53 protein-coding genes and 1 other annotated feature (2 of these 54 cut by a window edge) are annotated in these 57,266 nt (G+C 57.4%); of the genes, 25 read left to right on the plus strand and 28 right to left on the minus strand.

The features are described 5' to 3' along the window. Together acrB and acrA are read right to left on the minus strand one after the other, a co-directional pair. Positions 1-2,253: the 5' portion of a multidrug efflux RND transporter permease subunit AcrB gene (gene acrB, locus IM313_RS07175; RefSeq protein WP_041911061.1), read on the minus strand. 894 nt of this gene lie to the left of the window's left edge; the window shows 2,253 of its 3,147 coding nt (coding positions 1-2,253); the start codon lies at positions 2,251-2,253; its stop codon lies beyond the left edge, outside the window. Between the two features lie 22 nt (positions 2,254-2,275). Further along, a complete protein-coding gene (gene acrA, locus IM313_RS07180; RefSeq protein WP_028012190.1) occupies positions 2,276-3,469 on the minus strand; it encodes a multidrug efflux RND transporter periplasmic adaptor subunit AcrA in 1,194 nt (397 codons plus the stop codon). 141 nt (positions 3,470-3,610) lie between these two features. On the opposite strand from acrA, the gene acrR reads away from it, so the two are divergent. Both acrR and mscK read left to right on the plus strand, forming a co-directional pair. After that, positions 3,611-4,264, plus strand: a complete 654-nt coding sequence (acrR, locus tag IM313_RS07185) for a multidrug efflux transporter transcriptional repressor AcrR (RefSeq protein ID WP_048999075.1) — start codon at positions 3,611-3,613, stop codon at positions 4,262-4,264. A gap of 112 nt (positions 4,265-4,376) precedes the next feature. Beyond that, the gene (gene mscK, locus IM313_RS07190) at positions 4,377-7,724 is read left to right on the plus strand and encodes a mechanosensitive channel MscK (protein WP_028012192.1); all 3,348 of its coding nucleotides are present in this window, start codon (positions 4,377-4,379) and stop codon (positions 7,722-7,724) included. Position 7,725: 1 nt separating this feature from the next. Here mscK and rsmS read toward each other — a convergent pair whose 3' ends face one another. Both rsmS and priC read right to left on the minus strand, forming a co-directional pair. Further along, positions 7,726-7,902 (minus strand): pleiotropic regulatory protein RsmS, encoded by a 177-nt coding sequence (gene rsmS, locus IM313_RS07195; protein WP_032644839.1) that lies wholly within the window; start codon positions 7,900-7,902, stop codon positions 7,726-7,728. 14 nt (positions 7,903-7,916) lie between these two features. Continuing rightward, positions 7,917-8,444 (minus strand): primosomal replication protein N'', encoded by a 528-nt coding sequence (gene priC, locus IM313_RS07200; RefSeq protein WP_028012193.1) that lies wholly within the window; start codon positions 8,442-8,444, stop codon positions 7,917-7,919. Positions 8,445-8,494: 50 nt separating this feature from the next. Here priC and IM313_RS07205 point away from each other — a divergent pair, with 50 nt between their 5' ends. The 9 genes from IM313_RS07205 to IM313_RS07245 all read left to right on the plus strand — a co-directional run bounded on the left by IM313_RS07205 (position 8,495) and on the right by IM313_RS07245 (position 17,862). Then, positions 8,495-8,872, plus strand: a complete 378-nt coding sequence (locus tag IM313_RS07205) for a DUF454 family protein (RefSeq protein ID WP_063942743.1) — start codon at positions 8,495-8,497, stop codon at positions 8,870-8,872. 151 nt (positions 8,873-9,023) lie between these two features. Next, a complete protein-coding gene (gene apt / locus IM313_RS07210; protein ID WP_000127359.1) occupies positions 9,024-9,575 on the plus strand; it encodes an adenine phosphoribosyltransferase in 552 nt (183 codons plus the stop codon). A gap of 88 nt (positions 9,576-9,663) precedes the next feature. Next, a complete protein-coding gene (gene dnaX, locus IM313_RS07215) occupies positions 9,664-11,592 on the plus strand; it encodes a DNA polymerase III subunit gamma/tau (protein ID WP_047367624.1) in 1,929 nt (642 codons plus the stop codon). Further along, positions 10,922-10,986: a sequence feature (DnaX frameshifting element), on the plus strand. It overlaps the preceding gene by 65 nt. A gap of 54 nt (positions 11,593-11,646) precedes the next feature. Then, a complete protein-coding gene (locus IM313_RS07220; RefSeq protein ID WP_003858972.1) occupies positions 11,647-11,979 on the plus strand; it encodes a YbaB/EbfC family nucleoid-associated protein in 333 nt (110 codons plus the stop codon). Continuing rightward, a complete protein-coding gene (gene recR / locus IM313_RS07225) occupies positions 11,979-12,584 on the plus strand; it encodes a recombination mediator RecR (protein ID WP_048999083.1) in 606 nt (201 codons plus the stop codon). Before IM313_RS07220 ends, recR begins: the two co-directional genes overlap by 1 nt. A gap of 110 nt (positions 12,585-12,694) precedes the next feature. Then, the gene (gene htpG / locus IM313_RS07230) at positions 12,695-14,569 is read left to right on the plus strand and encodes a molecular chaperone HtpG (RefSeq protein WP_045259919.1); all 1,875 of its coding nucleotides are present in this window, start codon (positions 12,695-12,697) and stop codon (positions 14,567-14,569) included. 194 nt (positions 14,570-14,763) lie between these two features. Next, on the plus strand, positions 14,764-15,408 hold the full coding sequence (adk, locus tag IM313_RS07235; RefSeq protein ID WP_006809841.1) for an adenylate kinase: 645 nt from the start codon (positions 14,764-14,766) through the stop codon (positions 15,406-15,408). Positions 15,409-15,532: 124 nt separating this feature from the next. Next, the gene (gene hemH / locus IM313_RS07240; protein ID WP_045260695.1) at positions 15,533-16,495 is read left to right on the plus strand and encodes a ferrochelatase; all 963 of its coding nucleotides are present in this window, start codon (positions 15,533-15,535) and stop codon (positions 16,493-16,495) included. A gap of 62 nt (positions 16,496-16,557) precedes the next feature. Next, a complete protein-coding gene (locus tag IM313_RS07245; RefSeq protein WP_045260696.1) occupies positions 16,558-17,862 on the plus strand; it encodes an inosine/guanosine kinase in 1,305 nt (434 codons plus the stop codon). A 92-nt stretch (positions 17,863-17,954) separates the two neighbouring features. On the opposite strand, the gene ybaL is transcribed toward IM313_RS07245, so the two are convergent. Continuing rightward, complete coding sequence (gene ybaL / locus IM313_RS07250) at positions 17,955-19,631, minus strand: YbaL family putative K(+) efflux transporter (RefSeq protein WP_045260697.1); 1,677 nt, start codon at positions 19,629-19,631, stop codon at positions 17,955-17,957. Between the two features lie 232 nt (positions 19,632-19,863). Further along, entirely contained in the window at positions 19,864-21,072 is a 1,209-nt protein-coding gene (locus tag IM313_RS07255; protein WP_028012201.1) for an MFS transporter, read from the minus strand. Between the two features lie 164 nt (positions 21,073-21,236). Here IM313_RS07255 and ushA point away from each other — a divergent pair, with 164 nt between their 5' ends. Further along, positions 21,237-22,889, plus strand: a complete 1,653-nt coding sequence (gene ushA, locus IM313_RS07260; protein WP_192971465.1) for a bifunctional UDP-sugar hydrolase/5'-nucleotidase UshA — start codon at positions 21,237-21,239, stop codon at positions 22,887-22,889. Positions 22,890-22,980: 91 nt separating this feature from the next. Here ushA and ybaK read toward each other — a convergent pair whose 3' ends face one another. From ybaK to copA, 3 genes are all read right to left on the minus strand, one after another. Continuing rightward, on the minus strand, positions 22,981-23,460 hold the full coding sequence (gene ybaK, locus IM313_RS07265) for a Cys-tRNA(Pro)/Cys-tRNA(Cys) deacylase YbaK (RefSeq protein ID WP_192971464.1): 480 nt from the start codon (positions 23,458-23,460) through the stop codon (positions 22,981-22,983). Positions 23,461-23,658: 198 nt separating this feature from the next. Continuing rightward, positions 23,659-24,453 (minus strand): TraB/GumN family protein, encoded by a 795-nt coding sequence (locus tag IM313_RS07270; protein ID WP_049000966.1) that lies wholly within the window; start codon positions 24,451-24,453, stop codon positions 23,659-23,661. A gap of 50 nt (positions 24,454-24,503) precedes the next feature. Continuing rightward, positions 24,504-27,002: a copper-exporting P-type ATPase CopA gene (gene copA / locus IM313_RS07275; RefSeq protein ID WP_192971463.1), complete on the minus strand. Its 2,499-nt coding sequence runs from the start codon at positions 27,000-27,002 to the stop codon at positions 24,504-24,506. 108 nt (positions 27,003-27,110) lie between these two features. On the opposite strand from copA, the gene cueR reads away from it, so the two are divergent. After that, complete coding sequence (gene cueR / locus IM313_RS07280) at positions 27,111-27,521, plus strand: Cu(I)-responsive transcriptional regulator (RefSeq protein ID WP_028012206.1); 411 nt, start codon at positions 27,111-27,113, stop codon at positions 27,519-27,521. On the opposite strand, the gene IM313_RS07285 is transcribed toward cueR, so the two are convergent. The 3 genes from IM313_RS07285 to IM313_RS07295 form a co-directional block, all read right to left on the minus strand. After that, positions 27,518-27,970: an NfeD family protein gene (locus IM313_RS07285; protein ID WP_028012207.1), complete on the minus strand. Its 453-nt coding sequence runs from the start codon at positions 27,968-27,970 to the stop codon at positions 27,518-27,520. The genes cueR and IM313_RS07285 overlap by 4 nt on opposite strands. Continuing rightward, positions 27,967-28,881 (minus strand): SPFH domain-containing protein, encoded by a 915-nt coding sequence (locus tag IM313_RS07290; RefSeq protein WP_008499312.1) that lies wholly within the window; start codon positions 28,879-28,881, stop codon positions 27,967-27,969. The genes IM313_RS07285 and IM313_RS07290 overlap by 4 nt, the downstream gene beginning before the upstream one ends. 110 nt (positions 28,882-28,991) lie before the next feature. Continuing rightward, a complete protein-coding gene (locus tag IM313_RS07295) occupies positions 28,992-29,849 on the minus strand; it encodes a hypothetical protein (RefSeq protein ID WP_041911048.1) in 858 nt (285 codons plus the stop codon). A gap of 246 nt (positions 29,850-30,095) precedes the next feature. On the opposite strand from IM313_RS07295, the gene fetA reads away from it, so the two are divergent. After that, a complete protein-coding gene (fetA, locus tag IM313_RS07300) occupies positions 30,096-30,767 on the plus strand; it encodes an iron ABC transporter ATP-binding protein FetA (RefSeq protein WP_028012209.1) in 672 nt (223 codons plus the stop codon). After that, a complete protein-coding gene (fetB, locus tag IM313_RS07305; protein ID WP_045260704.1) occupies positions 30,760-31,542 on the plus strand; it encodes an iron export ABC transporter permease subunit FetB in 783 nt (260 codons plus the stop codon). The genes fetA and fetB overlap by 8 nt, the downstream gene beginning before the upstream one ends. A 50-nt stretch (positions 31,543-31,592) precedes the next feature. Here fetB and IM313_RS07310 read toward each other — a convergent pair whose 3' ends face one another. Genes IM313_RS07310 through tesA form a run of 3 tightly spaced genes read right to left on the minus strand, consistent with a single transcriptional unit; the run spans position 31,593 to position 33,928 of the window. Continuing rightward, positions 31,593-32,447, minus strand: coding sequence for a co-chaperone YbbN (locus IM313_RS07310; protein WP_049137546.1), 855 nt, complete (start codon positions 32,445-32,447; stop codon positions 31,593-31,595). 58 nt (positions 32,448-32,505) lie between these two features. After that, the gene (locus IM313_RS07315; protein WP_102863616.1) at positions 32,506-33,315 is read right to left on the minus strand and encodes an SDR family oxidoreductase; all 810 of its coding nucleotides are present in this window, start codon (positions 33,313-33,315) and stop codon (positions 32,506-32,508) included. After that, entirely contained in the window at positions 33,305-33,928 is a 624-nt protein-coding gene (gene tesA, locus IM313_RS07320) for a multifunctional acyl-CoA thioesterase I/protease I/lysophospholipase L1 (protein WP_192971462.1), read from the minus strand. The genes IM313_RS07315 and tesA overlap by 11 nt, the downstream gene beginning before the upstream one ends. Here tesA and ybbA point away from each other — a divergent pair. The 3 genes from ybbA to IM313_RS07335 all read left to right on the plus strand — a co-directional run bounded on the left by ybbA (position 33,899) and on the right by IM313_RS07335 (position 38,324). Beyond that, a complete protein-coding gene (gene ybbA, locus IM313_RS07325; protein ID WP_041912055.1) occupies positions 33,899-34,585 on the plus strand; it encodes a putative ABC transporter ATP-binding protein YbbA in 687 nt (228 codons plus the stop codon). The two genes, tesA and ybbA, sit on opposite strands and share 30 nt — an antisense overlap. Then, positions 34,582-36,996 (plus strand): putative ABC transporter permease subunit YbbP, encoded by a 2,415-nt coding sequence (ybbP, locus tag IM313_RS07330; RefSeq protein WP_192971461.1) that lies wholly within the window; start codon positions 34,582-34,584, stop codon positions 36,994-36,996. The genes ybbA and ybbP overlap by 4 nt, the downstream gene beginning before the upstream one ends. A 182-nt stretch (positions 36,997-37,178) precedes the next feature. After that, on the plus strand, positions 37,179-38,324 hold the full coding sequence (locus IM313_RS07335) for a porin (protein ID WP_192971460.1): 1,146 nt from the start codon (positions 37,179-37,181) through the stop codon (positions 38,322-38,324). A gap of 122 nt (positions 38,325-38,446) precedes the next feature. Here the strand turns inward: IM313_RS07335 and mnmH are convergent, their stop codons facing one another. From mnmH to ppiB, 5 genes are all read right to left on the minus strand, one after another. Further along, on the minus strand, positions 38,447-39,517 hold the full coding sequence (mnmH, locus tag IM313_RS07340) for a tRNA 2-selenouridine(34) synthase MnmH (RefSeq protein ID WP_059357447.1): 1,071 nt from the start codon (positions 39,515-39,517) through the stop codon (positions 38,447-38,449). A gap of 84 nt (positions 39,518-39,601) precedes the next feature. Next, positions 39,602-40,669: a 5-(carboxyamino)imidazole ribonucleotide synthase gene (gene purK, locus IM313_RS07345; RefSeq protein ID WP_192971459.1), complete on the minus strand. Its 1,068-nt coding sequence runs from the start codon at positions 40,667-40,669 to the stop codon at positions 39,602-39,604. Beyond that, on the minus strand, positions 40,666-41,175 hold the full coding sequence (gene purE, locus IM313_RS07350; RefSeq protein ID WP_006809824.1) for a 5-(carboxyamino)imidazole ribonucleotide mutase: 510 nt from the start codon (positions 41,173-41,175) through the stop codon (positions 40,666-40,668). Before purE ends, purK begins: the two co-directional genes overlap by 4 nt. Before the next feature lie 119 nt (positions 41,176-41,294). Next, positions 41,295-42,017: a UDP-2,3-diacylglucosamine diphosphatase gene (gene lpxH / locus IM313_RS07355; protein WP_041911038.1), complete on the minus strand. Its 723-nt coding sequence runs from the start codon at positions 42,015-42,017 to the stop codon at positions 41,295-41,297. 3 nt (positions 42,018-42,020) lie between these two features. Next, a complete protein-coding gene (ppiB, locus tag IM313_RS07360; RefSeq protein ID WP_000256009.1) occupies positions 42,021-42,515 on the minus strand; it encodes a peptidylprolyl isomerase B in 495 nt (164 codons plus the stop codon). 175 nt (positions 42,516-42,690) lie between these two features. On the opposite strand from ppiB, the gene cysS reads away from it, so the two are divergent. Next, entirely contained in the window at positions 42,691-44,076 is a 1,386-nt protein-coding gene (cysS, locus tag IM313_RS07365) for a cysteine--tRNA ligase (protein ID WP_045260709.1), read from the plus strand. 42 nt (positions 44,077-44,118) lie between these two features. Here cysS and IM313_RS07370 read toward each other — a convergent pair whose 3' ends face one another. From IM313_RS07370 to folD, 5 genes are all read right to left on the minus strand, one after another. Continuing rightward, positions 44,119-44,640 carry a metal-dependent hydrolase gene (locus tag IM313_RS07370; RefSeq protein WP_028012221.1) on the minus strand — a complete coding sequence of 174 codons (522 nt, stop codon included), beginning with the start codon at positions 44,638-44,640 and terminating at the stop codon, positions 44,119-44,121. A gap of 73 nt (positions 44,641-44,713) precedes the next feature. After that, a complete protein-coding gene (gene malI / locus IM313_RS07375; RefSeq protein WP_192971458.1) occupies positions 44,714-45,730 on the minus strand; it encodes a Mal regulon transcriptional regulator MalI in 1,017 nt (338 codons plus the stop codon). A gap of 83 nt (positions 45,731-45,813) precedes the next feature. Continuing rightward, positions 45,814-47,313 (minus strand): PTS transporter subunit EIIC, encoded by a 1,500-nt coding sequence (locus IM313_RS07380; protein ID WP_192971457.1) that lies wholly within the window; start codon positions 47,311-47,313, stop codon positions 45,814-45,816. 223 nt (positions 47,314-47,536) lie between these two features. Further along, positions 47,537-47,749 carry a ribosome-associated protein YbcJ gene (gene ybcJ / locus IM313_RS07385; protein WP_045356450.1) on the minus strand — a complete coding sequence of 71 codons (213 nt, stop codon included), beginning with the start codon at positions 47,747-47,749 and terminating at the stop codon, positions 47,537-47,539. Position 47,750: 1 nt separating this feature from the next. Further along, complete coding sequence (folD, locus tag IM313_RS07390; RefSeq protein ID WP_192971456.1) at positions 47,751-48,617, minus strand: bifunctional methylenetetrahydrofolate dehydrogenase/methenyltetrahydrofolate cyclohydrolase FolD; 867 nt, start codon at positions 48,615-48,617, stop codon at positions 47,751-47,753. 311 nt (positions 48,618-48,928) lie between these two features. Here folD and fimA point away from each other — a divergent pair, with 311 nt between their 5' ends. The 6 genes from fimA (at position 48,929) to sfmF (ending at position 54,940) form a co-directional block, all read left to right on the plus strand. Further along, positions 48,929-49,492: a type 1 fimbrial major subunit FimA gene (gene fimA / locus IM313_RS07395; RefSeq protein WP_028012226.1), complete on the plus strand. Its 564-nt coding sequence runs from the start codon at positions 48,929-48,931 to the stop codon at positions 49,490-49,492. A gap of 68 nt (positions 49,493-49,560) precedes the next feature. After that, entirely contained in the window at positions 49,561-50,106 is a 546-nt protein-coding gene (gene fimI, locus IM313_RS07400) for a type 1 fimbrial protein subunit FimI (protein WP_192971455.1), read from the plus strand. A gap of 34 nt (positions 50,107-50,140) precedes the next feature. Beyond that, a complete protein-coding gene (gene fimC, locus IM313_RS07405) occupies positions 50,141-50,833 on the plus strand; it encodes a type 1 fimbria chaperone FimC (protein WP_028012228.1) in 693 nt (230 codons plus the stop codon). Between the two features lie 14 nt (positions 50,834-50,847). After that, entirely contained in the window at positions 50,848-53,409 is a 2,562-nt protein-coding gene (locus tag IM313_RS07410; protein WP_048960478.1) for a fimbrial biogenesis usher protein, read from the plus strand. Continuing rightward, positions 53,402-54,409, plus strand: a complete 1,008-nt coding sequence (gene fimH, locus IM313_RS07415) for a type 1 fimbria D-mannose specific adhesin FimH (protein WP_045631416.1) — start codon at positions 53,402-53,404, stop codon at positions 54,407-54,409. The genes IM313_RS07410 and fimH overlap by 8 nt, the downstream gene beginning before the upstream one ends. 9 nt (positions 54,410-54,418) lie before the next feature. After that, the gene (gene sfmF / locus IM313_RS07420) at positions 54,419-54,940 is read left to right on the plus strand and encodes a fimbria assembly protein (protein ID WP_193034325.1); all 522 of its coding nucleotides are present in this window, start codon (positions 54,419-54,421) and stop codon (positions 54,938-54,940) included. A 51-nt stretch (positions 54,941-54,991) separates the two neighbouring features. On the opposite strand, the gene fimZ is transcribed toward sfmF, so the two are convergent. The 3 genes from fimZ to IM313_RS07435 form a co-directional block, all read right to left on the minus strand. Beyond that, positions 54,992-55,624: a fimbria biosynthesis transcriptional regulator FimZ gene (gene fimZ / locus IM313_RS07425; protein ID WP_028012232.1), complete on the minus strand. Its 633-nt coding sequence runs from the start codon at positions 55,622-55,624 to the stop codon at positions 54,992-54,994. Positions 55,625-56,436: 812 nt separating this feature from the next. Continuing rightward, positions 56,437-57,153, minus strand: coding sequence for a response regulator transcription factor (locus IM313_RS07430; RefSeq protein ID WP_041911031.1), 717 nt, complete (start codon positions 57,151-57,153; stop codon positions 56,437-56,439). A gap of 24 nt (positions 57,154-57,177) precedes the next feature. After that, positions 57,178-57,266, minus strand: the final stretch of a protein-coding gene (locus IM313_RS07435; RefSeq protein ID WP_192971454.1) for an EAL domain-containing protein. It continues 610 nt past the right edge of the window; 89 of the gene's 699 nt are visible here — the last part of the coding sequence; the start codon falls outside the window, past its right edge; its stop codon occupies positions 57,178-57,180.

Here is a 57,266-nt window from a genome sequence, read left to right on the forward strand (position 1 = left end):
CGCGCCCAGCGTAGTATTGATGTCGCTGATGGACACGCCCAGCGCCTGCGCTTTTTCCTGATCGATGTTGATCTTATACTGCGGCGTATCTTCCAGTCCGTTTGGACGTACGCCGACCAGCAGGTCAGGGTGTTTAGCCACTTCGCCGAACAGCTGGTTACGCGCCTGCGTCAGTTTCTCGTGACCCAGACCGCCCTGGTCGATCAGCTGGAAGTCGAAGCCGGTCGCCGTACCCAGTTCAACAATCGCTGGCAGGTTAAAGGCGAAGACCATCGCATCTTTAATCTGCGAGAAGGTGCCCATGGCACGGCCCGTGATCGCTTCAACTTTATTCTCATCGCCAGGACGATCCGCCCAGTCTTTCAGAGAAACGAAGGCGATACCGGTGTTCTGACCACGACCCGCAAAGCCAAAGCCGTTAACCGCAAACACGGATTCAACGTTCGCTTTCTCTTTGGTGAGATAGTAGTCCGTCACTTCGTCCAGCACCTTCTGGGTACGCTCTTGCGACGCCCCTGCCGGAAGCTGTGCCATCGTCAGGAACACGCCCTGGTCTTCATCTGGCAGGAACGAGCTTGGCAGACGAACGAACAGGAACGCCATCCCCACTACGATGATGATATAGAGCAGCAGATAACGACCGGTGCTGCGCAGGATATTGCCCACGCTGTCGGTATAGTGGTGCGTGCTCTTATCAAACATGCGGTTAAACCAGCCGAAGAACCCTTTATGCTCGCCGTGACCGCCTTTCTGAACCGGCTTCAGCATGGTGGCACACAGCGCTGGCGTCAGGATTAACGCTACCAGTACCGACAGCGCCATCGCGGAGACGATGGTAATGGAGAACTGGCGGTAAATCGCACCCGTAGAGCCCCCGAAGAAGGCCATCGGGATAAATACCGCGGACAGCACCATCGCAATACCGACCAGCGCGCCCTGGATCTGGCCCATGGATTTACGGGTGGCTTCCTTCGGCGGCAAACCTTCTTCCGCCATCACGCGCTCGACGTTCTCTACCACCACGATGGCGTCATCCACCAGCAGGCCGATGGCGAGCACCATCCCGAACATCGTCAGGGTGTTTATCGAGAACCCAAAGGCTGCAAGGATGGCAAAGGTCCCCAGCAGAACGACCGGCACGGCGATGGTTGGGATCAGCGTCGCGCGGAAGTTTTGCAGGAACAGATACATCACCAGGAACACCAGGATGATCGCTTCTACCAGCGTTTTAACCACTTCGTGAATCGAAATTTTAACGAACGGCGTAGTGTCATACGGATAAACGATTTTCAGGCCTGACGGGAAGAACGGTTCCATCTTCTTCAGTTCCGCACGGATCGCCGTCGCGGTGTCCAGGGCGTTCGCGCCTGTCGCCAGTTTGATACCCAGACCGGACGCCGGTTTACCGTTAAACTTCGCGATGATGTCGTAGTTCTCACCACCCAGCTCAACCCTGGCCACGTCGCGCAGACGAACCTGCGAACCGTCCTGGTTCACCTTCAGCAGAATTTTGCTGAACTCATCGGCGGAGGTCAGACGGGTTTGCGCGATAATGGACGCGTTAAGCTGCTGGCCTTTCACCGGCGGCGTACCGCCTAACTGACCGGCTGCCACTTGGGCGTTCTGCGCTTTAATCGCGTTAATCACGTCAACCGGCGTCAGCTGGAAGTTGTTCAGTTTGTTCGGATCCATCCAGATACGCATCGCGTACTGGGAACCGAACAGCTGAACGTCACCCACACCGGACGTACGGCTGATGGCGTCCTTCATGTTGGCGCCCACGTAGTCGGAAATATCCTCCTGCGTCATGGTGCCGTTGGTGTTAATAACGCCGACAACCATCAGGAAGCTGCTGGACGATTTCTCGACGCTCACACCCTGCTGTTGCACTTCCTGCGGCAGAAGAGGCATTGCCAGCTGCAGTTTGTTCTGCACCTGAACCTGCGCAATGTCCGCATCCGTACCGGATTCAAAGGTCAGGGTGATCTGAACCGTACCGGTGGAGTCACTGTTTGAGGACATGTACATCAGGTTATCGATACCGTTCATGTTCTGTTCGATAACCTGAGTCACGGTATCCTGCACCGTTTTCGCATCAGCCCCCGGGTAGGTTGCGGAGATCGTTACCGCCGGTGGCGCAATCGTTGGATATTGCGCAACAGGCAGCTTCAGGATCGCAAGTCCCCCGGCCAGCATGATGATAATGGCGATCACCCACGCAAATATGGGGCGATCGATAAAGAAATTAGGCATGTCTTAACGGCTCCTGTTTAAGTTAAGACTTGGTTTGTTCTGACTGGCCAGCGGCCGAAGCTTGTTGTTTATCGTCAGATGTCACTTCCTGTGCTTTTACCTGCGCGCCAGGACGTACTTTTTGCAAACCAGTAACAATCACGCGATCGCCATCTTTCAGACCTTCCGTCACCAGCCATTTATCGCCAATCGCCTGCGTGGCGGTGATATTGCGCGTTTCGACTTTGTTATCTGCCCCAACAACCAGTGCGCTCGCATCGCCGCGTGGCGTACGGGTCACACCCTGCTGTGGAACAAGAAGTGCGGTTGGATTCGTTCCTTCTTCCAGACGCGCGCGAACGAACATACCTGGCAGCAGATTTTTGTCAGGGTTCGGGAAAATCGCACGTAAGGTGATGGAACCGGTGGTCTGGTCGACCGTCACATCAGAGAATTCCAGAGTACCTTCCTGCGGGAACTTGATACCGTCGTTGGTAACCAGCTCCACTTTGGCTTTGCCGTTTTCCTGTTTCAGGGTGCCGTTAGCCAGCTCCTGTTTCAGGCGCAGGAAATCGTTGCTGGACTGCGTCACGTCAACGTAGATCGGATCAAGCTGCTGCACGGTAGCCAGCGCAGTGGTCTGCCCGTTCTGCACCAGCGCCCCTTCCGTCACGGCAGATTTACCAATACGACCGCTGATAGGGGAGGTCACTTTGGTATAGGCCAGGTTAATGCGTGCAGTTTCGACAGCCGCTTTGGCTGCTACCACGGCCGCGTTAGCCTGCTGGGCATCTGCCAGCGCGGTATCGTAATCCTGTTGGCTGATGTACTTCGTGCCGAGCAGTTTCTGGTAGCGGTTCAGCGTCAGCTGGGCAATTTTTGCTGCCGCTTGTGCTTTAGCCAGGTCACCTTTCGCGCTTTCATAAGAAGCCTGATAGGTCGCGGGATCAATCTGATACAGAGACTCACCGGCCTTCACATCGCCGCCTTCGGTAAAGTTACGTTTCAGGATAATGCCGCTAACCTGAGGACGCACTTCCGCAATGCGGTAAGCGTTTGTACGGCCAGGTAATTCTGTGGTGATCTGCAGAGGTTCAGATTTGAGTGTCACAACGCCGACTTCTGGCGCCTGCTGAGCTCCTTGTTGAGCCGGTTTGTCGTCACATCCTGTAAGCGCTAAGCTGCCTGAGAGCATCAGAACGACCGCCAGAGGCGTTAACCCTCTGTTTTTGTTCATATGTAAACCTCGAGTGTCCGATTTCAAATTGATCAAGGGTCCTGAGTCTAAAAACCCGTTGCTGCGTTTATATTATCGTCGTGCTATGGTACATACATTCACAAATGTATGTAAATCTGACTCCTGTAAATTCACCCACCTATGGCACGAAAAACTAAACAACAAGCGCTGGAAACCCGACAACACATTCTGGATGTGGCGATACGTTTGTTCTCTCAGCAGGGTGTTTCTTCTACCTCGCTGGCGCAAATTGCTCAGGCTGCCGGTGTGACGCGGGGAGCGATTTACTGGCATTTTAAAGACAAGTCAGATCTGTTCAGTGAAATCTGGGAGCTTTCAGAGTCCAGCATTAGCGATCTCGAGAGTGAGTATCGGGCAAAATTCCCTGACGATCCACTCTCAGTATTAAGAGAAATATTAGTATATATCCTTGAAGCAACGGTAGTTGAAGAGCGTCGCAGATTAATGATGGAAATTATCTTTCATAAATGTGAGTTCGTGGGCGAAATGGCGGTGGTGCAACAGGCGCAGCGCAGCCTCAGCCTGGAGAGCTACGATCGAATCGAACAGAACCTGAACCTGTGTATGCAGGCAAAGCTGTTACCGGCCAATTTACTCACCCGTCGGGCGGCCATCCTGATGCGCAGCTACATTTCAGGTCTGATGGAAAACTGGCTGTTTGCGCCGCAATCGTTTGATCTTAAAGCGGAAGCCCGCAGCTACGTCGCGATTTTACTGGAAATGCTACAGCTCTGCCCGACGCTGCGCAGCGACGCCCCTTCGCTCACGGCCTGAGCCCTTCCAGGATTTATCTCAGAGGCTTACGTTCTCGCTATTCTGCTTCCGACGAGCGTGATATTCTTCACGCCGGACTATTTTCGGTCATCTGCTGACATCATTCACAACTATGCTGCCCATCAATCGCTCGCAACATCCTGTATTTGCATTGCTCTTTGCTATGCTGTTTTTCTTCGCCACGGCGCCGCTGACCTGGGCCCGCGCCGACAACAGTAACGATATCCCCACGCGCGCTGATGTTCAGTCGCAGCTCGACACCCTGAACAAACAAAAAGAGCTCTCTCCTCAGGAAAAACTGACGCAGCAGGATCTGACGGAAACGCTGGAAACGCTGGATAAAATTGAACGCGTTAAGGCTGAAACTGCACAGCTTCGTCAGAAGGTGGCGCAGGCGCCGGAGAACATGCGTAAGGCCACGGAAGCGCTAAGCGCGCTAAGCGACGTCGATAACGACGATGAAACGCGCAAAACGCTCTCCACGCTCTCCTTACGCCAGCTGGAATCGCGCGTCGCGCAATTGCTCGACGATCTGCAAACCGCACAGTCCGATCTCGCTACCTATAACAGCCAGCTCGTCTCCCTGCAAACCCAGCCCGAGCGCGTGCAAAACGCGATGTACGCCGCGTCTCAGCAGCTGCAGCAGATCCGCAACCGCCTGAACGGCACGACGGTAGGGGAGGGCACGCTGCGCCCGACCCAGCAAACCCTGCTGCTGGTTCAGCAGTCGCTGCTCAATGCGCAAATTGAACAGCAGCGTAAAAGCCTGGAAGGGAATACGGTGCTGCAGGACACGCTCCAGAAGCAGCGTGATTACGTCACCGCGAACATTAATCGTCTGGAACATCAGCTTCAGTTGCTGCAGGAAGCTGTTAACAGCAAGCGCCTGACGCTGACTGAAAAAACCGCCCAGGAGGCCGTATCCCCTGACGAAACCGCCCGTATTCAGGCGAATCCTCTGGTGAAGCAGGAGCTTGAGGCTAACCACCAGCTCAGCCAGCGCCTGATAGTGGCGACGGAAAGCGGCAACTCGCTGGTTCAGCAAAATATCAAAGTGAAGAACTGGCTGGATCGCGCGCTGCAGGCGGAACGCAACATTAAAGAGCAGATCGCGGTTCTGAAGGGCAGCCTCCTGCTGTCGCGTATTCTCTACCAGCAGCAGCAGACGCTGCCGTCTGCCGACGAGCTGGAGGACATGACCAACCGCATTGCGGATTTACGTCTGGAACAGTTTGACGTCAACCAGCAGCGCGATGCTCTTTTCCAGAGTGATGCCTTCGTCGCCAAAATTGAAGAGGGGCACTCCAGTGACGTAAACCCGGAAGTGCATGACGCGCTGCTCCAGGTGGTGGATATGCGCCGTGAACTGCTGGACCAGCTCAATAAACAGCTGGGCAACCAGCTGATGATGGCAATTAACCTGCAGATCAACCAGCAGCAGCTGGTCAGCGTGTCAAAAAGCCTGCAGGAGATTTTGACGCAGCAGATTTTCTGGGTGAACAGCAACAAGCCGATGGACTGGGACTGGATTAAGTCCTTCCCGGAGACGCTGAAAACGCAGATTAAGAGCATGAAAATCACCGTGAACTGGGAGAAAGCCTGGCCTGCGGTAATGATTGCTTTCCTGGCGGGCTTACCGCTGCTGCTGATTGCCGGTCTGATCCGCTGGCGTTTGAAATGGCTGAAACAGTACCAGGCGAAGCTGGCCTCGGAAGTGGGGCAACTGCGTAACGACAGCCAGCTCCATACGCCAAAAGCGATTCTGATCGATCTCATTCGCGCGCTGCCGGTGTGCCTGATTATTCTGGCCGTGGGCCTGATCCTGCTCACGATGCAGCTTAACGTCAGCGATCTGCTCTGGGCGTTCAGTAAAAAACTGGCGCTGTTCTGGCTGGTATTTGGCGTGTGCTGGAAGGTGCTCGAAAAAGACGGCGTGGCGGTGCGTCACTTCAACATGCCGGCTCAGCTGACCAGCCACTGGCGTCGCCAGATTGTGCGCGTCAGCCTGGCGCTCCTGCCGCTGCACTTCTGGTCGGTAGTCTCCGAGCTTTCCCCGCTGCATCTGATGGATGATGTGCTGGGTCAACTGGTCATTCTGCTCAACCTGCTGCTGATTGCGATCCTGATGTGGCCGATGTGCCGCGACAGCTGGCGTGATAAAGAGTCCCACAATATCCGTCTGGCCACCGTGACGGTGCTGGCGATCATTCCGCTGGCGCTGATGGTGCTTACGGCAACGGGCTACTTCTACACCACGCTGCGCCTGTCCGGGCGCTGGATCGAGACGGTCTATCTGGTGATCGTCTGGAACCTGCTCTATCAGACCGTGCTGCGCGGCTTAAGCGTCGCGGCCCGCCGCATTGCTTACCGTCGTGCCATTGCGCGTCGTCAGCATCAGGTGAAAGAGGGGGCTGAAGGCGCGGAGCCGCAGGAAGAGCCGACCATCGCGCTGGAGCAGGTTAACCAGCAGACGCTGCGTATCACCATGCTGGTGATGATCGCGCTGTTTGCGGTGATGTTCTGGGCGATCTGGTCTGATTTAATTACCGTCTTCGCCTATCTCGACAGTATTACCCTCTGGCAGTACAACGGTACCGAAGCCGGCGCGGCGGTGATGAAAAGCGTCACCATGGGCAGCCTGCTGTTTGCGCTGGTGTCGTCGGTGGTGGCCTGGGCGCTGATTCGTAACCTGCCGGGTCTGCTGGAAGTGCTGGTGCTCTCAAGGCTGAACCTGCGCCAGGGGGCGTCTTACGCCATCACCACCATCCTGAATTACGTCATCATTATCGTCGGGGCGATGACGGTATTCGGCTCGCTGGGCGTCTCGTGGGATAAACTGCAGTGGCTGGCGGCGGCCCTCTCGGTCGGTCTTGGTTTTGGCCTGCAGGAGATCTTCGGTAACTTTGTCTCCGGCCTGATTATCCTCTTCGAACGTCCGGTGCGTATCGGCGATACCGTCACCATCGGCACGTTCTCCGGGACCGTCAGCAAGATCCGAATTCGTGCGACCACCATCACCGACTTCGATCGCAAAGAGGTGATCATCCCGAACAAAGCGTTCGTGACCGAGCGTCTGATCAACTGGTCGCTCTCTGATACGGTGACGCGCGTGGTGATCCGCCTGGGCGTAGCCTATGGATCGGATCTGGATAAGGTGAAAGAGGTGCTGCTGAAGGCGGCGTCTGAGCATCCGAAAGTGATGCACGATCCTGCCCCGGCTGTGTTCTTCACCACCTTTGGGCCGAGTACGCTGGATCACGAGCTGCGTTTATACGTGCGCGAGCTGCGCGACCGCAGCTACACGGTGGATGAGCTTAACCGCTCTATCGATCGCCTGTGCCGTGAAAACGATATTAATATCGCCTTCAACCAGCTTGAGGTTCACCTGCGTAACGAGAAAGGTGATGAGCATACGGAAGTGAAGCGCGACATTAAGGGCGACGACCCGACTCCGGCTTAATCTATTTTCCCTCTCCCACGGGGAGAGGGTTAGGGTGAGGGGGAAGTTTCCCCTCAAAATCCCGCCGCACAATCTCCAGCGCTTTAAGCACCGTCCCGGCGGGGATCTCATGATTCTCTAGCAGCATAATCAAATCGACGGCCAGCTTGACCTCATCGGGTGCATTTTCCAGTGACATAGATGTGGCTCCAGTTAACGGGTCAGGCGTTCAATCACGCGTTCAATATCATCCAGCGCCTGACGGCAGCGGACGATGCGGCCTTCCAGCGCGCTAATCTCGCGCATCAATAGCTGCTGCTCTTCCAGCGTTTCGCTGTTGTTCAGGCGGGCTTCGCGCTCGCGCTTCATCTCAAACAGACGCCGCTCAAACTCCTGGTTCTCCAGCCGCTTGCGCTGCCATTTTCCCAGCCCAGGCGAGGCGCTGTCCCACACCCGTAGCGGCCAGGCGGCGATTTCGCGGTGCAGGGCGGCGATCTGCTCGGTAAGATGCTCAGCAAGCCACACCACCTGTTCCTGCTGTTCACTCTCAACCGCGTGGCGAAGCTCATCGAGGTTGGTCTGCATCTCAGCAAGGTAATCCTGAATGACGGTGCTGCGGGTGCGGAAAAGCTGCCGGTCAAAGCGCGGTTTCAGCGTGGCGTGTCCCATCAGCGGCGTGGCCTGCGCCCGCAGAGCGATCAGCTGATTTTGCAGCTTCTCAAGAAGCAGTGCTGTTTTCAATGCGCTCTCCAGTGGTAAAGTAGCCGTTCAGTTTGATAACGATTCGCATTATGCAGCGTACTATTTTAATCATCATTGGCTGGCTCGCGGTAGTGCTGGGTACGCTGGGCATCGTATTGCCCTTGCTGCCGACCACCCCGTTTATCCTGCTGGCCGCCTGGTGCTTCGCCCGTTCGTCGCCGCGTTTTCACCACTGGCTCCTGTACCGCTCGTGGTTTGGCGGCTACCTGCGGCACTGGCAAAAACACCGGGCCATGCCGCCCGGGGCCAAGCCGCGCGCCATTGCCTTTATCCTGATCACCTTCGCCGTTTCGTTATGGCTGGTGAACATGATGTGGGTGCGTATTCTGCTGCTGGCGATCCTGGCCTGCCTGCTGATCTTCATGTGGCGGATCCCCGTGGTTGATGAAAAGCAACAAAAGCACTGAAGCCTCATCATGGCGGTTGCAATTATGGCGCGCAGCCAGTAAATTCGACCGTTTTCGAGCACAGGTGCGCTTGGTCAAAGGTTAAACAACTGTTACTTTGACCGACTCGTCGCGCGCCGTGAGTAACACTGTTTCATTTAGGCACAAACCGATGACCGCAACTGCACAGCAGCTTGAATATCTGAAAAATAGCATCAAAAGTATCCAGGACTATCCAAAGCCTGGCATTCTTTTCCGTGATGTCACCAGCTTGCTGGAAGACCCGAAAGCGTACGCGCTCAGCATTGAACTGCTGGTGGAGCGTTATAAAAACGCCGGGATCACCAAAGTAGTAGGTACCGAAGCCCGCGGCTTCCTTTTTGGCGCACCGGTTGCGCTGGCGATGGGCGTGGGTTTTGTGCCGGTGCGTAAGCCGCGCAAACTGCCGCGTGAAACCATCGCGGAGAGCTACGAGCTGGAGTACGGCACCGATCAGCTGGAAATCCACGTTGATGCGATCAAGCCTGGCGACAAAGTGCTGGTGGTTGACGATCTGCTGGCAACCGGCGGCACCATTGAAGCGACCGTCAAGCTGATCCGCCGTCTGGGTGGTGAAGTGACCGACGCGGCCTTCATCATCAACCTGTTCGATCTTGGCGGTGAACAGCGCCTGGAAAAACAGGGCATTACCAGCTACAGCCTGGTGCCTTTCCCGGGTCATTAATCCCGGTTTTCACAACCTCGCTCAATGGGTGAGGTTGTGATAGCATTCCCCTCCATAAATTCACCTTCCAGCGTTGCAGAGCCTGCCCATGAGTTATCAGGTGTTAGCCCGTAAATGGCGACCACAAACCTTTGCTGACGTTGTCGGTCAGGAACATGTGCTGACGGCCCTGGCGAACGGCTTGTCGCTAGGTCGCATCCATCATGCCTATCTTTTTTCCGGCACCCGCGGCGTCGGTAAGACTTCTATTGCCCGTCTGCTGGCGAAAGGTCTGAACTGCGAAACCGGGATCACCGCCACCCCGTGCGGCGTGTGTGACAACTGCCGCGAGATCGAGCAGGGGCGTTTTGTCGATCTGATCGAGATCGACGCCGCCTCGCGCACCAAGGTGGAAGACACCCGCGATCTGCTCGACAACGTGCAGTACGCCCCGGCGCGCGGCCGCTTCAAGGTCTACCTGATCGATGAAGTGCACATGCTGTCGCGCCACAGCTTTAACGCCCTGCTGAAAACGCTGGAAGAGCCGCCCGCGCACGTTAAATTCCTGCTGGCGACCACCGATCCGCAAAAGCTGCCGGTCACCATCCTGTCGCGCTGCCTGCAGTTCCACCTGAAGGCGCTGGACGTTGAGCAGATCCGCGCTCAGCTTGAGCACATCCTTGATGAAGAGAAGATCGTTCACGAGCCGCGCGCCCTGCAGCTGCTGGCCCGCGCGGCTGACGGCAGCCTGCGTGATGCGCTAAGCCTGACCGACCAGGCGATTGCCAGCGGTGACGGCAAGCTCTCGACCGAAGCGGTCAGCACCATGCTCGGCACGCTGGATGACGATCAGGCGCTGTCGCTCATCGAAGCGATGATTGCCGCCAACGGCGAGCGCGTGATGTCGCTGGTGAACGCGGCCGCTGCCCGCGGTATTGAGTGGGAAGCGCTGCTGGTTGAGATGCTCAGCCTGCTGCACCGCGTGGCGATGCTGCAGCTGTCTCCGTCGGCCATCGGTGCGGATATGGCCGCTATTGAACAGCGGATGCGTGAACTTGCCCGCACCGTGCCGCCTGCCGACGTGCAGCTGTATTACCAGACGCTGCTGATTGGCCGCAAAGAGTTACCGTTCGCGCCGGACCCCAGGATGGGCGTCGAAATGACGCTGCTGCGCGCGCTGGCGTTCCACCCGCGCATGCCGTTGCCGGAACCGGAAGCGCCGCGGCAGTCTTTTGCCCCGGTCGCCCCTACGGCGGTAATGTCACCGCAGCAGGTGCCTCCGCAGCCGACGCCGCCGCCACAGCAAAACGTGCCGCTGTCGGATGCCACCAGTTCGGTGCTTGCCGCACGCAGCCAGCTGCAGCGTGCGCAGGGAGTAACCAAACCAAAAAAGAGTGAACCGGCAGCGCCAGGAAGAGCGCGGCCGGTGAACAACGCCGCGCTTGAACGACTGGCCTCGGTAACGGAGCGCGTACAGTCGCGTCCGGCACCGTCCGCGCTCGAGCAGAAAGCCCCGGTGAAAGAAGAGGCTTACCGCTGGAAGGCGACCACCGTTGTTGAAACGGTCAAGGAAGTGGTCGCCACGCCGAAAGCGCTGAAAAAGGCGCTGGAGCATGAAAAAACGCCGGAGCTTTCCGCTAAGCTCGCCGAAGAGTCCATCGCGCGCGACGCCTGGGCCGCTGAGGTCAGCCAACTCCAGTTGCCGAAGCTGGTGGAGCAGGTCGCGCTGAACGCCTGGAAAGAGCAGGACGGCAATCAGGTGCGTCTGCATCTGCGTCCGGGCCAGCGGCACCTCAATTCCCCTGGCGCGCAAAAGGCGTTGGCCGAGGCGCTTGCTGCTTTACAGGGTTCACCGGTTGAATTGACTATCATTGAAGATGATAATCCGGCAGTGAAAACGCCGCTCGAGTGGCGCCAGGCCATTTATGAAGAGAAGCTCGCGCAGGCGCGCGAGGCAATTATTGCGGATAACAACATCCAGACCCTGCGCCGGTTCTTCGACGCCGATCTGGATGAAGAGAGTATTCGCCCCATTTGATCGTGAGTCTGACTTACGGTTGTAATCCTTAAACGTGAAAGAAGAGAGAAGCCTATGTTTGGTGGAAAAGGCGGTCTGGGTGGCCTGATGAAGCAGGCTCAGCAGATGCAGGAAAAAATGCAGAAGATGCAGGAAGAGATCGCTCAGCTGGAAGTCACGGGTGAATCCGGTGCCGGTCTGGTCAAGGTGACCATCAACGGTGCGCACAACTGCCGTCGCGTTGAAATCGACCCGAGCCTGCTCGAAGACGACAAAGAGATGCTGGAAGATCTGGTAGCAGCCGCGTTTAACGATGCCGCTCGCCGTATCGACGAAACCCAGAAAGAGAAAATGGCCTCTGTTTCCAGCGGTATGCAGCTGCCGCCGGGCTTTAAGATGCCATTCTGATGCAAACCAGTCCGCTGCTCACGCAGTTAATGGAAGCACTGCGCTGCCTGCCGGGCGTTGGCCCGAAGTCGGCGCAGCGCATGGCGTTTACGCTATTGCAGCGCGACCGCAGCGGCGGGATGCGCCTGGCGCAGGCTCTGACCCGCGCCATGTCAGAAATTGGTCACTGTGCGGATTGCCGGACCTTTACCGAGCAGGACGTGTGTAACATCTGTACGAACCCGCGTCGTCAGGAGAACGGCCAGATTTGCGTGGTGGAGAGTCCGGCGGACATCTACGCCATCGAACAAACCGGGCAGTTTTCCGGCCGCTATTTCGTGCTGATGGGGCATCTCTCCCCGCTGGACGGCATTGGCCCGGACGATATCGGTCTTGACCGCCTTGAACAGCGTCTTGAATCCGAAATGATCAAAGAGGTGATCCTCGCCACCAACCCCACGGTGGAAGGGGAGGCAACCGCCAACTACATCGCCGAGCTGTGCGCGCAGTACGGCGTTGACGCCAGCCGCATCGCCCACGGCGTGCCGGTCGGCGGCGAGCTGGAAATGGTCGACGGCACCACGCTGTCGCACTCTCTGGCCGGACGTCACAAGATTATTTTCTGACCAAACGGAGGCCGCGCGCGCGGCCTCCGCTTGAAAATTTCCCCCCGTATCCCCATCTCTCACTCAACGTTTTAAAACCCCATTAAATGGCATTGTTGAGGTCGACATAGATGAAAGGACAAGAAACCCGTGGTTTCCAGTCAGAAGTAAAACAGCTTCTGCACCTGATGATCCATTCCCTGTATTCCAACAAAGAAATTTTCCTGCGTGAGCTGATTTCCAACGCCTCCGATGCGGCGGACAAGCTGCGCTTCCGCGCGCTGTCTAACCCGGATCTGTACGAAGGCGACGGCGAGCTGCGCGTGCGCGTCTCTTTCAACAAAGAGAACCGCACCCTGACGATTGCCGATAACGGCATCGGGATGAACCGCGACGAGGTCATCGACCACCTCGGGACCATCGCGAAATCCGGCACCAAAGCGTTCCTGGAGTCCATGGGCTCTGACCAGGCGAAAGACAGCCAGCTGATTGGCCAGTTCGGCGTAGGCTTCTACTCGGCGTTCATCGTGGCGGACAAAGTCACCGTGCGCACCCGCGCGGCGGGCGACAGCGCCGAGAACGGCGTGCTGTGGGAATCCAAAGGGGAAGGCGAATACACCGTTGATGACATCACCAAAGCGGATCGCGGCACCGAAATCACCCTCCACCTGCGCGAAGGCGAAGATGATTTCCTGAACGACTGGCGCGTACGCTCCATCATCAGCAAATATTCCGACCACATCGCGCTGCCGGTAGAGATTGAAAAACAGGAAGAGAAAGACGGTGAAACCGTTGTTTCCTGGGAGAAAATCAACAAGGCGCAGGCGCTGTGGACGCGTAACAAGGCTGAAATCAAAGACGACGAGTACAACGAGTTTTATAAGCACATCGCCCACGACTTTACCGACCCGCTGACCTGGAGCCACAACCGCGTGGAAGGGAAGCAGGAGTACACCAGCCTGCTGTACATTCCGGCACAGGCACCGTGGGACATGTGGAACCGCGATCACAAGCACGGCCTGAAGCTGTACGTGCAGCGCGTCTTCATCATGGACGACGCCGAGCAGTTCATGCCGAACTACCTGCGCTTTGTTCGTGGCCTGATAGACTCCAACGATCTGCCGCTGAACGTCTCCCGTGAAATCCTCCAGGACAGCACCGTTACCCGTAATCTGCGTAACGCTCTGACCAAACGTGCGTTGCAGATGCTGGAAAAACTGGCGAAAGACGACGCGGAAAAATACCAGACCTTCTGGAAACAGTTCGGCCTGGTGCTGAAAGAAGGCCCGGCTGAAGACATGGCGAACGTTGAAACTATCGCCAAACTGCTGCGCTTCGCCTCTACGCATACCGACTCCTCCGCCCAGACCGTGTCGCTGGAAGAGTACGTCTCCCGCATGAAGGAAGGGCAGGAGAAGATCTACTACATCACCGCCGACAGCTATGCGGCAGCGAAGAGCAGCCCGCATCTGGAGCTGCTGCGTAAGAAAGGCATCGAAGTGCTGCTGCTTTCTGACCGCATCGACGAGTGGATGATGAACTACCTGACCGAGTTCGACGGTAAGGCGTTCCAGTCCGTTGCCAAAGCCGACGAGTCCATCGACAAGCTGGCGGATGAAGTGGACGAAAGCGCGAAAGAAGCCGAGAAGGCGCTGGAGCCGTTCGTTGAGCGTGTCAAAACCCTGCTGGGCGACCGCGTGAAAGAGGTGCGCTTTACGCACCGTCTGACCGATACTCCGGCTATTGTCACCACCGATGCGGACGAAATGAGCACCCAGATGGCGAAGCTGTTCGCCGCGGCGGGCCAGGCCGTGCCGGAAGTGAAATATATCTTTGAGCTTAATCCGGATCATCCGCTGGTGAAACGCGCGGCGGATACCCAGGACGAAGCTCGCTTTGCCGAGTGGGTTGAACTCCTGCTGGATCAGTCCCTGCTGGCCGAGCGCGGCACCCTGGAAGATCCTAACCTGTTCATTAAACGTGTGAATGCGCTGCTGCTGGCGTAACTGACCATGTCTCCCTGGTCTTCTCCCTCTCCCCGTGGGTGAGGGCCGGGGTGAGGGCACCAGACCGCACTCTCCCAAATTATCTCCCCCCATTAACCGTTTCAGCCTTCCCGCCTTCCTTGAGCCACGCCCGTTCTGGTGGTATTGTTTAGCGCTTTTGAAAAATTGAAACGACATTTGAGGGGATTTTCGCAATGCGTATTATTCTGCTTGGCGCTCCGGGCGCGGGTAAAGGAACTCAGGCTCAGTTCATCATGGAGAAATACGGTATTCCGCAAATCTCCACCGGTGACATGCTGCGCGCCGCTGTAAAATCTGGCTCCGAGCTGGGTAAACAAGCGAAAGACATCATGGACGCAGGCAAGCTGGTAACCGACGAGCTGGTTATCGCGCTGGTTAAAGAGCGCATTGCGCAGGAAGACTGCCGTAACGGTTTCCTGCTGGACGGCTTCCCGCGCACCATTCCTCAGGCTGACGCCATGAAAGAAGCGGGCATCAACGTGGACTACGTTCTGGAGTTCGACGTACCGGACGAGCTGATCGTTGACCGTATCGTTGGCCGTCGCGTACACGCTGCCTCTGGCCGCGTTTACCACATCAAATTCAACCCGCCTAAGGTTGAAGGCAAAGACGACGTGACCGGCGAAGAGCTGACCACCCGTAAAGACGATCAGGAAGAGACCGTGCGTAAACGCCTGGTGGAATACCATCAGATGACCGCGCCGCTGATTGGCTACTACACCAAAGAAGCGCAGGCGGGTAACACCAAATACGCCAAAGTTGACGGCACCAAAGCCGTGGCTGACGTACGTGCAGAGCTGGAAAAAATCCTCGGCTAATCGCGCGCCTCTCACCCGGGCTCCCGGGTGAGAAATATTCTCATCTTACCTATTACAGCAATGGGTTTCGTTTAAACGCATTTCCGCTACAATTGACAACCTATCAAATGGTTAAGAGGCGTGAATGAGTCAGGCGAAAACCGGCATCCTGCTTGCCAATCTGGGCACCCCAGAAGCACCCACTCCAGCGGCGGTAAAACGCTACCTGCGACAATTTTTAAGCGACACGCGCGTCGTGGATTTTCCGAGACTGCTGTGGTGGCCGCTGCTGCGTGGCGTCATTCTGCCGATTCGCTCTCCGCGCGTCGCCAAACTTTATCAGTCCGTCTGGATGGAAGAGGGCTCGCCGCTGATGGTGTACAGCCGTCGTCAGGAAAAAGCGCTGGCCGCCCGTCTGCCGGATATGCCCGTCGCACTCGGCATGAGCTACGGTAAACCTTCGCTGGAAAGCGCCGTCGATGCGCTGCTGGCACAGGGCGTGGATCATATCGTCGTGCTGGCCTTGTATCCGCAGTACTCCTGCTCGACGGTGGCCGCCGTCTGGGACGAGCTTGCCCGCATTCTGGCAACCCGCCGCCGCATTCCGGGCGTGACCTTTATTCGCGATTATGCGGATAACGATCTCTACATTAAGGCGCTTGCCAACAGCGCCCGAGCATCGTTTGAAAAGCACGGCGAACCGGATCTGCTGCTGCTCTCCTATCACGGTATTCCGCAGCGTTTCGCCAATGAAGGGGATGATTACCCCCAGCGCTGCCGCGATACCACCCGCGAGCTGGTCTCCGCCCTTGGCCTGCCGCCGGAGAAGGTGATGATGACCTTCCAGTCGCGCTTTGGCCGCGAGCCGTGGCTGACGCCGTACACCGATGAAACCCTCAAAATGCTCGGCGAGAAGGGCGTGAAGCACATTCAGGTGATGTCGCCGGGCTTCTCGGCGGACTGCCTTGAAACGCTGGAGGAGATCGCGGTGCAAAACCGGGAATTTTTCCTTGAGGCCGGCGGCGAAAAGTATGAGTACATTCCGGCGCTTAACGACTCACCTGAGCATATCGACATGATGGTCTCGCTGGTGACGAACAGCCGCTGATCGCACTCCGGGCCGGGTTTGTGCTACCATTCCCGGCCCATATTCTTCGTACAGTTCAGACCATGAAATTTCCCGGTAAACGCAAATCCAAACACTACTTTCCCGTCGATGCCCGCGATCCGCTCCTGCAGCAAATCCAGCCTGAAAATGAAACCAGCGCGGCCTGGGTTGTCGGTATCGACCAGACGCTGGTGGACATTGAAGCGAAAGTGGATGATGAGTTTGTCGCCCGTTACGGTCTGAGCGCCGGTCACTCGCTGGTGATTGAGGACGACGTTGCCGAAGCGCTGTATCAGGAGCTGGTGCGCGAAAATCTGATTACCCATCAGTTCGCTGGCGGTACCATCGGCAACACCATGCACAATTACTCGGTGCTGGCAGATGACCGCTCGGTGCTGCTCGGCGTGATGTGCAGCAATATCGAAATCGGTGGCTACGCCTACCGCTACCTGTGCAACACCTCCAGCCGCACCGATCTTAACTATCTCCAGGGCGTAGACGGGCCGATTGGCCGCTGCTTTACGCTGATCGGCGAATCCGGCGAGCGTACCTTTGCCATCAGCCCGGGCCACATGAACAAGCTGCGCGCGGAAAGCATTCCCGAAGAGGTGATCGCGGGCGCGTCTGCGCTGGTACTGACCTCCTACCTGGTGCGCTGCAAGCCGGGCGAGCCTATGCCGGAAGCGACCATGAAGGCGATTGAGTACGCGAAAAAGTACGATGTGCCGGTAGTGTTAACCCTGGGCACCAAATTCGTGATTGCCGATAACCCGGAGTGGTGGCAGACCTTCCTGAAAGAGCACGTCTCCATTCTGGCGATGAACGAAGAAGAGGCCGAGGCGCTGACCGGTGAAAGCGATCCGCTACTGGCGTCCGACAAAGCGCTGGACTGGGTGGATCTGGTGCTCTGCACCGCGGGTCCGGTTGGGCTGTATATGGCGGGGTTCACGGAAGAAGAGAGCAAGCGCAAAACCCAGCACCCGCTGCTGCCGGGGGCGATTGCGGAGTTCAACCAGTACGAGTTCAGCCGCGGCATGCGCCACAAAGACTGCGTGAATCCGCTGCGTATCTACTCCCACATTGCGCCGTATATGGGCGGGCCGGAGAAGATCATGAACACTAACGGCGCGGGCGACGGCGCGCTTGCCGCGCTGCTGCATGACATTACCGCGAACGCCTATCACAAAACTAACGTGCCGAACTCCAGCAAGCACAAGTTCAGCTGGCTGACCTATTCGTCGCTGGCGCAGGTGTGCAAGTACGCCAACCGCGTGAGCTATCAGGTGCTGAACCAGCATTCACCGCGCTTAACGCGCGGTCTGCCGGAACGAGAAGATAGCCTCGAAGAGGCGTACTGGGACAGGTAAAAGCAAAACGGCAACCTGTGGTTGCCGTTTTTAGTATTTGTTCCCTCTCCCTGGGGAGAGGGCCAGGGTGAGGGCATCAGGCCGCAGCAAACTTACCCCGTCACCGCCTCTTCAACTGGCGGCTTCGTCAGCAGCGTCAGCATGGTATTCGCAATCTCACGCTCGCCCATCACCACCTGATTCGCGCCGCGCTCGGTAATGTACTCCACCTCGTCGTCATAGTGCGCTCGGGCAATGATCTCAATACCGGGGCACTTCTCACGCGCGGAGGCCACAATCTCACCCGCTTCATAACCGTTTGGAATGGTCAGCAGCAGCCAGCGGGCGCAGTCCAGATGTGCCAGCTCCATGATCTCTTCGTTTGCCGCATTGCCCAGCACCGCACGAATCCCGCGCTCGCGAAGCTCATCCACGCGGGTGCGTGACGTCTCAATCACCACCAGCGGGATCCCCTGAGCCATCAGCTTCTCGCCGAGCAGGCTACCCACGCGGCCAAAGCCCACCAGCAGGGCGTGATTACAAATATCCACCGGGATCTGCTTCTCTTCTTCCGTTGCCTCTTCCAGCGTCTGCTCTTCGAGGGTTTCGGTCTTCTCGAGGTATTTTTCCAGCAGGGCAAACAATACCGGGTTTAGCATGATGGAGAGGATTGCCCCTGCCAGCACCAGATTTTGCCCCGCCTGTGGCAGCAGGTTCAATGCCATGCCCAGACCGGCCAGAATAAAGGCGAACTCACCGATCTGCGCCAGGCTGGCGGCAATGGTCAGCGCCGTGCGCGGGGAGTGGCCGAACATTCGCACCAGGAAGAAAGCCGCGAGCGACTTACCAAAAATAATGATCGCCAGCGTGCCCAGCACGGCCAGCGGCTGCTGGATCAGCACCAGCGGGTCGAACAGCATCCCGACGGAGACGAAGAACAGCACGGCAAACGCATCGCGCAGCGGCAGCGTGTCGTGCGCCGCACGGTGGCTCAGCTCGGATTCGTTCAGCACCATCCCGGCGAAGAACGCCCCCAGGGCAAAGGAGACATCAAACAGCTCAACGGCACCGAAGGCGATGCCCAGCGCCAGCGCCAGCACGGAGAGGGTAAACAGCTCGCGGGAGCCGGTTGCCGCGCTGCGGGACATGATCCACGGCACCAGACGGCGACCCACCAGCATCATGATGGCGATAAACGCCACCACTTTACCGATGGTGATGCTCATATCCAGCGCCAGCGAGGCGAAGCCGACGTTGTCTTTTTCCATCATCCCGGCGACGGCGGGCAGCAGTACCAGCGTCAGGACCATGACCAGATCTTCTACAATCAGCCAGCCAATCGCGATTTGCCCGCGCTGGCTGTCTATCAGCTGCCTCTCTTCAAGCGCGCGCAGCAGCACCACGGTACTGGCGGTGGAGAGGCACAGCCCAAAGACGATGCCGGTCATCAGCGACCAGCCCAGCACTGCCGAAAGCGCCATGCCCAGCAGCGTCGCCACCCCTATCTGGGCGATCGCTCCGGGTATGGCGATCGACTTTACCGCCATCAGGTCCTTCAGCGAAAAATGCAGACCGACGCCAAACATCAGCAGAATCACGCCCAATTCCGCCAGTTCAGGAGCCAGTTTGGTATCCGCAACAAAACCTGGCGTAAACGGTCCCGCCAGCACACCTGCCAGCAGATAGCCGACAAGAGGAGAAATACGCAGCTTATTGGCAATCATGCCAAGGATAAAAGCGAGCACAAGTCCACCAACAATGGTGGTAATAAGCGGTGTGGCGTGGTGCATTCCGTCTCCTTTCGTGGTGAGTGTTCCATTTTTGGCGTGAATACCAAAAAGCCAGGTAATAGTTTATGACAATTTTTACCCTTATGTTTATGAATAATTGTTGAAGTTTGAATAAAACAGCAATATGCGCGTAAAAAAGCGCATTTTGATAAATTACGCAAGAGGAGAAAGAAGAAACCCTTATGGCATCAGGCTGTCAGGCAGCCAAAGTCAAACTTTGGCTGCCCGTAATTTACGCTTTGTGGCGGTTATCAGGCAGGAATATGGTCAACATCCCAAGAAGTGGCAGGAAAGCGCAGATTTTATAAACCAGGAAGATGCTGGTGTGATCCGCAACCATCCCTAATACCGCTGCACCCAGCCCGCCCATGCCGAAGGCGAAACCGAAAAACAGTCCGGAAACCATACCGATACGACCAGGCAGCAGCTCCTGGGCATAGACCAGAATGGCGGAAAACGCGGAGGCGAGGATAAAACCAATAATCACGGTCAAAATCCCCGTCCATTCAAGGCTGGCGTACGGCAAAATGAGGGTAAAGGGCGCCACGCCGAGGATAGAGCCCCAAATGACATATTTACGGCCAATTTTATCCCCCACCGGCCCGCCAATGACCGTTCCTGCGGCCACCGCGAAGAGGAAAGCAAACAGGTGAAACTGCGCGTTTTGTACCGATAATCCGAATTTTTGCATCAGATAAAAGGTGTAATAGCTGCTGATGCTCGCCATATAGAAGTATTTCGAGAAAATCAGCACCAGCAGCACGGAGACCGCAAGAATGACCTTATTACGAGGCAGGGGATTGATAACCTTCGCTTTAGGTTTCCCTTTGTTCACGCGATGCTGGGCGGCGTACCAGCGGCTGATCTGTGCCAGCACGACAATGGCGAGCAGGGCGGCCAGCACAAACCAGGCCACATTGCCTTTGCCATACGGGGCGATAATCACCGCCGCCAGCAGCGGGCCGAGGGAGCTACCGAAGTTGCCCCCTACCTGGAAGAGTGACTGCGCCAGCCCGTGACGGCCACCGGAGGCCATACGCGCCACGCGTGAGGACTCCGGATGGAAGACGGACGAGCCGGTCCCCACCAGCGCGGCGGCGAGCAGAACCGCTTCAAAACTGCCTGCCATAGCCAGCAGCACCAGCCCGCTTAAGGTAAAGCACATGCCTATCGGCAGCGACCACGGCATCGGGTATTTATCCGTCCAGTAACCCACCACCGGCTGCAGCAGCGACGAGGCCAGCTGGAAGGTCAGGGTGATCATCCCGATCTGTACGAAGGTTAACGAAAATTCGGACTGCAGCAGCGGGTAGATCGCCAGAATTAACGACTGGATCATGTCGTTGAGCAGGTGCGAGAGGCTGATTGCGCCTAAAACTTTAAAAGAGGTGCGCGACGCCGGCGCGCCCGGAGCGGGCTGGGTTGATTCACTGATTGCCATAAATACCACGTCAATTTGTTATTAGAGATGCAGGGAGTAATTATTATCCGACTAACATACTCGTCCGTGACATTTGAAGAAAGTCGCAATTCTGAAAACTTATTTGTCTATTCTTGTTAGTCACTGTAATTTTTGCCTTTGTCTATTGGTCAGGGAGAGAGAAGATGAAGTTAATGAAGCGGGGCGTCGCGCTGGCGCTTATTGCCGCATGGGGCCTGGCAAGCCTGCCCGCGCAGGCGTATGAAAAAGATAAAACCTATAAAATCACCATTCTGCATACCAACGATCATCACGGTCATTTCTGGCGCAGTGAATACGGCGAGTATGGTCTGTCGGCGCAAAAAACACTGGTGGACGGCATTCGCAAAGAGGTGGCGGCCCAGGGCGGCAGCGTGCTGTTGCTCTCAGGCGGGGATATTAATACCGGCGTGCCGGAATCGGATTTACAGGATGCTGAACCCGATTTCCGCGGCATGAATTTAATCGGTTACGACGCGATGGCCGTTGGCAACCACGAGTTTGACAATCCGCTGAGCGTGCTGCGCCAGCAGGAGAAATGGTCCAAATTCCCGTTCCTCTCCGCCAATATTTACCAGAAAAGCACCGGCGAACTTCTGTTTAAACCGTGGGCGCTGTTTAAGCGTCAGGATCTCAAAATCGCGGTCATCGGCTTAACCACCGACGATACGGCAAAAATCGGTAACCCTGAGTTCTTCACCGATATCGAATTCCGCAAACCGGCAGACGAAGCGAAGCTGGTGATTCAGGAGCTGCAGCAGAACGAAAAGCCGGACGTGATTATCGCCACTACCCACATGGGACACTACGATAACGGCGAGCACGGCTCCAATGCGCCCGGCGACGTGGAGATGGCGCGCAGCCTGCCAGCGGGCTCGCTGGCGATGATTGTGGGCGGTCACTCGCAGGATCCGGTGTGCATGGCGTCGGAGAACAAAAAGCAGGTGGACTACGTGCCGGGCACGCCGTGTGCGCCAGATCGTCAGAACGGGATCTGGATTGTGCAGGCCCACGAGTGGGGTAAATACGTGGGTCGGGCGGACTTTGAGTTTCGTAACGGTGAGATGAAGCTGGTGCGCTATCAGCTTATCCCGGTGAACCTGAAGAAGAAAGTCACCTACCCGGACGGGAAAAGCGAGCGCGTACTTTACACGCCAGAGATTGCTGAAAACCAGCAGATGCTCTCCCTGCTGACGCCGTTCCAGAACAAAGGCAAGGCGCAGCTGGACGTGAAAATCGGCACGCTGAACGGTCGTCTGGAAGGGGACCGCAGTAAAGTCCGCTTCGTGCAGACCAACATGGGCCATCTGGTGCTGGCGGCGCAGATGGCGCGCACGAATGCGGACTTCGGCGTGATGAGCGGCGGCGGCATTCGTGACTCCATCGAAGGCGGAAACATCACCTATAAAGACGTGCTGAAGGTGCAGCCGTTCGGCAACGTGGTGGTGTATGCGGATATGAGCGGGAAAGAGGTCGTTGACTACCTGACCGCCGTGGCGCAGATGAAGCCGGACTCGGGTGCCTATCCGCAGTTTGCCAACGTCAGCTTTGTGGCGAAGGACGGCAAGCTCAACGATCTCAAAATCAAAGGCGAGCCGGTAGACCCTGCGAAAACCTACCGTCTGGCGACGTTAAGCTTTAACGCCACCGGCGGCGACGGCTATCCGCACATCGATAATAAACCGGGCTACGTAAACACCGGTTTTATTGATGCGGAAGTGTTGAAGCAGTACATCGAGCAGAACTCGCCGATTGACGTGAATGCCTATGAGCCGAAAGGTGAGGTGAGCTGGCAGTAGTGCGGTTGTGTTGCCGGATGGCGACTTCGCCTTACCGGGCCTACATTCGAATCGTAGGCCCGGTGAGGCGCAGCGCCACCGGGCAATTTTCTCAATCCCGGCGCGCAATATCCGCAAACTTCGCGTCCAGCATTTTCGCCAGATCGCCCGCGGCCAGTTCAATATCCAGCCCGCGTTTACCGCCCGAAACATAGATCGTCTCAAATTCCTGCGAAGGCGCATCGATCAGCGTCGGCAGGCGCTTTTTCTGTCCGAGCGGGCTGATCCCGCCCACCAGATAGCCCGTGGTGCGTTGCGCAACCATCGGGTCCGCCATATCCACTTTTTTCGCCCCCAGCGCTTTCGCTACCTTTTTGAGATCGAGCTGTCCGGCAACGGGCGTTACCGCCACGGCGAGGTGCTTCATATCGCCATTCACTGCGACCAGCAGCGTTTTATAGACCTGGTCAGCGTTCAGCCCCAGCTTGCGCACCACTTCATCACCAAAGTTGGTTTCGTTCGGATCATGATCGTAGGTATGGATCCGGAAAGAAATATTGTTTTTTTCGAGTAATTTAACGGCGGGAGTCATAGCTATCCTTCTTACGTCAGACAATTCATGCAGCCAGCATACGCCTGACGTTTGTCTAAAAAATAGCACCATCTTGCGCAATAGTGTTGGCAGTGATGGTCACTTTGAGCGACAATCGGCTCAGCCGAAGGTCACTTCGGTATAATAAAAACGATGAAATTCCTCTTTGACGGGCCAATAGAGATATTGGCCATTTTTTTATTTCAACAGCGACGGCAAATTCCCTTCGCCGTATAAATGCAGCGCCCCGACCGCGACCACGTACTCCCCCGCAGGTAAAGCATGCAGCGTCTCTCGCCAGGCTTTGTTGCGCGCATTCATCAGCACATCATAAAGCGATTCACTGAACGTCGACGGTAGCGCCAGCTTACCGTCCGCGGGCGGCGCATCCAGCCACCAGCCAATCATGGTTTGCAGCAGACGCGCGTTGGTGTGCCAGTGGGTCAGGGTATCATCCAGCAGCATCAGACCGTCGTCAGGAAGCTGGCGCAGGAGCGCAATCTGGCTGTCCGTCCCTTCCAGCTCGATGATGGGCATACGGCGCGCCCGCGCCACGTTCAGCAGCTGGTAATCAATGCCGTAGTCACCGCGCAGGCCCAGACGCTGCGCCTGCGTGGCCTGCAGCACCATCGCAATTTGCCACAGCGGCAGGTTGTCAATCATGGAGAGCGACACGCCGGTTTCTGCCGCCACGCGCCTCAGCTCCGCGAGCTGGTCGTCGTTCAGGCGCTCCGCCAGCGGGAGATCGCTTTCAAGCCCGGCAAACGGCGACTCGTGGCCGGAAATGTCCGCCTCGACGACCAGCGCGTCGGCGCGCTTCAGGCGTTTTATCAGACCGGATGGCAGAGGAGACATTCCCTGCGTGCCCATATGGATGCTGCCGACCAGGTGCAGGTGTTGCCCGCCGGGAAGCGAGATATCCAGGCCGGGCCAGGCATAGCGGCGGGGAAAGAGGGCGCGAAACGATGCTTTTATACGATTAAACAGACTCATACGCGCTCCATGACCGGAAAGGGTCATGCTAGCGCGTACGAGAACAAGGTTCAATCCTTCGGTTTAAACCGCAGCAGACGGTTGGCGTTGCTCACCACGGTAATGGAAGAAAGTGCCATCGCCGCACCCGCAACCACCGGATTCAGCAGGGTGCCGGTCAGCGGCCACAAAATGCCGGCAGCAACCGGAATACCGAGCGAGTTATAGACGAACGCCCCCAGCAGGTTCTGCTTCATGTTGCGCAACGTGGCTTTCGAAATGGCCAGGGCGTCGGCAACGCCCATCAGGCTGTGGCGCATCAGCGTGATGGCCGCGGTTTCGATGGCGACATCGCTCCCGCCACCCATGGCTATCCCTACGTCCGCCTGGGCCAGCGCCGGGGCGTCGTTGATGCCGTCGCCCACCATCGCCACCTGGCGACCCTGACTTTGCAGGTTCTTGATGGCGTCCGCTTTGCCGTCCGGCAGCACGCCCGCAATCACCTCATCAATACCGGCCTCTTTCGCGATGGCGTTGGCGGTGGTCGGGTTATCCCCGGTCAGCATCACCAGGCGATAGCCCGCGCGGTGCAGGCGCTGTAAGGCATCCACGCTGTCCTGGCGAAGCGGATCGCGCACGGCCAGCAGCGCGGCGGCTTTGCCATCCACCGCCAGCAGAACCGGGGTGGTGCCCCGAGACGCCTGTGCTTTCAGCTCTTCTTCCAGCGCGGACGTATCAACACCGTTTTCATTCAGCAATGCCTGGTTACCCAGCAACAGCGCGTGGCCGTCGGCTTCACCGCTGACGCCAAGCCCGCGTAGAGTACGGAAATTGCTGACCTGCGGCAGGGCAGAAGCATTCGCCTTATCGAGAATGGCGCGGGCCAGCGGGTGGCTGGAGCCCTGCTCCAGCGCGGCGGCAAGGCGCAGCGCGTCCTCTTGCGCAATGCCAGCGGTGCTCACGGCCACTACCTGCGGTTTGCCCTCGGTCAGCGTGCCGGTTTTATCAAAGACAATCGTATCCAGGGTGCTCGCCCGCTGCAGGGCATCCGCATCACGGACCAGAACGCCAAACTCGGCGGCACGGCCCACGCCGGAGATAATTGACATCGGCGTCGCCAGACCAAGAGCGCACGGACAGGCGATGATCAACACCGTGGTGGCGATGACCAGGGTGTAGACAATCTGCGGTGCCGGGCCGAAGACATACCAGATCGCCGCGCTCAGCAGAGCAATGCCGACCACTACCGGCACAAAAATGGCCGAGATTTTGTCAGCAAGCTGGCCAATCTCCGGCTTGCTGCTCTGGGCCTGGCGGACCATGCGGATAATACGCGACAGCGTGGTGTGGCTACCGACGGCACTGGCGCGGAACAGCACGCTGCCGTCCTGCACTACCGTACCGGCATGAACCGCATCGCCCTGTGATTTTTGCTGGGGGATGGGCTCCCCGGTCAACATCGCTTCATCCAGCCAGGCGTCGCCCTGGGTGATTTCACCGTCGACGGGCACCCGGTCGCCGGTGGTCAGGCGCAGCGTCATGCCCGGCTGTACCTCCGCCAGCGGGACGCTTTTTTCCCCATCGTCCGTGACCACGCGGGCCGTCGGCGGGGTTAAATCGAGCAAGCGTTCCAGCGCTTTCGAGGAGCGCTGACGGGCGCGCGCTTCCAGCATGTGGCCCAGGTTAATCAGGCCGATAATCATGGCGCTGGCTTCATAATAGAGATGGCGGGCTTCCATCGGGAACCACTGGGGCCAGACGTTCACGCTCATGGAGTAAAGCCACGCCGCGCCGGTACCGAGCGCAACCAGCGTATCCATCGTCGCCGTGCGGTTTTTCAGGCTCTTCCAGGCGCTGGTATAAAAATGCCCACCTGCAAAGACCATGACCGCAAGGGTAATTAAACCAATCACCAGCCACAGCGTGCGGTTGTCTGCGGTGACCATCATGTTGTCACCCATCATGCCCCACACCATCACCGGAATACCGACCAGCAGGGCGACGATCGCCTGCCAGCGGAAGCGCTTCATGGTGGCAATAGCCGTTTCCTGCTGGCGCTCGCGGCGCTCGGCATCATCTTCGATGGCCTCCGCCCCGTAGCCCGCTTTTTCCACGGCCTGCACTAAATCTGCGGCGGAGGCACTGCCCATCACCAGCGCAGTACGCTCCGCAAGGTTGACCCGTGCCTGTGCGACGCCCGGTACCGCCTGCAGGGCGTTCTGCACGCGGGAGACGCAGCTGGCGCAGCTCATGCCGTTGATCAGCAGCTGTTGGCTGTCATCAATATCATCTGCTGCCGGAAGCTCAGGAGTGGCCGCTGTCAGCGCTTCCGACGGGGATGATGACTCTGCCAGCGGGTTAGCCTTTGGGTGGCTTAACTCCGCCCCATAACCGGCCTGTTTAATGGTATCAATCAGCGCGTCCGCGCTGGCGCTGCCGGTCACGGCGGCATGGTCGATGGTCACTTCAGCGCTTTCAACGTCAGGACGCTGTTCCAGGCTTTCTTTAACGCGTTTGACGCAGTGGCCGCAGGAGAGGCCGTCCAGCGTCAGGTCGATAGTGTGAGACATAACAAAACTCCCGTATAATATATTGGTCAGTTGTTGACCGGAGTAACGCTTTTCGCTAACTGTTATGAAGGTTAAACCTTCCATCAAGGGGAAGGTCAAGGGGGAAATGTGAATATCAGTGACGTGGCAAAAAAAACCGGCTTAACCAGCAAGGCGATCCGCTTTTATGAAGAGAAGGGGCTGGTAACGCCACCGCTGCGCAGTGAAAACGGCTACCGCAGCTACACGCAGCTGCATCTCGATGAACTGACGCTGCTGCGCCAGGCAAGACAGGTGGGGTTTAACCTGGAAGAGTGCGGCGAGCTGGTTAACCTGTTTAACGATCCGAAGCGCCACAGCGCGGACGTGAAAAAACGCACGCTGGAAAAAGTGGCGGAGATCGAGCGCCACATTATCGAGCTACAGGCGATGCGCGAACAGCTGCTGCAGCTGGCGGAATCCTGTCCGGGTGATGACAGCGCCGACTGCCCGATTATTGATAATCTTGCCGGCTGCTGCCATCGCAAAACCCACGTCTAGCAGGCTTTTACCCGCAGCGTAATCCCTTCCACCGCAATGACCTCAACCTGCGTTCCGGCACTGAGGTCGTCGTCGGCCACCACCGGCCACGAGCTGTCGCCCACGCGCATGTGCCCGCGCCCGTTCACCAGCGCGGCGTCGAGCGTAAAGCGCTTGCCGACAATTTGCTGTCCGCGCTGGTTAAGATGCGCGTCCAGCGGTTTCTGCTCTTTGACCTGACGGTTAAGCCAGCGCCACCACAGCCAGGCGGCAACCAGCGTCAACACGGCAAACAGCGCGCCCTGCCACGCCCAGCCCAGAGGAAGGATCCAGACCAGCAGGCCCGTAATGACTGCGGCAACACCGCTCCAGAGCAGGTAGCCGTTGCCGCCAAGCATCTCCGCCGCCAGCAATAAGCCACCGAGGCTTAGCCAGAAGGCATGAGGATGTGCAACGATGAGCTCAATCATTTTTTACGCTCGTTTCCGCTGTCTTTGATCAGTTCGGCGATCCCCGCGATAGAGCCCATCAGGCTGCTGGCGTCCAGGGGCATCATCACCACTTTGCTGTTGTTCGCGGAGCCGATCTCTTTCAGCGCATCGGTATATTTTTGCGCCACGAAGTAGTTCACGGCCTGGATATCTCCGGCGGCAATCGCCTCGGAGACCATCTGTGTCGCACGGGCTTCCGCTTCTGCGGAACGTTCACGCGCTTCCGCCTGTAAGAACGCGGACTGACGGTCGCCTTCGGCTTTCAGGATCTGCGACTGTTTTTCCCCTTCCGCTTTGAGGATCTCCGCCTGACGGACCCCTTCGGCTTCCAGAATATAGGCACGCTTGGTACGCTCGGCCTTCATCTGCGCGTTCATGGAGGCGATCAGCTCTGCCGGTGGGCGCACGTCGCGGATCTCAATACGGGTGACTTTGATCCCCCACGGGTTCGTTGCCTCGTCAACAATGTGCAGCAGGCGGGTATTGATGCTGTCGCGCTGGGAGAGCATTTCGTCCAGCTCCATCGAGCCGAGCACGGTACGGATGTTGGTCATCGTCAGGTTGACGATCGCCAGCTCCAGGTTGCTCACCTCATAGGCCGCTTTCGGCGCATCAATCACCTGAATAAAGCAGACGGCATCAATGGTAACGTTGGCGTTATCTTTGGAGATCACTTCCTGAGAGGGGATATCCAGCACCTGCTCCATCATGTTGATCTTGCGGCCGATCCGGTCCATGAACGGAACAATCAGGCTCAGGCCGGGCTGCAGCGTGTTGGTATAGCGGCCGAAGCGCTCGACGGTCCACTGGTAACCCTGAGGGACAATTTTGACACCTGCGCCCACGATAACCAGCGCGACGAATATAAGGACGGGAACAACGATGAGCATAAAAACCTCCTGTTTTGCATGCTTTGATGAGAAAAAGCGCGTGTTTGCTATTCGTAAGTATATCGGCTAATGGGCTAAAATTCGCCCCGTCCGACGGGCGGGGCAGAGCGTTAGTGGTAGCTGTAGGTAAAGTCAGCGATCAGCGCATCGTCACCCGCATCGGCGATGGCTTTCGACAGGCCGTGATAGAAGGTCTCCAGCCCAATCTCTTCGACCTGGCGCAGCTGCTCGCGGATCGGCGCGCAGAACAGTTCCGCATTGCCCGCGCCCACGCGCTTGTTGTTCGGCGGAAGCTGACCGGTGATCCCTTTGAACCAGGTGCGAACCGCGCCCTTCAGAGAGGTGGGCGCGTCGTTGACGGCGTCGTGTCCCGTCAGAATTTGCAGCGTCGGGAACTGGTCTGCACAGACTGCCGTTTTCATACGCGCATAAAACTGGCTGAAGAGTTCGAAAGACTGCAGATCGGTGACTTTGGGTTTGGTCGTTTTGCCCTGAACGTTGCCTGTCTTTTTCGCCGCGGGCTGCGCGGGCGCCAGCTTATTGAGCTGCAGATCGAACAGCAGGTTCGCGTGTTCGCGTCGTTTGCTTACGTCCGGGAAGCGCTCAATAAACGCGCGGATAAATTCCGGCGTCATCAGGTCCGCAAAATCATGGTTGACCAGCCACTGGCCGCGGGCAAACTCACCGGGAGACTGGAACCAGGCCGGAACCTTGCCCGGCTCGAACTCTTTGACATTCCCTCTGCCGTCGATTTCAACGAAGCGAGTGCCGTTATCAAACGCAAAGCGGCAATTCTTCAGCTGAATGACCGGCTTCATCTTCAGCAGGCCCTTAACGAACCGGACAAGCTCTCCCCCGAACACATAAGCCGTAACGGATTCTGAAGCAATGGCAGCAAGAAGCTGATCGATGGTTTTCACGCCGGGTTCAAGTTCAGAAAACTCATAAAAAGTGTGAATATTAGACATTCTTGTACTTCCTTATTGTGTTGCGGGCAGAGCTTAACACCACTTTAACGAATGTTCTAAACCAGGGATACGGAAGTGTCGCTAAGGTCACGGCGTAAACTGTAAAGCGAAAGTGTAAAGCATGTCTAATGAATGCACGGTAAACACAATCGGAAGTCTTGGTGGCGAAAGGGGGCGCTAAAACGCGTTGTGACGAACGTGCGGCACGGATTATGCTAATTACGCTCAGGAGTTACTGGAAAAAATATGAACAACGAAAATGCAGTTTTGCAGATAAAGGACGTCGGCTTTCGTGTCGCAAATAACACGATCCTTCAGCATGTCGGGTTTAACCTTTCTCCCGGTGAGTTCAAGCTGATAACGGGGCCGTCAGGCTGCGGTAAAAGCACCTTACTGAAGATCGTGGCCTCTCTGCTGAGCCCAACGGAGGGAACCATTCTGTTTGAAGGGCAGGATATTGCGTCACTTTCCCCGGAAAGCTATCGCCAGCAGGTCTCTTATTGCGTCCAAACGCCCGTGCTTTTTGGCGACACGGTTTTTGATAACCTGATTTTTCCGTGGCAAATCCGCAATAAAACGCCGGAGCCGGAAAAATTCATCGACGATCTGGCCCGTTTTGGCCTGGCGAAGGAGACGCTGACCAAATCCATCAGTGAGCTCTCGGGCGGCGAAAAGCAGCGCGTCTCGCTGATCCGTAATCTGCAGTTCTTACCGAAGGTATTGCTGCTGGATGAGATCACCAGCGCGCTCGATGATGCCAACAAACGCAACGTCAACGAGATTATTCATCGTTACGCCCGCGAGCAGAATATTGCCGTGCTGTGGGTGACGCACGACTCAAACGAAATTACCCATGCGGATGACGTGATTACGCTCCAGCCGCACGGCGGGAAAATGCAGGAGGCCAACCGTGGGTGAGCATAACATTACCAATGAATCTCTGGCGTTTTCGATGGTGCTGGTGCTGATTGCTATCGTCGTCAGCTACCGGGAAAAGCTGGGCCTGGAAAAAGATATTGTCTGGAGTATCTGCCGCGCGGTGGTTCAGCTCATCATCGTCGGCTATGTGCTGAAGTATATTTTCAACGTCAACCACGCGGTGCTGACGCTGCTGATGGTGCTCTTCATCTGCTTTAACGCGGCGTGGAACGCGCAGAAACGCAGTAAATATATTGATAAGGCGTTTATCTCGTCATTTATCGCGATTACCACCGGGACGGCGCTCACCCTGGCGGTGCTGGTGCTCTCTGGCTCGATTGAGTTTACGCCGATGCAGGTGATCCCTATCTCCGGGATGATTGCGGGAAACGCCATGGTGGCCGTTGGCCTGTGCTACAACAACCTCGGCCAGCGTTTCAGCAGTGAACAGCAGCAGCTGCAGGAGAAGTTAAGCCTGGGGGCGACGCCAAAAGTGGCTTCAGCGCGGCTGATTCGCGAGAGCATTCGCTCATCGCTGATCCCGACAGTGGATTCTGCCAAAACGGTGGGGCTGGTGAGCCTGCCGGGCATGATGTCGGGGCTGATCTTTGCCGGTATCGATCCGGTAAAAGCGATTAAGTATCAGATCATGGTGACGTTTATGCTGCTTTCCACGGCGAGCCTGTCCACCATCATTGCCTGCTACCTGACCTATCGGAAGTTCTACAACCCGCGCCACCAGCTGGTGGTGACGCAGTTGAAAAAGACGGGGTAATATCGGTTTTTGTAGGCCCGGTAAGCGTTAGCGCCACCGGGCATTTTTTGTTAGTAGAGCAGCGCGTACAACTGACGACGATACTTCGACGCCAGCGCGTCTCCGGTGCCCAGCGCGGCCAGGATCTCCTGGAACATCTTGCGCGCCTGACCGTCTGCGGCAGCCAGATCTTTCTGCAGGTGGCTGAACAGCAGCTCCAGCGCCTCTTCGTTACGTCCCACCTGATGCAGCTGGAGCGCCAGCTGGCTTGCCAGCGCGGCATCCGCCGGGTTGTCGGCCACCTGCTGCTGCAGCTGCTGAATTTCCGGGGTGTCCGCCGCCTGCTTCAGCAGCTCAATCTGCGCCACCAGCCCCTGATAGCGGGTATCCTGATCCTGCATTGGTACCGTCTTGAGCACGGCTTCCGCGTCTTCTGAACGGTGCAGGGCGATCTGCGTTTCCGCCAGCAGCAGGCCGATCTGGCTGTCCTGGTTCGACAGCTGCCACGCCTCTTTCAGCAGCGGCAGCGCCTCGTCGTATTTGCCTTCCTGCATCAGCGCCATCGCTTCCTGCGCTTTCAGCTCTTCTTCGCGCGGCAGCACTTTATCCAGCAGGGCGCGAATCGCCTCTTCCGGCTGGGGGCCCTGGAAGCCATCGACAGGCTGCCCGTTCTGGAACAGATAAACGGTTGGAATGGCGCGCAGACCAAACTGCGACGCCACCATCGGTTCGGCGTCACAATCCAGTTTCGCCAGAATGAACTGACCGTTGTACTGCGCGGCAAGGCTTTCCAGCACCGGCGTCAGCTGCAGACAGTGCTGGCTGCGCTCAGACCAGAAGTAGAACAGCACCGGTTTAGCCATCGACTGTTCGAGGACCTGTTGCAGGTTTGCTTCTGTAATATTGACGATATTCTGTACGGACATGCGGCTTTCTCTTTTGTCGGTTTACTCTTTACATGGGGATGAGCGTCGTCGCTTCAACTCAGCCGTGCAAAATTTTGTCCATTATCCTGCCCGGCAGCAGGCGCTTTAACCAGCCGACGGCATGGGTGACCAGCGTCACCGGATAGCGCATTTTGGGATGCTCGCTCTCAAAAGCATGGCGCACTTTGGCAACCACCGCCTCTGGCCCGAGGGTAAAACGTGCGGCGATGCCGGGGTTTTCGACCGGCTTGTCCGCCTGGGTCTGGTTCACGTTTTCGGTAAAGCGGGTGCGGATCGGGCCGGGTTCAATCAGGCTGACCTTGATGCCGCTGTGGCGCAGCTCCATGCGCAGGGCGTCGGACCAGGCTTCCAGCGCATATTTGCTGGCGGCGTAGGCGCCGCGGCCCGGGGTGGAAATCAGCCCCATCACTGACGATGTCATCACGATGCGCCCTTCGCCGTGCGGCAGCATGGCCGGGAGCAGACGCATGGTGAGCTGATGGACGCCAAAGAAATTGGTTGAAAACTGCTTCTCCAGCGTTTCGCGCGAGAGCGTATCCAGCGGGCCATACACGCCGTAACCGGCATTATTAAAGAGACCGTACAGACGGCCTTCGGTCAGGGCTATCACCTCGTCGGCGGCGCGTTCAACGCTCTCCGGCGAGTCCATATCCAGCTGTATGCCGGTAAAGCCCAGCCCGTTCATGCGCTCGACATCGTCAGGCTTGCGGCACGCTGCCAGCACCCTGAATCCCTGGCGCTTTAGTTCAAGCGCGCTCTCAAGGCCGATTCCGCTGGAACATCCTGTAATTAAGACCGATTTTTGCATAACTTTACCTGTCAGGAACTCCGCTGAATTACGAGTCATGTTTAACTAAAGGAGCCAGCCGCGTTGCCATCCAGTCGGCAATAAACGGCTGCGCATCGCGATTGGGGTGGATACCGTCGTCCTGCATCCACTGGGGTTTGAGATAGACCTCTTCCATGAAAAATGGCAGGAGCGGAATATCAAACTCTTTGGCAAGCTTAGGGTAGATCGCGCTAAAGGCCTCATTATACCGACGACCGTAGTTGGCGGGCAGGCGAATTTGCATCAGCAGCGGCTGGGCGTTTGCCGCCTTGATGTCCCGTAAAATGGTGCGCAGCGTTTGCTCGGTTTGCTGAGGCTGGAAGCCACGCAGGCCGTCATTACCGCCAAGCTCAACCAGCACCCAGCGCGGCTGATGCTGCTTGAGCAGCGCAGGCAGGCGCGACAGACCCTGCTGCGAGGTATCGCCGCTGATGCTGCCGTTGATAACGGTCGTCTTGCTTTGCCATTTGTCATTGAGCAGAGCCGGCCAGGCCGCGCTGGCCGCCATGCGGTAGCCCGCGCTCAGGCTGTCGCCAAGAATCAGTAACGTGTCCGTTGCCGCCGCGCGGAAGGTCATCAGCATCAAAAACAGGAAGGGCAAATGCCAGCGGAAAACAGTGTTGAAGTTCATCGTCTTAAGAAGTCCGTCGGTCAGGGGGAGCAGGAGCTTTCAATCCTTACCGGAGTTGAACTCGTTGTCAAACGCGCCGAAACCATCGCGCTGATTGGCGAATCCGGTTCCGGCAAGTCTACGCTGCTGGCGATTCTGGCCGGTCTGGACGACGGCAGCAGCGGCGAAGTCCACCTGGTCGGGCAACCGCTGCACCAGCTTGATGAAGAGGCGCGAGCCGCGCTGCGCGCGCGGCATATCGGTTTTGTCTTTCAGTCTTTTATGCTGATCCCGACCCTGAACGCGCTGGAAAACGTCGAGCTCCCGGCGCTGCTGCGCGGCGAAAAGAGCCGCGAAAGCCGCACGCATGCGAAGGCGCTGCTGGAACAGCTCGGCCTGGGCAAGCGCCTCGACCACCTTCCGGCACAGCTTTCCGGCGGCGAGCAGCAGCGCGTGGCGCTGGCGCGGGCGTTTAACGGCCGCCCGGAAGTGCTGTTTGCCGATGAACCCACCGGCAACCTTGACCGTAAAACCGGCGACAAAATTGCTGATCTGCTGTTTTCGCTTAACCGCGAACATGGCACCACGCTGATCCTCGTGACCCACGATCCGCAGCTGGCCGCCCGCTGCGACCGCCGCCTGCGGCTGGTGAACGGTATTCTTCAGGAGGAAGCATGATCGCCCGCTGGTTCTGGCGCGAATGGCGCTCGCCCTCGCTGCTGATTGTCTGGCTGGCGTTAAGTCTGGCGGTGGCCTGCGTGCTGGCGCTCGGCAGCGTCAGCGACCGTATGGAAAAAGGGCTCAGCCAGCAGAGCCGCGAATTTATGGCCGGGGACCGGGCGCTGCAAAGCTCGCGTCCTGTGCCGCCTGGCTGGATTGAGGAAGCGCGCAAGGAAGGGCTAAAGGTGGGGGAGCAGCTCACCTTCCAGACCATGACCTTCGCGGGGGACACCCCGCAGCTCGCCAGCGTCAAGGCCGTGGACGACATCTACCCGATGTACGGGGAATTACAAACCAGCCCGCCGGGGCTAAAGCCGACGCCCGGCACGGTATTGCTGGCCTCGCGTCTGATGGCGCTTCTTAACCTGAAGCCCGGCGACAGTATTGACGTTGGTGATGCCACGCTGAAAATCGCCGGGGAAGTGGTGCAGGAGCCCGACTCCGGCTTTAACCCGTTCCAGCTCGCGCCGCGCCTGCTGATGAACACCGCCGATGTCTCGAAAACCAACGCCGTCCAGCCGGGAAGTCGCGTCACCTGGCGCTACAAGTTTGGCGGCACGCCCGCGCAGCTGGAGGCGTATGAAAAATGGCTTCTGCCGCAGCTCAAGCCGGAACACCGCTGGTACGGGCTGGAGCAGGACGAAGGGGCGCTCGGCAAATCCCTCGAACGTTCCCAACAGTTCCTGCTACTGTCGGCGCTGTTAACCCTGCTGCTGGCGGTGGCGGCGGTTGCCGTGGCGATGGGGCACTACTGCCGCAGCCGCTACGACCTGGTGGCGATCCTTAAAACCCTCGGCGCGGGGCGGGCGCAGCTGCGCAAGCTGATCGTCGGCCAGTGGCTGATGCTGCTGGCCCTCTCTGCGCTCACCGGCGGAATAATAGGCCTGCTGTTTGAAAAACTGCTGATGGTGATGCTGAAACCGGTGCTGCCGGCCGCTTTGCCCCCGGCAAGCCTCTGGCCGTGGCTGTGGGCGATGGGCGCGATGACGGTGATCTCGGTGCTGGTGGGGCTGCGCCCGTACCGCCTGCTGCTCGCGACGCAGCCGCTGCGGGTGCTGCGCAATGATGTGGTAGCGAACGTCTGGCCGCTGAAGTTCTATCTTCCGGCGATTATTGCTGTTGCGGTCGGGCTGCTGGCCTGGCTGATGGGCGGCAGCACCCTGCTGTGGGCCGTGCTGGCCGGCGCGGTGGTACTGGCGCTGCTGTGCGGCGTGCTGGGCTGGATACTGCTCAACGTCCTGAAAAGGCTGACGGTAAAATCCCTGCCGGTGCGGCTGGCGGTCAACCGCCTGCTGCATCAGCCCTGGTCAACGCTCAGCCAGCTGTCGGCCTTTTCGCTGTCGTTTATGCTGCTGGCGCTGCTTCTCGTGCTTCGCGGAGATCTGCTGGATCGCTGGCAGCAGCAGCTTCCGCCGGAAAGCCCGAACTATTTCCTGATCAACATCGCACCGGAACAGGTGACGCCGCTGAAGGGCTTCCTGTCGGAGCATCACATTATCCCCGAGTCGTTCTATCCCATCGTCCGTGCGCGTCTGACGCAGATCAACGGCCAGTCAACCGAGGGGAACAAGGACGAGTCGCTTAACCGCGAACTCAACCTGACCTGGCAGGAGAAACGTCCCGACCATAACCCGATTACCGCCGGTACCTGGCCGCCGAAAGCGGGAGAGGTGTCGATGGAAGAGGGGCTGGCGACGCGCCTGAACGTGAAGCTCGGGGACAGCGTGACCTTCACCGGTGATACCCAGGATTTTACCGCCAAAGTCACCAGCCTCCGTAAAGTGGACTGGGAAAGCCTGCGGCCAAACTTCTTCTTCATCTTCCCGCCGGGCGCGCTGGACGGGCAGCCGCAGAGCTGGCTGACCAGCTTCCGCTGGGAAAACGGCAACGGCATGCTGACGCAGCTTAACCGGGAGTTCCCGACGGTGAGCCTGCTGGATATTGGCGCGATCCTCAAACAGGTCGGGCAGGTGCTGGAGCAGGTGAGCCGCGCGCTGGAGGTGATGGTGGTGCTGGTGACAATCTGCGGCATATTGCTGCTGCTGGCGCAGGTGCAGGTGGGCATGCGCCAGCGTCATCAGGAACTGATAGTCTACCGCACGCTCGGTGCGGGTAAGCGGCTGCTGCGGGCGACGCTCTGGAGCGAGTTTGCGCTGCTTGGGCTGGTGGCGGGTCTGGTCGCGGCGATTGGCGCGGAGACGGCGCTGGCGGTGCTGCAGACAAAGGTCTTCGACTTCCCGTGGGAGCCTGACTGGCGTCTCTGGCTAGTACTCCCTCTCTGCGGCGCGGTGCTGCTCTCCCTCTGCGGGGGCTGGCTCGGGGCGCGATTGTTAAAGGGCAAGGCCCTGTTCCGGCAGTTTGTGAATTGATTTGGCATGGTAATAATTACGCACCGGTTTTTATGCCGGTGCGTAATGCTTAAATAGCACAAAGTGATAATGCCAACGCATTTAGTAGCACAAAACATTAAAAACCCGCCCACACAGCCCGAAAATTTCCGGTTAATATTCACCAGCTAAATATTTAGCAGCGTGTCTATTAAGGAAAAATAATGACTATAAAAAAATCAGCGCTGGCGGCAACGATCGGCGCGGCAGTGGCATTGACTACTTTTGCATCTCAGGCAGAAATCACCGTACTTAAGCAGGATCCTCAGGCGGGTAACCCGCTGAGCCGCCTGAACTTCACCGTTGGCGGCAGCATTCGTCCTCAGTTCCAGAACATGACCGGCGATGACGGCAAAAACGGCTACAAGCGTAACGGCTTTGACGGCGGTACCCGCTTCCGTTTCGCGGCAGACTACTACCTGTTCGATGACATCAGCTGGATCAGCTACTACGAGCTGGGGGTGAACGTTCCGGCGCAGTTTAACTGGGATAACCACTACGCCGACGGCGCGCACGACACCTCACGCCGTATGCTCTACACCGGCCTGAAGAGCGATACCTGGGGTACGCTGACCTTCGGCCAGCAGAACAGCGTGTACTATGATGTGGTGGGCGCGAAAACCGATATCTGGGACTACGACATGATCGGCCAGGCGCCGGGTAACGGGATCAACGGCGACTACGACGGCTCTTACCGTTCACGCCAGATGCTGAAATATAAGAAAACCGTGGGCGATGCGGACATCTATGCATCCTACCTGTTTGAAGACAGCGAATACCTGCCGGGCAACGGCCTGCGCTACAAGCGTAAAGGCGGCGGCTCACTGGGTATCGATTACCACCTGACCACCGATCTGACCTGGGGCGCTGCGTGGAACTACACACGCGCCGACATGCGTAACCCGGACAACGGCGACAGCAAATCCTACGACCAGAATATTGTTGGTACCGCGCTGAGCTGGACGCCGGACAACTGGACCTTCTCCGCTGGCGGCGGCTGGTACCAGAACTTCCTGACCACCAAAAAAGTGTCTGTTAACGACTACTTTGCGGGCGACGCGTGGGGTATTGAATACTTCGCAGGGTACAAATTCCCAATCGGTCAGTACGCGGTGAAATCCATCCAGCCTTACTTCATGGGTGACCGCATCGAGTACGTGAACGGCCGTAACTACCAGCGCATCGACAACGGCGTGGGTATCAGCTTCCAGCTGGATTACGGTTTCCGCGTGGATTACGAACACGTGTTCACCTCCAGCACCGACAACCTGGGCGACATGAACCTGGTGCGTCTGCGTTACGACTTCTAAGGTGTCATGTAGGGTGCGGCCTGATGCCCTCACCCTGACCCTCTCCCACGGGGAGAGGGAAAAAACATTATAAACGGCAACCCAGGTTGCCGTTTTGCTTTTACCTCGCCACCCGGCTTTTTTTAGCGATTAAGCCACTCGGCAATTTCTGCGAACGTCCCGCGATAGACAATCTTCTCCGCTTTCTTCTCCAGCTGATAGCCGTACATCGGGTCGTAATAGTCCTTCAGCAGCGGTACAAGCCAGCTGAAGTGCGCGTCGGTGCTGCCCGTTCGCTGTTGTTCGGCAAGAGCCGCGTCCAGCAGCGCCGTAAATTCCGCAAAACGCTGTAGCCCAAGCCGACGGCGAATGGCAAACAGGCCGTGGTGCAGGTACTCGCTGTACTCCTTCCAGCCCGCCTCCTCACCGTACGCGGCAGAAAAATCCGCCCACATGTGGTCAAAATACTCTTCGCGCAGGCGCTCAAGTCGGGTTTCAAACGGGTCTTCGACGACAACGATAGGGGCGTCAACCATGCGGTCGCGCAGGCACTCCGGCAGGTGGTTGGAGCCAATCATCCGGCCCTCGTCCTCCAGCACCCAGCGCGCGGCGTCTTTTTTCAATAGCTCAACCGCAAGGTGGTTCTCGAAGCTCGCCTGGGAAAGCTGCGGCGTAAGCGTGCGGCCAAACGACGAGCCGCGATGGTGCGCCAGCCCTTCCAGATCGATGCCCTGTGCGTGCTGCTTCACCAGCAGCGTTTTACCGTTGCCGGTACAGCCGCCAATAAGCACCATCGGCTTTTGCGACTGCTCAATGGTGACCTGAATCGCCGTCTGGCGCAGGGCCTTATAGCCGCCGCGGATCAGCGGGTAGTCGATGCCAGCCTCTTTCAGCCAGGCCTGAGAGATATGCGAGCGCTGACCGCCGCGCGCGCAGCAGAGATAGCCCTCGGGGTGCGCAAGGCTGGCTTCGCGCCAGGCGTTAATGCGCGCCGCCCGCGTCTCGCCGCTCACCAGGCTATGGCCGAGCGCCAGCGCGGCGTCGGGTCCCTGGCGCTTGTAGCAGGTACCGACGGCGGCACGCTCGTCGTCGTTCATTAAGGGCAGGTTGAGTGCGGCGGGCATCGCACCCTGGGCAAATTCGATCGGCGCGCGAACGTCGATTAAAGGGGTATCAGACGCGAGGATCGCGCGATAGTCCGTTCCATCGTTCATGGTGATTCCAGAAGAAAACTCAGCAGCAATGGGCGGGGATTGTACGCCGGGGAAGGGGAAGGTCAACTCCCCGGCGCAGATGTCTTACTTGAGCTTTGACTGTGCCCAGACAATTCCGCTCGCGTATTCTGGCGGCAGGAGAGGAACGATCGCCTCCAGGGTGGCGCTCAGGCGGTCGGTATCGCTGTCGTTCAGGTTGAGATGACCCACTTTACGACCCGCGCGAACCTCTTTGTCATACCAGTGCAGATGCACCAGCGGCAGCTTCAGCCAGTCGTAGTTCAGTTCGGTCCCGATCAGGTTGATCATCACCGACGGGCTGTTAACGACGGGCTGTGGCAGCGGCAGGTCGGTGATGGCACGCAGGTGCAGTTCGAACTGGCTGATAGAGGCGCCGTTTTGCGTCCAGTGGCCGCTGTTGTGCACGCGCGGCGCCAGCTCGTTGATCAGCAGGCCCGACGGCGTGACGAAGCACTCCATCGCCATCACGCCCACGTAGCCCAGCTCGTGCATGATGGCAGAAAGCATCTCTTCCGCCTGCGCCTGCTGGTCGGCATTGGCCTGCGGGAAGGCGACGCTGGTGCGCAGAATGCCGTCCTGATGCAGGTTATGCGTCAGCGGGTAAAACACCGTGCGGCCATCGTGCCCGCGTGCGCCAACCAGCGACACTTCGCCGCTGAAGTTGATGCCCTGCTCAACGATGCACTCGCCGTAGCAGTCGTCCGGCAGCTCGGCGGTGTCGCCTGCGCGCAGGCGCCACTGGCCGCGACCGTCGTAGCCACCCACGCGGCGCTTCACAATCGCCAGCTCGCCCAGCATGGCGAAGACGTCATTCCACTCGCTTTTATCAGACAACAGCTGCCACGGGGCGGTTGCGAGGCCCAGCTTGTCGAACAGCTGCTTCTGCGTCAGACGGTCGGCAATGATCGGGAACACGTCGCGGTTCACAAAGGCGTTATGGCGCGCCAGCTCGCGGGTCAGGGCGGTTTCCGGCCAGCGTTCAATTTCGGCGGTGATTACGCTCTGATGGAACGGCACCGCTTCCGGCTCGGCGTCCAGCCCGACGGGCCAGACGGCAATCCCCAACGGTTCGCCGGCCTGATGCAGCATGCGGCCCAGCTGGCCGTTGCCGAGGACGCAAACCTGCTTCATGCCGCACCCCGCGGGTCCGGGTTATCCAGCACCTCGTCGGTCTGGGCTTTACGCCACTCCGCCAGGCGCTGGTGTAAATCTTTGTCGTGCGTTGCAAGAATTTGCGCGGCCAGCAGGGCGGCGTTCGCCGCGCCCGCTTTGCCAATTGCCAGCGTACCGACAGGAATACCGCGCGGCATCTGGACGATGGAGTAGAGGCTATCGACACCGCTTAACGCGGCGCTTTGAACAGGGACGCCCAGAACCGGCACCAGCGTTTTGGCGGCAATCATGCCCGGCAGATGTGCTGCGCCGCCCGCACCGGCAATAATCACCTCATACCCGTTCTCTTCGGCGCTTTCGGCGAAGCTGAACAGTTTGTCCGGCGTACGGTGTGCGGAAACCACTTCAACGTGGTGCGGAACATTCAGGATTTCAAAGATTTCGGCGGCGAACTGCATGGTAGCCCAGTCGCTTTTGGACCCCATCACGATGGCGACACGCGCCGGATTATTGCGGGAAGACATGCGTCTTAAAACTCCTGTGGTGCGAAACACACTGCTTTCGAGGGCACAGAGAATAGCATGTTATACGGGCAAGGAAAACGGTTGCGTGGCTGAGAAACAAGCGAAACGACGAGAAAACGTTAAAACGGAAAAGCGATCAGTTCGACACCGTCGGGAGTGACTTTGACCATCGAACCCTCAGTATGCCATGCGCCCAATACCACGCGATGGGCCGGTTCACCGTTGGCGCTCAGAGAATGCACGTCAGGGCGATGGGTATGACCGTGGATCAGCCACTGAACGCCATGCTTTTCCATCACGCTCACCACAGCTTGCGGGTTGACGTCCATGATGGTCAGGGATTTGCTGCTGTTGGCGGCTTTGCTGCCCGCACGCATTCTGGCGGCGATGCGGTTGCGGATAAACAGCGGCAGGGCAAGGAACACCTTCTGGATCCACGGGGTGTGGACCTTGGCGCGAAACGCCAGGTAGCCGGTATCGTCGGTGCAGAGCGTGTCGCCGTGCATGATCAGCACCTTGCGGCCATAGAGATCGAGCACCTGCTCTTCCGGCAGCAGCGTCATACCGCTTTCGCGGGCATAGCGCTTACCGAGCAGGAAATCACGGTTGCCGTGAATGAAGTAGCAGGGGACGCCGGAATCTACCAGCGTTTTAATGGCGGCAGCCATTTCACGATGCAGCGGGTTAGGATCGTCGTCGCCAATCCAGGCTTCAAACAGATCGCCCAGGATGTACAGCGCGTCGGCGCTTTTCGCTTCACCGCGTAAAAAACGCAGAAAACCGGCGGTTATCGCCGGTTCTTCTGTTTGCAGATGCAGATCCGCAATAAAGAGTGTCGCCACGAATTACTCGCTGACGGTCACGCTTGTAATTACAACGTCTTCTTTAGGAACGTCCTGGTGCATGCCGCTGCGGCCGGTAGAAACGGCTTTGATCTTGTCGACCACGTCCATACCTTCAACCACTTCTGCGAACACGCAGTAGCCCCAGCCCTGCAGGCTTTCGCCGGAGAAGTTCAGGAAGTCGTTGTCCGCTACGTTGATGAAGAACTGCGCGGTGGCAGAGTGAGGCGCCTGAGTACGGGCCATTGCCAGCGTACCGCGGGTATTTTTCAGGCCGTTGTTCGCTTCGTTTTTGATCGCCTCTTTGGTCTCTTTCTGGCGCATGCCAGGCTCGAAACCGCCGCCCTGGATCATAAAGCCGTTGATCACACGGTGGAAAATAGTGTTGTTGTAGAAACCTTCGCGGCAGTAGTCCAGGAAGTTTTTAACTGTTTCAGGCGCTTTGTCATCAAAGGTCTTGATTACGATATCGCCATGATTAGTGTGGAAAGTAACCATTTTTGCATCCTGTTCCGTTATTGTGGTACGTCGACCCGCCTTCGGGTCATATATAGGGGCTTGTTATAGCATAACCACAGGACGCGATCACCTTGCATTGTGTGCTGATCCTATTCCGAATTATGGGTATTATATGGAACAAACAACTCACACACGTGTTTACATGGAATCTTCGATGTTAAAAATCTTTAATACAATGACGCGCCAGAAAGAGGAATTTAAACCTATCCATGCCGGGGAAGTCGGCATGTACGTGTGTGGTATTACGGTTTACGATCTCTGTCATATCGGCCATGGCCGTACCTTTGTTGCGTTCGACGTGGTCTCTCGCTACCTGCGCTTCCTGGGCTATAACCTGAAGTACGTGCGTAACATTACCGACATCGACGACAAAATCATCAAGCGCGCTAATGAAAACGGCGAAAGCTTTGTTGCGCTGGTGGATCGCATGATTGTTGAGATGCACAAAGATTTTGACGCCCTCAATATTCTGCGTCCGGACAGCGAGCCGCGTGCGACCCACCATATCCACGAAATTATCGAGATCACCGAAAAGCTGATCGAACGCGGTCACGCCTATGTGGCGGACAACGGCGACGTGATGTTCTCCGTCCCGACGGACCCAACCTACGGCGCGCTTTCCCGTCAGGACCTGGACCAGCTGCAGGCCGGCGCGCGCGTGGACGTGGTTGACGTGAAGCGTAACCCGATGGACTTCGTGCTGTGGAAGATGTCCAAAGAGGGCGAGCCGAGCTGGCCATCCCCGTGGGGCGAAGGCCGTCCGGGCTGGCACATTGAATGTTCCGCGATGAACTGCAAGCAGCTGGGCAATCACTTCGACATTCACGGCGGCGGTTCGGATCTGATGTTCCCGCACCACGAAAACGAAATTGCGCAGTCCACCTGCGCCCACGGCGGCGAGTACGTTAACTACTGGATGCACTCCGGGATGGTGATGGTTGACCGCGAGAAGATGTCGAAATCGCTGGGCAACTTCTTCACCGTGCGCGACGTGCTGAAGTATTACGATGCGGAAACCGTGCGCTACTTCCTGATGTCTGGCCACTATCGTAGCCAGCTGAACTACAGCGAAGAGAACCTGAAGCAGGCGCGCTCGGCGCTGGAGCGTCTGTACACCGCGCTGCGCGGCACCGACAAATCTGTGCCTGCGGCGGGCGGCGAGGCATTCGAAGCGCGCTTCGTTGAGGTGATGAACGACGACTTCAACACGCCGGAAGCCTACTCCGTGCTGTTCGACATGGCGCGTGAGGTCAACCGCCTGAAGTCAGAAGATATGGCGGCGGCGAATGCGCTGGCGTCCCATCTGCGCAAGCTCTCTTCCGTGCTTGGCCTGCTGGAGCAGGAGCCGGACGCGTTCCTGCAGAGCGGCGCGCAGGCGGACGACGGTGAAGTGGCGGAAATTGAAGCGCTGATTAAAGCGCGTCTGGAAGCGCGTCAGGCCAAAGACTGGGCGGCGGCAGATGCGGCGCGTAACCGTCTGACCGAGATGGGCATCATTCTGGAAGACGGCCCGCAGGGGACGACCTGGCGTCGTAAGTAAGTCTGTAACGCCCGGTGGCGCTAACGCTTACCGGGCCTACTTTTACCTTCTTTTCCACCACAACATCCCCATCAGCACCACCCCCGGTAGCCACACCCACAGCAGTTCCGAGATAATGACCTCATGCCCGTACGGCGTGGCGTAGCGCGATAGCGCAAACGGCGCGACCTTAATCACCTGCCACGGCGCAAAGAAGCGCTCGTCTGACCACGGCCACAGCCAGCCGACGCCTTTTCCGCCGGTGGTAACGGAATCCAGCAGGCTGTGCGACAGCAGTGAAACGGTTAAGAACAGCCAGCAGCGCGTCAGGCTGGCCCGGAACCATCGTCGGCCAATCAGCACGCAGAGTATCGGTACCGCAAAGGCAAACAGCAGCGAATGGGTAAAGCCGCGGTGGCCGAAAATATTCCCGTAGGCGACGCCGAATTTGAACGCCAGCACGTCGGCGTCCGGCAGCATGGCGAGCACGATCCCGGCAAACAGCAGGCGGGGAGGGATGACTTTCGTTCCCAGACCTAAGCCCAGGCAAAGGGGAACAGCAGCGTGAGTGATAACGGTAGGCATTGCAATTATCCATGGCAAATCACAGCAATATAGCAGCGAATCCGCTGCAGCAAACCTGTGTCAAATTCTGATTTTACGCCGACTCGCGGGCGATAAGCTGCCCGGACAGCGTAATGCGCTGGGTTTGCAGATCCGGCTCCTTCAGCTTGCGGATAATCAGCCCCGCCGCCTGTCGTCCTGTTTCATCGCTGGCCGAAGAGACATAGGTGAAGGAAGGGGAGGTGAGGTTGACGTGGAGCATATCTTCAAAACCGATCAGCGCCACCTGCTGGGTCAGGAACACGTCTTTCCCCACGGTGCGGCCCACCTGGTGAATGCCGGAAATGGAGCCGATCATCGCATCCGGGGAGTGGCAAAGCAGGGCGGTGATGGAGCTGTTTTTCTCCAGCAGCTGGCGCGTTGCCATCGCGGCGGCCTGGGTGTCGTCGCTGCAGGCCGGTGAATAATCATCGCGCCAGACCAGCCCGTTTTGCGTCATCGCGCTGCGAAAGCCGAGCAGGCGCTGCTCGCGGATAAGACAGCCCTCGCGTCCGCCAATGTAGGCGATCGCGCGGTGTCCGCGTTCGATAAGATAGCGTGCGGCAAGGTTCGCCGCCTGGCGATTATCGCGCATGACCAGATTGCATTTTTCGTCCAGCAGAGACTGCGAGACCGCCACCAGCGGCAGCGGGCACTGGCGGATCTGCTCCGGTAAAGCAGCGTTACGGGTGTCAGACGCCAGATAAATAACGCCCGCGACGCCCTGCTGCTTAAACGACAGCAGGGTCCGTTCCAGATGTTCCTGGTCGTTCAGCGGCTGGCCGAGAAACACCATATAACCCTGCTTCTCCAGCTCCTGAACGATGCTCGCCATCACCTTGATGGAAAAGCTGTCGCTGAAGTCGCGCAGGATCAGGCCGATAAGATTGGAGGTGTTGGCGCGGAGGTTGGCAGCGGCAACGTTATGAACATAGCCCAGCGTCGTGATGGCGGCATTGACCTTCTCGATCGTCGCCTCTGAGATTTTCCCTTTCTGACGTAGCACCAGCGACACGGTAGAGACCGAGACGCCCGCGTGCTTTGCGACATCAATGATGCTGACTTTCTTCAAAACCGCTCCCTGAAATTTACCGATTATCAGCCGGATAAGACACGTCTCCCAGCGTACAGGAGACGTGTCGTTCAGGCATCTTATTATTTGCCGATCATGGTGGACATGGTCTGGGCGATAAACTGTGCTCTGGCACCGAAAATCACCTGGATCCCGTTGTCGCCGACGAAGACCACGCCGCGTGCGCCAAGCCCGTTCAGTCCGTCCCTGTCCACCGCATCGCTCTTCGCCACTTCCAGACGCAGGCGGGTGATGCAGGAGCCGACGGAGTCAATGTTCTGCGCGCCGCCCAGCAGGCCGATGATTTCGGTGGCAAGTTCGGAATCGGACTTGTCATTCGCGCTGGCGGTCACCTCCGTACGGCCCGGCGTTTTCACGTCGAAACGACGGATCACGAAGCGGAACGTGAAGTAGTAAATCAGCGCCATCGGAATGCCGATGATAATGGCACTCAGGAAGTTGGTCTGATAGCCGTTAAACGACGGCAGGATCCCGAACGACAGGTAGTCGATAAAGCCCGCCGAGAACGATTTGGCGATATGCGCGTGCAGCAGGTACATGGTCATGTACGCCATGCCCGCCATGATGGCGTTGAAGACGTACAGAATCGGCGCCACGAAGATAAAGGTGAACTCTACCGGCTCGGTGATCCCCGTCAGGAAGCAGGTGAGGGCAGCGGAGAAGAGAATACCGGCCGCGATTTTCTTATTCTTCGTATGCGCTTCGTGGTACATCGCCAGGCATGCAGCAGGCAGCGCGAACAGCATCAGCGGGAACTCGCCCTGCATGAACTTACCGGCGTTCTGGTAGGTGTCGCTGCTGAAGGATTTCACCCCCTCTTCGAGCATCTTGAACCAGATGGTCTGGTCACCGTGGATCACCTGGCCCGCCTGGGTGGTGTAATCCCCGAACGAATACCAGAAGGACGGATACCAGATGTGGTGCAGGCCGAGCGGGATCAGCGCGCGCTCCACCAGCCCGAAGATAAAGGTTGATGCCGCCTGGTTATCACCGTTTACGATCACGGAGAGCGCGTCGATACCGGCCTGAATATGCTGCCAGACGTACGGTAGCAGCAGCCCCATCAGGAAAGAGAGGAACGCCGTGGCGATCGCCACAAAGCGCTTCCCGGAGAAGAAGCCGAGGAACTCCGGGAGCTGCATGGTGTGGAAGCGGTTGTAGCACCAGGCTGCGAGAATGCCGCAGATAAGCCCGCCGAAGACACCCATCTGCAGCGTCGGGATGCCGACCACCATGGCATATTTTCCGCCCTGTGAGGCCATTTCCGGCGTAATGCTTAATACGGTACTGATGGTGATGTTAGTGACAAACACCGACACCGCCGCGGACAGCGCCGCGATACCGGATTCCGAGGCCAGACCGACAGCAGAGCCGATGGCAAACAGCATCGGCAGGTTATCAAAGATAACCCCGCCGGCGTTCATCATCAGCGGCAGGTGGAACTTATCGCCGAAGGCCAGCAGCAGGCCCGCAGCGGGAAGCAGTGAAATTGGCAGCATTAAGGCGCGACCAATCATCGATAACTTAGACAGCGATTTAACAAACCCTGATATCAGACTCATGCTGATTTCCCCCGAGTAGCGCTTTTTAAGCGCTGTTATTGTAAGTAGAACGTTTTAGTAGAACGTTCTACTTATCGTGGGGAAAGAGTGAAAAACGCGCAACTGAAATCTCACCTTTCAACAGATGAAATAGTGATTATTTGAAGTTGATCGATAAATAACCGTGATGGATATGGGGGGATTTTTGATCCCCTCTCCCCTTTGGGGAGAGGGTGAGGAGGACTCAGGCCGTCACGGTCACGCTCTGCCCTTCAAAGCTCACGGTCTGGCCGGCGACAATCTTGCAGCGCTTGCGGGTTTCCACCACGCCGTCGACTAAAACCCGCCCGTCGGCGATAACGATTTTCGCCTGCGCGCCGCTTTCGCTCCAGCCTTCGAGCTTGAGCAGATCGCACAGCTCAACGTGCGGGTGTTTGCCTAATGAAAATGTGGCCATCTTATGCTTCCTCTACATCGTGGTACTCTTCGCATGCCTGCAAAGTATTCTGAATCAGCGTTGCTACAGTCATCGGGCCAACGCCGCCCGGCACTGGTGTAATGTAAGAGGCGCGAGCCGCGGCATCTTCATACACCACGTCGCCGACCACTTTGCCATTTTCCAGACGGTTAATCCCGACGTCCACGACAATCGCGCCCTCTTTGATCCACTCGCCCGGAATAAAGCCCGGCTTGCCGACCGCGACGATCAGCAGATCGGCGTTTTCAACGTGGTGACGCAGGTTTTTGGTAAAGCGGTGGGTCACGGTGGTGGTGCAGCCGGCCAGCAGCAGCTCCATGCTCATCGGACGGCCCACGATATTGGACGCGCCGATGACCACGGCGTTCAGGCCGTAGGTGTCGATGTTATAACGCTCCAGCAGCGTCACGATGCCGCGCGGGGTGCACGGGCGCAGACGCGGCGCGCGCTGGCACAGGCGGCCCACGTTGTACGGATGGAAACCGTCGACGTCTTTATCCGGCGCGATACGCTCCAGTACCTTCACGTTGTCGATGCCCGCAGGCAGCGGCAGCTGAACCAGAATGCCGTCGATCTCTTTATCGGCATTCAGGGTGTCAATAAGTTCCAGCAGTTCCGCTTCGCTGGTGGTTTCCGGCAAATCGTAAGAGCGGGAGACGAACCCCACCTCTTCACACGCTTTGCGTTTACTGCCGACATAAATCTGTGATGCCGGGTTGCTGCCAACCAGCACAACGGCCAGCCCGGGAGCGCGTTTTCCGGCGGCTTTACGCTCCTTCACTTTTTCCGCGACCTCAGAGCGCACCTGCTGCGCAATCGTTTTACCGTCAATAATCTTTGCTGCCATCAGAGAGAAGATTCCGTCTGTAACGTTTGAAAGGGGGGGATTGCCTGTATTTTGTCAGAAGCGAGCGCCGCTGTCAGTCACCCTTTACGAGTTTTCATCCGTGAGGCGCAAAAACCCTTCTTAAGTGATGGTCAATTTCTTAGGCGGGATTAGGATGTGACCTGGCAAAATGGCAGTGTTTTGACATATTTAAAAATTACATCCTGAGCTACTTTGTCTCCTCCGAAATAAGTTTTCAATTATGCAATTGAACGTATTTCTTATTCCCGATTTTTCGCGGGAAGGGTTATTTACATTTTAAAGGAATAGACATGAAACTCAGCAACATTGCTTCTTCTGTTATTGCAACACTGGCCCTGGTCGCGGGTGCCGCTAATGCAGCCGATCCCGTTACGCCGGTTACCGTAAATGGCGGTACCGTGCACTTTAAAGGTGAACTGGTTAATGCTGCTTGTTCAGTAAATACCGATTCTTCCGAGCAGACGGTTAATCTCGGTCAGTATCGTACCGCGAAATTCACCAAAGTGGGCGACACCACCTCTAATATTCCGTTCAATATTGAACTGAATGACTGCGATCCGCTGGTTGCGAAAACCGCTGCCGTTGCTTTCACCGGCCAGATCGACGCGACCGACAAAACCCTGCTGGCCGTGACGTCCGGTAACAACGACAACACCGCGAAAGGCGTGGGTATCGAGATCCTCGACAGCAAATCCAGCGTGCTGACCCCGGACGGTGCCACCTTCTCTGCCGCGAAAGACCTGATTAAAGGGACTAACACCCTGCAATTCACCGCGCGCTACAAATCAACGGCTGCAACCACCGAGCCAGGCCAGGCGAACGCTGACGCCACCTTCGTAATGAAATACGAATAATACCCTCGCACAGGGATGTTCAGGCCTCAGGGACGAGGCCCGTCATACGCTACTGCCAGGAACGAAGGATGACAAGGACTGGAACACTACTGCTGTTAACCCTTGCGATGGCCTGCCCGGCATCGGCGCATACCGTGGTGATCGAAGGCGGCAAGGTGCATCTTCGTGGGGAGCTGGTAAACGGCGGCTGTGCCGTGGCGCCCGACAGCCAGAATATGCGCATCGACATGGGGCAGTACCGAACCAATTCATTTTCCGGTGTGGGCAGCTTTTCAACGGTTAATGTGCCGTTCACCGTGCGGCTGCTGGACTGCAGCGTGGATGTCTCCCGCATCGTGGGGATCCAGTTTCAGGGCGTGACGCCCGCGGAAGATCCGCAGGTTTTTCTGGCGACATCGCGGCCAGGTGAAACGCCTGTCAGCAGCGGCGTGGGGCTGGCGCTTTTTGATGAGCAGCAGCGTCAGATTATCCCGAATGCGACGGCCGTCAGCTGGTTGCCCGTGAATACCAGCGAGCTCGCATTTCATTTTAGCGCCCGCTATCGCGCTATTTCCGAACACCTCGTGCCAGGCAATATTCAGTCGGATGTCTGGTTTATGTTGATTTATCCATAACACCTGCGAACACATTATTAAAGGTACGGTTTTGATGAATATGCTAATTAAACCAGGACTGCTTTTATCGTTTATTTTAATGATGGTTTCTGCTTGCGCGAATGCTTCCGGCGGTATTGCGCTGGGGGCCACGCGCGTTATTTATCCGGCGGATGCGAAGCAAACGTCGCTGGCGATCACCAACAGCAATAAACAAGAACGCTACTTAATTAACGCGTGGATCGAAAATGCCAGCGGGCAAAAGGAAAAAACCTTTGCCGTCACGCCGCCGCTGTTCGTTAGCGAGCCGGACAGCGAAAACACGCTGCGTATTATTTACGCCGGGCCCGCGCTGCCCGCCGATCGCGAATCGCTCTTTTACATGAACGTGAAGGCGATCCCGTCAGTGAACAAAGCGAAAACGGAAAACAATAACGTGCTGCAGCTGGCGATCCTTTCGCGCATCAAGCTGTTTGTGCGCCCGAATAACCTGGCGATGCAGCCGGATGAGGCGCTTTCCCAGCTGCGCTTTGAGCGCGTGGGGAACCATCTCAAAGTCAGCAACGCCTCGCCGTATTACATCACTCTGGTCAACCTGAAGCTGGGCGGTCAGACGCTGGAAAACCTGATGGTCGCGCCGAAAAACTCGGCTCAGCAGGTGCTGCCTGCCGGGGCTGGCGGTACGCTCTCCTGGCAGAGCGTGAATGACTACGGTGCCATTACACCGGCGCGCAGCGTCAACCTGTGAGCAGAGTCAGGGCGATGAAAAACCACCAGGGACGTTACTGCCCGGTTGCACTGGCGCTGATGGCCGCGCTCTGGCCGCAGGCTGGCTGGAGCGAAAGCTACTTCAACCCGGCCTTCTTGTCCGACGACACCGCCAGCGTGGCGGATTTGTCGCGTTTTGAACAGGGGCACCAGCAGGCACCCGGCATCTATCGCGTGGATATCTGGCGTAACGATGAGTTTATCGGCACCCAGGACGTGCGTTTTGAACAGGCCGAGAACACGCCGCCGGTGGCGGGCGGCCTGTCACCGTGCATTACGCGCGCGATGCTCGATCGCTTTGGCGTCAACGTTGCCGCATTTCCCGAGCTGGCGAAGGTGCAGGGTGAAACGTGCGTTCCATTGACCACGGCCATTCCCGGCAGCGAAACGGTATTTAACTTTGCTTCACAGCGCCTGAACGTCAGCCTGCCGCAGGTGGCAATGCAAAACAGCGCGCGCGGCTATATTCCGCCTGAACAGTGGGATGAAGGCATTCCCGCCGCGCTGGTGAACTACAGCTTTACGGGCAACCGGGGAAGCGAAGACGACAGCTATTACCTGAACCTGCAGAGCGGGCTGAACTATGGCGCCTGGCGTTTACGCAACAACGGCGCATGGCGCTACACGCAAAATAACGGGAAGCGGCGCAGCGAGTGGCAGAATATTGGCACCTGGGCGCAGCGCACCGTTATCCCACTGAAAAGTGAGCTGGTGCTGGGCGACAGCAACACCGGGAATGACGTTTTCGACAGCGTCGGTTTTCGCGGCGGGCGGCTCTATTCGTCTGACAGCATGTACCCCGACAGCCTGCAGGGTTACGCGCCGACCGTACGCGGTATTGCCCGTACGCCTGCCAAAGTGGTGGTTCGCCAGAACGGCTACGTTATCTATCAAAGCTACGTCCAGCCCGGCGCGTTCGCCATTACCGATCTTAACCCGACCTCCTCCAGCGGTGACCTTGACGTCACGGTGGAAGAGAAAGACGGCAGCCAGCAGCGCTACACCGTGCCGTACTCCACCGTGCCGCTCCTGCAGCGTGAAGGGCGCTGGAAATATGACCTCGTGGCGGGGGATTACCGCAGCGGTAACAGCGACCAGGATACACCGTTCTTCGCCCAGGGCACCCTGATTACCGGCCTTGCCAACGGCTTTACGCTCTATGGCGGCACCCAGCTGGCGTCACGCTATACCGCAGTGGCCGTCGGGGCCGGGAAAAACCTCGGTGACTGGGGCGCAGTCTCCGTCGATATCACCCACGCCCGCAGCCAGCTCGCGGACGACAGCAAACATGAAGGTCAGTCCCTGCGTTTTCTGTATGCAAAATCGCTGAACGGGTTTGGCACCAACTTCCAGCTGCTGGGCTACCGCTACTCAACGAAGGGGTTTTACACCCTGGACGACGTGGCCTGGCGCTCAATGGAGGGCTACCAGTATGCCGATAGCCAGGACGATAACGATGTGCCGGACGTGCAGAGCTATCACAACCTGACGTGGAATAAAAAAGGCCGCTTCCAGCTCAACATTTCCCAGTCGCTGGGGGATTACGGCTCGGTCTATATCTCCGGGAGCGAGCAAACCTACTGGGGGACGGACGAAACGAACCTCTGGTATCAGCTGGGCTACGCGGGGGGCGTGAAGGGGATCAACTACTCCCTGTCATGGTCGTGGAACAAATCCGTCGGGATCGACGGTACCGACCGGATCGCGTCGTTTAACGTCTCCGTGCCGTTTAGCCTCTTTACCCGCCAGGGCTATCGCCGGGACAGCGCGATCGATCGCGCCTATGCCACCGCATCCGCCAGCCGAAACAGCGATGGCGACACGAGCTGGCAAACCGGCGTCAGCGGCACGCTGCTTGAGGACCGCAACCTGAACTACAGCGTGACCCAGGGACACGCCAGCAACAACGGCTCAAGCGGAAGCGCCAGCGCCAACTGGCAGGCAACCTACGGCACGCTGGGCGTGGGCTACAACTATTCCCGCGATCAGCACGATCTCAACTGGCAACTCTCCGGCGGGGTGGTTGGCCATTCAGACGGCGTGACCTTCAGCCAGCCGCTGGGTGATACCAACGTGCTGATTAAGGCGCCGGGGGCATCAGGCGTCAGCGTGGAAAACCAGACCGGCGTGAAGACCGACTGGCGAGGCTACGCGGTCATGCCGTATGCCACCGTCTACCGCTACAACCGCGTGGCGCTGGATACCAATACCATGAGCAACAACACCGACATCGAAAACAACGTGAGCAGCGTGGTGCCGACCAAAGGCGCGCTGGTCCGCGCCAGCTTTGATACCCGCATTGGCGTGCGCGCCCTGCTGACGGTAACGCGCGGCAACCAGCCGGTGCCGTTCGGCGCCGTGGTGCGCGAAACCCAGAGCGGCGTGACCAGCATGGTGGGGGATGACGGGCAAATTTACCTGAGTGGGCTGCCGCTGGAAGGCGAACTGCTGGTCCAGTGGGGTAACGGGGCGCAGTCCCAGTGCCGTGCGCCTTACAGCTTGCCTGAAAAGAGCCTGCAACAGGCGATCACACTTAAGGGGATCCGCTGTGATTAAAATCCATATCTTTGCCTTGTCGCTTCTGGCAATCCTGCCCGCGACAAACGCGTTAGCCACCGTGTGCGTCAATGAAAAGGGCGTGCCGACGGAGGTGCATTACGACCTGACGGATAAATTCAACAGCTCGAATAACCAGGTTGGGCAGGTTGTCACCCTCAGCGAGAAATCGCAGTGGGTGGGGGTAAACGCCGTCTGCCCGAAGGGCACCGTCGGGAATACCACCAAGCGCAGCTACGTGACGGATTACCCGATCACCGGGACCAGCGATGGCTATCAGTATCTGAAGCTTAACGACTATCTGGACGGGGCGATGAAGATCACGGACAGCTATGCTGGCGCGTTTTATCCACCCAAAAACTATATCCAGATGGGGAGCCATCCGAACGTTTCAAAAAACAAACCGTTTGGCGTGCAGGATTCCAGCCTTATTTTCCGTCTTAAGGTGACCCGACGCTTTATCAATATGGTGGTGATCCCGCGTGCCACCATGTTCCGCGTTTACGTCACCACCACCTCCTCCGATCCGTTGACCACGCCGGTCTACACCATCAGCTACAGCGGAACCATTCAGGTGCCGCAGAGCTGCGCCATCAACGCCGGCAATGTGGTTGAATTTGATTTCGGCGACATTGGCGCCTCCCTGTTCAGCAAGGCGGGCGTGGGTAACAAGCCGGAGGGCGTCTCATCGCAAAGTAAAACCATCGCGATTAAATGCACCAACGTGGAGGCAAACGCTATGCTGACGATGCGCGTCGAGGCTGAAAAGGTCTCCAATAATGTGGTGGTGTCGGATAACCCGGATGTGGGGTTTATCATTGCCAACGAGAGCGGTGCGCCGCTCACGCCTAACAACCTGACGAGTAAAATTCCGTTCCGCCTGGACGACAGCGCGCAGGCGCAGGTGGGGATCCGGGTCTGGCCGGTGAGCGTGACGGGCAACAAGCCAGCGGAAGGGCGCTTTACCTCGCGCGGATATTTGCGTGTGGATTACGACTAAGGAGCAGACATGCGAAACGGGATCCGTTTTATCACCGTGGCGCTCTTTGCGCTTTGCACCCAGGCTCAGGCGGAAACCGCATTGGGCGAAATTAATATTCGGCTCTACGGCAATATCGTCGATTTCACCTGCGTGGCAGAGGGTAACGATAGCGACAAAACGGTCACGCTGGGCACCTGGCCCACGAAGCAGCTCAACACCACGGGGAGCCGCACGCAGCCTATGCCCTTCACGCTGAAGCTGACCGGCTGTCCGCCCGGGGCGGCGTCCATTACGTTCTCGGGTAAGGCTGACGGGAGCAATAGCGGGTTGCTGGCACTGAATGGTGCCAGTACAGCGAGCCACGTCGCCGTCGAGATCAGGGATGCGGATAAAACGCGTCTGGCGCTTCAGCAGGCCAGCCAGCCGGTCACGGTTGATGCACAGGGGAATGCGACCCTATCATTTTATGCCAATTATATTGCCACGGCCGATAACCCTCAGCCCGGACGGGCTGATGCGGATGCTACCTTCATGATTAATTATAATTAGCACTGACCGCACTCCCTGCAGCTCGGATAAACTGCAGGGAGTGAATTCAGGTTATAGCAGCTCGTGCGCTTTGGCGTAATCTATTAATTCCACGATGCTTTGTACGCCAAGCTTGGAATAAATATTGGATTTGTGCGCACTGATGGTCTTATTGCTTAACAGTAACTGTTCAGCAATCTCCTTATTGGATAATCCATTCGCCAGATAACGTAATACCGTGACCTCGCGATTCGATAATGGCATATCCGCTGCCATCCCTTTTCCCGAACCCATATGGTTTATAAAATTCAGCGTTTCCGACGGGAAAAAAGAATAGCCCATCAAAATCATCTCTACGGCGTTGTAGATCTCACCCAAATCTTTTCGTTTACTGACGAAGCCGTTGGCCCCGGCGCGAATCGCACGACCCGCGTAAAATAACTCTGATTTAGATGAGAGGAACAGAATCTTGATGTCTTTGTTTAAGTTTCTGATTCTCTTAAGTAAAGCGAAGGCGTCTGTGCCCGTAAGTTCGATGTCAAGGATCACCAAATCGATAGGATGATTACGAATACAGTCAAGAACTTCATGGCTATCGCCAGACTTAAGCTTGACTGTGATATTTTTATTTTTCTGTAGCAGGACCTCTATCGACATTCTGACGATAGGATGTTCGTCCATAATGATAACGGATGCCGGTTTCATTTTTAATGCCTCAGATTGTTAAAAGCGTTATGTAGAGTTTTGTAAAACTCTCGAAATGCCGGAAGGATATAAAGTGCAGATCCTTATACCGTAGTATTTCCCTGGAAAGAGCGAAAGCATCCTTGTTTACGTAATGAAAAGAACAGTGCCTCAGCGCGGTCATCTCATTTGGCTGGTGTTGGCAAAAAGATTTTTCTTATTCAGATTTGGTACGCATCTTATTATACAGAGTAAGTTTTTTCCGAAAACCCTGTAAATTAGTCTCCGCTTATTGGTTTGTATTATCTTCTGGATCTTAATGGCTATGTTTTTAAATTTAGCGGAAATATCCTGTTATCCCATTTACCGCATCTTTTCATCTTTATGTAATAACAAAAAATAACAGATGTCACTTTATGTTGCGTAATTGTTAATAAAAAAGACCGTCGATTCGGCGGGCGACCCAGGGTCAAAGAGGCGAAAAAGTGCCCTCGCAAGGTGTCAAACCTTCATCTGAAAGTGCTTAAGGCGCATCAACGTCACGCCATCATCGCGCAGGAGAACATGCTATTCACTTTGCTTTCCGCTCCTGGAGAGTGAAGCGAAGCTGCTTGTTTTTACATCATTATCATCTTATTAACGCCTTCTGCATTCACTTAACGGATGGAGGAAAGTGCTGCCTTTGGTTCATTCTGTGACATTTCACATGGTTCCGAACCATAAATTAGGAATAGTTATAAAATCGAATACATTGTTAAAATTTAACCATTTCATAACATGCGTGGTAAGTAAATTCCTAAAGCGCTTTAGGAAATAAGAAGTTAGTGCGTAAGTTAAAACGTGCAGTCAGAGAGGTTATTAAGAAGGTGTAACAATTCCTGGCGATGGCTCAGCCCCAGCTTAAGCAGGATGCAGCTGAGACGATAGATAATGCGGCTATAGGGGCGATTCTGCAGAAGGGCAATCTGACGCAGCGTCTTACCGCGGGCAAGCTCCTGCAAAATGGGCCATTCATTGCGGGAAAACCAGTCTTTATCGGACCCCTGCGGCGGGCGGGCATCCATCAGGCTGTGTTGAAGCCCTGCCGCGTTCATCTGACGTTCCAGCACGTGAAAAGGCCCCGCCGCTTTGCAGAAGAGGCGGGTATCATAATTATCTGCCCGGACCAGTAGCCACGGCGTCAGGAAGGGGGGATACAGGCTATGCCTTCTTAACTGATCCAGCTGATCAATCAGCCCGGTGGAACGGCTTTCTACATCCACCACCAGACGCGCTGAAGGCCATTGTGCCTGAGCGCCGAGCGCATCATCCAGTGAGATATAGTCGCAACAGCTGCTCAGGGGAAACTGTCCATTGAGAAAACCGGTGCGCAGAAAATGATCCTCCGTGACCAGAATGATAAACGGAGCGTCGGTTTTTCGGGGCTGGCTGATGGACTGGCTCAAAAACTCGAGCCGGTCGAAAAAGGGGGGAGCAAAAGGTGAGTGCGTAAATCCCAGTGCATCACTTCCTGTACGCCGCCGCCGGTAACGGCGCACTGTCATTCGCATGGTCTCCCTCCTGGAAATGGCTCTTTAATCCTCCGGCCATGTCCAGGACGGCCAGTAATATCCCTGGCCGAGATCTGCGCCTGCCTGCAGTGCCCAGGTGCGATCGCGTTCAG

Source organism: Enterobacter cloacae complex sp. P2B (assembly GCF_014895985.1).
GTDB classification, from domain to species: domain Bacteria; phylum Pseudomonadota; class Gammaproteobacteria; order Enterobacterales; family Enterobacteriaceae; genus Enterobacter; species Enterobacter bugandensis.

What these genes read in the sequence shown, in the direction of transcription:
- acrA (WP_028012190.1), bottom strand. Translation starts at nt 3,469, where the DNA reads ATGAACAAAAACAGAGGGTTAACGCCTCTGGCGGTCGTTCTGATGCTC.
- acrR (WP_048999075.1), top strand. Translation starts at nt 3,611, where the DNA reads ATGGCACGAAAAACTAAACAACAAGCGCTGGAAACCCGACAACACATT.
- mscK (WP_028012192.1), top strand. Translation starts at nt 4,377, where the DNA reads ATGCTGCCCATCAATCGCTCGCAACATCCTGTATTTGCATTGCTCTTT.
- rsmS (WP_032644839.1), bottom strand. Translation starts at nt 7,902, where the DNA reads ATGTCACTGGAAAATGCACCCGATGAGGTCAAGCTGGCCGTCGATTTG.
- IM313_RS07205 (WP_063942743.1), top strand. Translation starts at nt 8,495, where the DNA reads ATGCAGCGTACTATTTTAATCATCATTGGCTGGCTCGCGGTAGTGCTG.
- apt (WP_000127359.1), top strand. Translation starts at nt 9,024, where the DNA reads ATGACCGCAACTGCACAGCAGCTTGAATATCTGAAAAATAGCATCAAA.
- dnaX (WP_047367624.1), top strand. Translation starts at nt 9,664, where the DNA reads ATGAGTTATCAGGTGTTAGCCCGTAAATGGCGACCACAAACCTTTGCT.
- IM313_RS07220 (WP_003858972.1), top strand. Translation starts at nt 11,647, where the DNA reads ATGTTTGGTGGAAAAGGCGGTCTGGGTGGCCTGATGAAGCAGGCTCAG.
- recR (WP_048999083.1), top strand. Translation starts at nt 11,979, where the DNA reads ATGCAAACCAGTCCGCTGCTCACGCAGTTAATGGAAGCACTGCGCTGC.
- htpG (WP_045259919.1), top strand. Translation starts at nt 12,695, where the DNA reads ATGAAAGGACAAGAAACCCGTGGTTTCCAGTCAGAAGTAAAACAGCTT.
- adk (WP_006809841.1), top strand. Translation starts at nt 14,764, where the DNA reads ATGCGTATTATTCTGCTTGGCGCTCCGGGCGCGGGTAAAGGAACTCAG.
- hemH (WP_045260695.1), top strand. Translation starts at nt 15,533, where the DNA reads ATGAGTCAGGCGAAAACCGGCATCCTGCTTGCCAATCTGGGCACCCCA.
- IM313_RS07245 (WP_045260696.1), top strand. Translation starts at nt 16,558, where the DNA reads ATGAAATTTCCCGGTAAACGCAAATCCAAACACTACTTTCCCGTCGAT.
- ybaL (WP_045260697.1), bottom strand. Translation starts at nt 19,631, where the DNA reads ATGCACCACGCCACACCGCTTATTACCACCATTGTTGGTGGACTTGTG.
- IM313_RS07255 (WP_028012201.1), bottom strand. Translation starts at nt 21,072, where the DNA reads ATGGCAATCAGTGAATCAACCCAGCCCGCTCCGGGCGCGCCGGCGTCG.
- ushA (WP_192971465.1), top strand. Translation starts at nt 21,237, where the DNA reads ATGAAGTTAATGAAGCGGGGCGTCGCGCTGGCGCTTATTGCCGCATGG.
- ybaK (WP_192971464.1), bottom strand. Translation starts at nt 23,460, where the DNA reads ATGACTCCCGCCGTTAAATTACTCGAAAAAAACAATATTTCTTTCCGG.
- IM313_RS07270 (WP_049000966.1), bottom strand. Translation starts at nt 24,453, where the DNA reads ATGAGTCTGTTTAATCGTATAAAAGCATCGTTTCGCGCCCTCTTTCCC.
- copA (WP_192971463.1), bottom strand. Translation starts at nt 27,002, where the DNA reads ATGTCTCACACTATCGACCTGACGCTGGACGGCCTCTCCTGCGGCCAC.
- IM313_RS07285 (WP_028012207.1), bottom strand. Translation starts at nt 27,970, where the DNA reads ATGATTGAGCTCATCGTTGCACATCCTCATGCCTTCTGGCTAAGCCTC.
- IM313_RS07290 (WP_008499312.1), bottom strand. Translation starts at nt 28,881, where the DNA reads ATGCTCATCGTTGTTCCCGTCCTTATATTCGTCGCGCTGGTTATCGTG.
- IM313_RS07295 (WP_041911048.1), bottom strand. Translation starts at nt 29,849, where the DNA reads ATGTCTAATATTCACACTTTTTATGAGTTTTCTGAACTTGAACCCGGC.
- fetA (WP_028012209.1), top strand. Translation starts at nt 30,096, where the DNA reads ATGAACAACGAAAATGCAGTTTTGCAGATAAAGGACGTCGGCTTTCGT.
- IM313_RS07310 (WP_049137546.1), bottom strand. Translation starts at nt 32,447, where the DNA reads ATGTCCGTACAGAATATCGTCAATATTACAGAAGCAAACCTGCAACAG.
- IM313_RS07315 (WP_102863616.1), bottom strand. Translation starts at nt 33,315, where the DNA reads ATGACTCGTAATTCAGCGGAGTTCCTGACAGGTAAAGTTATGCAAAAA.
- ybbA (WP_041912055.1), top strand. Translation starts at nt 33,899, where the DNA reads ATGCCAGCGGAAAACAGTGTTGAAGTTCATCGTCTTAAGAAGTCCGTC.
- tesA (WP_192971462.1), bottom strand. Translation starts at nt 33,928, where the DNA reads ATGAACTTCAACACTGTTTTCCGCTGGCATTTGCCCTTCCTGTTTTTG.
- ybbP (WP_192971461.1), top strand. Translation starts at nt 34,582, where the DNA reads ATGATCGCCCGCTGGTTCTGGCGCGAATGGCGCTCGCCCTCGCTGCTG.
- IM313_RS07335 (WP_192971460.1), top strand. Translation starts at nt 37,179, where the DNA reads ATGACTATAAAAAAATCAGCGCTGGCGGCAACGATCGGCGCGGCAGTG.
- mnmH (WP_059357447.1), bottom strand. Translation starts at nt 39,517, where the DNA reads ATGAACGATGGAACGGACTATCGCGCGATCCTCGCGTCTGATACCCCT.
- purK (WP_192971459.1), bottom strand. Translation starts at nt 40,669, where the DNA reads ATGAAGCAGGTTTGCGTCCTCGGCAACGGCCAGCTGGGCCGCATGCTG.
- purE (WP_006809824.1), bottom strand. Translation starts at nt 41,175, where the DNA reads ATGTCTTCCCGCAATAATCCGGCGCGTGTCGCCATCGTGATGGGGTCC.
- ppiB (WP_000256009.1), bottom strand. Translation starts at nt 42,515, where the DNA reads ATGGTTACTTTCCACACTAATCATGGCGATATCGTAATCAAGACCTTT.
- cysS (WP_045260709.1), top strand. Translation starts at nt 42,691, where the DNA reads ATGTTAAAAATCTTTAATACAATGACGCGCCAGAAAGAGGAATTTAAA.
- IM313_RS07370 (WP_028012221.1), bottom strand. Translation starts at nt 44,640, where the DNA reads ATGCCTACCGTTATCACTCACGCTGCTGTTCCCCTTTGCCTGGGCTTA.
- IM313_RS07380 (WP_192971457.1), bottom strand. Translation starts at nt 47,313, where the DNA reads ATGAGTCTGATATCAGGGTTTGTTAAATCGCTGTCTAAGTTATCGATG.
- ybcJ (WP_045356450.1), bottom strand. Translation starts at nt 47,749, where the DNA reads ATGGCCACATTTTCATTAGGCAAACACCCGCACGTTGAGCTGTGCGAT.
- folD (WP_192971456.1), bottom strand. Translation starts at nt 48,617, where the DNA reads ATGGCAGCAAAGATTATTGACGGTAAAACGATTGCGCAGCAGGTGCGC.
- fimA (WP_028012226.1), top strand. Translation starts at nt 48,929, where the DNA reads ATGAAACTCAGCAACATTGCTTCTTCTGTTATTGCAACACTGGCCCTG.
- fimI (WP_192971455.1), top strand. Translation starts at nt 49,561, where the DNA reads ATGACAAGGACTGGAACACTACTGCTGTTAACCCTTGCGATGGCCTGC.
- fimC (WP_028012228.1), top strand. Translation starts at nt 50,141, where the DNA reads ATGAATATGCTAATTAAACCAGGACTGCTTTTATCGTTTATTTTAATG.
- IM313_RS07410 (WP_048960478.1), top strand. Translation starts at nt 50,848, where the DNA reads ATGAAAAACCACCAGGGACGTTACTGCCCGGTTGCACTGGCGCTGATG.
- sfmF (WP_193034325.1), top strand. Translation starts at nt 54,419, where the DNA reads ATGCGAAACGGGATCCGTTTTATCACCGTGGCGCTCTTTGCGCTTTGC.
- fimZ (WP_028012232.1), bottom strand. Translation starts at nt 55,624, where the DNA reads ATGAAACCGGCATCCGTTATCATTATGGACGAACATCCTATCGTCAGA.
- IM313_RS07430 (WP_041911031.1), bottom strand. Translation starts at nt 57,153, where the DNA reads ATGCGAATGACAGTGCGCCGTTACCGGCGGCGGCGTACAGGAAGTGAT.